The sequence below is a fragment of the Aestuarium sp. genome (assembly GCF_023253315.1).
In the GTDB taxonomy this organism is placed as follows: Bacteria; Pseudomonadota; Alphaproteobacteria; order Rhodobacterales; family Rhodobacteraceae; genus Marivivens; species Marivivens donghaensis.
In genome coordinates this window covers 1-55,381 of record NZ_JALRGW010000019.1, presented here as the reverse complement: position 1 = coordinate 55,381, position 55,381 = coordinate 1, and the positions used below count along the sequence as shown (strand labels likewise).

50 protein-coding genes are annotated in these 55,381 nt (G+C 55.8%); 18 read left to right on the top strand and 32 right to left on the bottom strand.

Features of this window, described 5'->3' with window-relative positions; translation table 11 throughout:
- From AC1QQ2_RS10445 to iscR, 3 genes are all read right to left on the bottom strand, one after another.
- Window positions 1-897, bottom strand: an 897-nt coding sequence (locus AC1QQ2_RS10445; protein ID WP_479713085.1) for a SufD family Fe-S cluster assembly protein, incomplete at its 3' end; no start/stop codon positions are given.
- 13 nt (window positions 898-910) lie between these two features.
- The gene (locus AC1QQ2_RS10440) at window positions 911-1,954 is read right to left on the bottom strand and encodes a cysteine desulfurase family protein (RefSeq protein ID WP_479713084.1); all 1,044 of its coding nucleotides are present in this window, start codon (window positions 1,952-1,954) and stop codon (window positions 911-913) included.
- Window positions 1,951-2,409: a Fe-S cluster assembly transcriptional regulator IscR gene (iscR, locus tag AC1QQ2_RS10435; protein ID WP_067547762.1), complete on the bottom strand. Its 459-nt coding sequence runs from the start codon at window positions 2,407-2,409 to the stop codon at window positions 1,951-1,953. The genes AC1QQ2_RS10440 and iscR overlap by 4 nt, the downstream gene beginning before the upstream one ends.
- 177 nt (window positions 2,410-2,586) lie before the next feature.
- Here iscR and AC1QQ2_RS10430 point away from each other — a divergent pair, with 177 nt between their 5' ends.
- From AC1QQ2_RS10430 to typA, 8 genes are all read left to right on the top strand, one after another.
- Window positions 2,587-3,240 carry an alpha/beta hydrolase gene (locus AC1QQ2_RS10430; protein ID WP_479713083.1) on the top strand — a complete coding sequence of 218 codons (654 nt, stop codon included), beginning with the start codon at window positions 2,587-2,589 and terminating at the stop codon, window positions 3,238-3,240.
- Between the two features lie 3 nt (window positions 3,241-3,243).
- The gene (locus AC1QQ2_RS10425) at window positions 3,244-3,471 is read left to right on the top strand and encodes a hypothetical protein (RefSeq protein WP_067547758.1); all 228 of its coding nucleotides are present in this window, start codon (window positions 3,244-3,246) and stop codon (window positions 3,469-3,471) included.
- Window positions 3,468-4,634, top strand: a complete 1,167-nt coding sequence (locus tag AC1QQ2_RS10420; RefSeq protein WP_479713082.1) for an HD domain-containing protein — start codon at window positions 3,468-3,470, stop codon at window positions 4,632-4,634. Before AC1QQ2_RS10425 ends, AC1QQ2_RS10420 begins: the two co-directional genes overlap by 4 nt.
- Window positions 4,635-4,718: 84 nt before the next feature.
- Entirely contained in the window at window positions 4,719-5,933 is a 1,215-nt protein-coding gene (locus AC1QQ2_RS10415) for an NADP-dependent isocitrate dehydrogenase (RefSeq protein ID WP_479713081.1), read from the top strand.
- 72 nt (window positions 5,934-6,005) lie between these two features.
- The gene (locus tag AC1QQ2_RS10410) at window positions 6,006-6,629 is read left to right on the top strand and encodes a YitT family protein (RefSeq protein WP_479713080.1); all 624 of its coding nucleotides are present in this window, start codon (window positions 6,006-6,008) and stop codon (window positions 6,627-6,629) included.
- A 3-nt stretch (window positions 6,630-6,632) separates the two neighbouring features.
- Window positions 6,633-7,235, top strand: a complete 603-nt coding sequence (locus AC1QQ2_RS10405; protein ID WP_479713079.1) for a YitT family protein — start codon at window positions 6,633-6,635, stop codon at window positions 7,233-7,235.
- 10 nt (window positions 7,236-7,245) lie between these two features.
- Entirely contained in the window at window positions 7,246-7,584 is a 339-nt protein-coding gene (locus tag AC1QQ2_RS10400) for a DMT family transporter (protein ID WP_105235161.1), read from the top strand.
- Between the two features lie 70 nt (window positions 7,585-7,654).
- Window positions 7,655-9,472 (top strand): translational GTPase TypA, encoded by a 1,818-nt coding sequence (gene typA, locus AC1QQ2_RS10395; RefSeq protein ID WP_479713078.1) that lies wholly within the window; start codon window positions 7,655-7,657, stop codon window positions 9,470-9,472.
- Between the two features lie 153 nt (window positions 9,473-9,625).
- Here typA and AC1QQ2_RS10390 read toward each other — a convergent pair whose 3' ends face one another.
- From AC1QQ2_RS10390 to recA, 3 genes are all read right to left on the bottom strand, one after another.
- Entirely contained in the window at window positions 9,626-9,916 is a 291-nt protein-coding gene (locus AC1QQ2_RS10390; protein ID WP_479713077.1) for a DUF1330 domain-containing protein, read from the bottom strand.
- Window positions 9,917-9,918: 2 nt separating this feature from the next.
- Window positions 9,919-12,576 carry an alanine--tRNA ligase gene (gene alaS, locus AC1QQ2_RS10385; protein WP_479713076.1) on the bottom strand — a complete coding sequence of 886 codons (2,658 nt, stop codon included), beginning with the start codon at window positions 12,574-12,576 and terminating at the stop codon, window positions 9,919-9,921.
- 112 nt (window positions 12,577-12,688) lie between these two features.
- A complete protein-coding gene (recA, locus tag AC1QQ2_RS10380; protein WP_479713075.1) occupies window positions 12,689-13,762 on the bottom strand; it encodes a recombinase RecA in 1,074 nt (357 codons plus the stop codon).
- 183 nt (window positions 13,763-13,945) lie between these two features.
- Between recA and AC1QQ2_RS10375 the strand changes: the two genes are divergently transcribed.
- Window positions 13,946-14,542 (top strand): gamma-glutamyl kinase, encoded by a 597-nt coding sequence (locus AC1QQ2_RS10375; RefSeq protein WP_479713074.1) that lies wholly within the window; start codon window positions 13,946-13,948, stop codon window positions 14,540-14,542.
- 89 nt (window positions 14,543-14,631) lie between these two features.
- Window positions 14,632-18,327: a methionine synthase gene (gene metH / locus AC1QQ2_RS10370; RefSeq protein ID WP_479713073.1), complete on the top strand. Its 3,696-nt coding sequence runs from the start codon at window positions 14,632-14,634 to the stop codon at window positions 18,325-18,327.
- Window positions 18,328-18,329: 2 nt separating this feature from the next.
- On the opposite strand, the gene AC1QQ2_RS10365 is transcribed toward metH, so the two are convergent.
- The 5 genes from AC1QQ2_RS10365 to AC1QQ2_RS10345 all read right to left on the bottom strand — a co-directional run bounded on the left by AC1QQ2_RS10365 (window position 18,330) and on the right by AC1QQ2_RS10345 (window position 24,736).
- A complete protein-coding gene (locus AC1QQ2_RS10365; protein WP_479713072.1) occupies window positions 18,330-19,016 on the bottom strand; it encodes a sugar transferase in 687 nt (228 codons plus the stop codon).
- Window positions 19,017-19,108: 92 nt separating this feature from the next.
- Complete coding sequence (locus AC1QQ2_RS10360) at window positions 19,109-20,767, bottom strand: U32 family peptidase (protein ID WP_479713071.1); 1,659 nt, start codon at window positions 20,765-20,767, stop codon at window positions 19,109-19,111.
- Between the two features lie 82 nt (window positions 20,768-20,849).
- A complete protein-coding gene (locus AC1QQ2_RS10355) occupies window positions 20,850-22,244 on the bottom strand; it encodes a glutamine synthetase family protein (RefSeq protein ID WP_479713070.1) in 1,395 nt (464 codons plus the stop codon).
- Entirely contained in the window at window positions 22,244-23,629 is a 1,386-nt protein-coding gene (locus tag AC1QQ2_RS10350; protein ID WP_479713069.1) for an aspartate aminotransferase family protein, read from the bottom strand. Before AC1QQ2_RS10350 ends, AC1QQ2_RS10355 begins: the two co-directional genes overlap by 1 nt.
- Before the next feature lie 96 nt (window positions 23,630-23,725).
- On the bottom strand, window positions 23,726-24,736 hold the full coding sequence (locus AC1QQ2_RS10345) for an AraC family transcriptional regulator (protein WP_479713068.1): 1,011 nt from the start codon (window positions 24,734-24,736) through the stop codon (window positions 23,726-23,728).
- Between the two features lie 116 nt (window positions 24,737-24,852).
- On the opposite strand from AC1QQ2_RS10345, the gene AC1QQ2_RS10340 reads away from it, so the two are divergent.
- Window positions 24,853-25,659 (top strand): crotonase/enoyl-CoA hydratase family protein, encoded by an 807-nt coding sequence (locus AC1QQ2_RS10340; RefSeq protein ID WP_479713067.1) that lies wholly within the window; start codon window positions 24,853-24,855, stop codon window positions 25,657-25,659.
- Here the strand turns inward: AC1QQ2_RS10340 and AC1QQ2_RS10335 are convergent.
- Window positions 25,656-26,015, bottom strand: coding sequence for a thiol-disulfide oxidoreductase DCC family protein (locus tag AC1QQ2_RS10335; protein ID WP_479713066.1), 360 nt, complete (start codon window positions 26,013-26,015; stop codon window positions 25,656-25,658). The two genes, AC1QQ2_RS10340 and AC1QQ2_RS10335, sit on opposite strands and share 4 nt — an antisense overlap.
- A gap of 60 nt (window positions 26,016-26,075) precedes the next feature.
- Window positions 26,076-27,275, bottom strand: a complete 1,200-nt coding sequence (locus AC1QQ2_RS10330) for an amidohydrolase (protein ID WP_479713065.1) — start codon at window positions 27,273-27,275, stop codon at window positions 26,076-26,078.
- Window positions 27,276-27,322: 47 nt separating this feature from the next.
- Here AC1QQ2_RS10330 and AC1QQ2_RS10325 point away from each other — a divergent pair, with 47 nt between their 5' ends.
- A complete protein-coding gene (locus AC1QQ2_RS10325; protein ID WP_479713064.1) occupies window positions 27,323-27,955 on the top strand; it encodes a glutathione S-transferase in 633 nt (210 codons plus the stop codon).
- 87 nt (window positions 27,956-28,042) lie between these two features.
- Here the strand turns inward: AC1QQ2_RS10325 and AC1QQ2_RS10320 are convergent, their stop codons facing one another.
- The 13 genes from AC1QQ2_RS10320 to AC1QQ2_RS10260 form a co-directional block, all read right to left on the bottom strand.
- A complete protein-coding gene (locus AC1QQ2_RS10320; protein ID WP_479713063.1) occupies window positions 28,043-30,829 on the bottom strand; it encodes a bifunctional aconitate hydratase 2/2-methylisocitrate dehydratase in 2,787 nt (928 codons plus the stop codon).
- 194 nt (window positions 30,830-31,023) lie between these two features.
- Complete coding sequence (locus AC1QQ2_RS10315; RefSeq protein ID WP_479713062.1) at window positions 31,024-31,572, bottom strand: YaeQ family protein; 549 nt, start codon at window positions 31,570-31,572, stop codon at window positions 31,024-31,026.
- A 68-nt stretch (window positions 31,573-31,640) separates the two neighbouring features.
- Window positions 31,641-31,928 carry an SH3 domain-containing protein gene (locus tag AC1QQ2_RS10310; RefSeq protein ID WP_479713061.1) on the bottom strand — a complete coding sequence of 96 codons (288 nt, stop codon included), beginning with the start codon at window positions 31,926-31,928 and terminating at the stop codon, window positions 31,641-31,643.
- 135 nt (window positions 31,929-32,063) lie between these two features.
- Entirely contained in the window at window positions 32,064-33,101 is a 1,038-nt protein-coding gene (locus AC1QQ2_RS10305; RefSeq protein ID WP_479713060.1) for an extracellular solute-binding protein, read from the bottom strand.
- 17 nt (window positions 33,102-33,118) lie between these two features.
- Window positions 33,119-33,928: an ABC transporter permease gene (locus AC1QQ2_RS10300; RefSeq protein ID WP_479713059.1), complete on the bottom strand. Its 810-nt coding sequence runs from the start codon at window positions 33,926-33,928 to the stop codon at window positions 33,119-33,121.
- Between the two features lies 1 nt (window position 33,929).
- The gene (locus AC1QQ2_RS10295) at window positions 33,930-34,850 is read right to left on the bottom strand and encodes an ABC transporter permease (RefSeq protein ID WP_479713058.1); all 921 of its coding nucleotides are present in this window, start codon (window positions 34,848-34,850) and stop codon (window positions 33,930-33,932) included.
- Window positions 34,850-35,941 (bottom strand): ABC transporter ATP-binding protein, encoded by a 1,092-nt coding sequence (locus AC1QQ2_RS10290; protein WP_479713087.1) that lies wholly within the window; start codon window positions 35,939-35,941, stop codon window positions 34,850-34,852. Before AC1QQ2_RS10290 ends, AC1QQ2_RS10295 begins: the two co-directional genes overlap by 1 nt.
- Window positions 35,942-36,145: 204 nt before the next feature.
- Entirely contained in the window at window positions 36,146-37,279 is a 1,134-nt protein-coding gene (gene argE, locus AC1QQ2_RS10285) for an acetylornithine deacetylase (RefSeq protein ID WP_479713057.1), read from the bottom strand.
- Window positions 37,276-39,345 (bottom strand): oxidoreductase, encoded by a 2,070-nt coding sequence (locus AC1QQ2_RS10280; RefSeq protein WP_479713056.1) that lies wholly within the window; start codon window positions 39,343-39,345, stop codon window positions 37,276-37,278. The genes argE and AC1QQ2_RS10280 overlap by 4 nt, the downstream gene beginning before the upstream one ends.
- 97 nt (window positions 39,346-39,442) lie before the next feature.
- A complete protein-coding gene (locus tag AC1QQ2_RS10275; protein ID WP_479713055.1) occupies window positions 39,443-40,378 on the bottom strand; it encodes a LysR family transcriptional regulator in 936 nt (311 codons plus the stop codon).
- A 114-nt stretch (window positions 40,379-40,492) separates the two neighbouring features.
- A complete protein-coding gene (locus AC1QQ2_RS10270; protein WP_479713054.1) occupies window positions 40,493-41,167 on the bottom strand; it encodes a DUF1028 domain-containing protein in 675 nt (224 codons plus the stop codon).
- Window positions 41,164-41,589 carry a RidA family protein gene (locus tag AC1QQ2_RS10265; protein ID WP_105235183.1) on the bottom strand — a complete coding sequence of 142 codons (426 nt, stop codon included), beginning with the start codon at window positions 41,587-41,589 and terminating at the stop codon, window positions 41,164-41,166. The genes AC1QQ2_RS10270 and AC1QQ2_RS10265 overlap by 4 nt, the downstream gene beginning before the upstream one ends.
- 1 nt (window position 41,590) lies before the next feature.
- Window positions 41,591-42,667 carry an aromatic ring-hydroxylating oxygenase subunit alpha gene (locus AC1QQ2_RS10260; protein ID WP_479713086.1) on the bottom strand — a complete coding sequence of 359 codons (1,077 nt, stop codon included), beginning with the start codon at window positions 42,665-42,667 and terminating at the stop codon, window positions 41,591-41,593.
- 273 nt (window positions 42,668-42,940) lie between these two features.
- On the opposite strand from AC1QQ2_RS10260, the gene AC1QQ2_RS10255 reads away from it, so the two are divergent.
- Both AC1QQ2_RS10255 and AC1QQ2_RS10250 read left to right on the top strand, forming a co-directional pair.
- The gene (locus AC1QQ2_RS10255; RefSeq protein ID WP_479713053.1) at window positions 42,941-44,197 is read left to right on the top strand and encodes a flavin-containing monooxygenase; all 1,257 of its coding nucleotides are present in this window, start codon (window positions 42,941-42,943) and stop codon (window positions 44,195-44,197) included.
- A 13-nt stretch (window positions 44,198-44,210) separates the two neighbouring features.
- Window positions 44,211-44,975 (top strand): carbon-nitrogen hydrolase family protein, encoded by a 765-nt coding sequence (locus AC1QQ2_RS10250; protein ID WP_479713052.1) that lies wholly within the window; start codon window positions 44,211-44,213, stop codon window positions 44,973-44,975.
- Here the strand turns inward: AC1QQ2_RS10250 and AC1QQ2_RS10245 are convergent.
- The 6 genes from AC1QQ2_RS10245 to AC1QQ2_RS10220 form a co-directional block, all read right to left on the bottom strand.
- Complete coding sequence (locus tag AC1QQ2_RS10245; RefSeq protein ID WP_479713051.1) at window positions 44,962-46,644, bottom strand: amidase; 1,683 nt, start codon at window positions 46,642-46,644, stop codon at window positions 44,962-44,964. The genes AC1QQ2_RS10250 and AC1QQ2_RS10245 overlap by 14 nt on opposite strands.
- Before the next feature lie 319 nt (window positions 46,645-46,963).
- Window positions 46,964-47,569 carry a hypothetical protein gene (locus tag AC1QQ2_RS10240; protein ID WP_479713050.1) on the bottom strand — a complete coding sequence of 202 codons (606 nt, stop codon included), beginning with the start codon at window positions 47,567-47,569 and terminating at the stop codon, window positions 46,964-46,966.
- A gap of 1 nt (window position 47,570) precedes the next feature.
- Entirely contained in the window at window positions 47,571-48,548 is a 978-nt protein-coding gene (locus tag AC1QQ2_RS10235; RefSeq protein WP_479713049.1) for an ABC transporter permease, read from the bottom strand.
- The gene (locus AC1QQ2_RS10230) at window positions 48,541-49,467 is read right to left on the bottom strand and encodes an ABC transporter permease (protein ID WP_479713048.1); all 927 of its coding nucleotides are present in this window, start codon (window positions 49,465-49,467) and stop codon (window positions 48,541-48,543) included. Before AC1QQ2_RS10230 ends, AC1QQ2_RS10235 begins: the two co-directional genes overlap by 8 nt.
- The gene (locus AC1QQ2_RS10225; RefSeq protein ID WP_479713047.1) at window positions 49,464-50,198 is read right to left on the bottom strand and encodes an ABC transporter ATP-binding protein; all 735 of its coding nucleotides are present in this window, start codon (window positions 50,196-50,198) and stop codon (window positions 49,464-49,466) included. Before AC1QQ2_RS10225 ends, AC1QQ2_RS10230 begins: the two co-directional genes overlap by 4 nt.
- Before the next feature lie 82 nt (window positions 50,199-50,280).
- A complete protein-coding gene (locus AC1QQ2_RS10220; protein ID WP_479713046.1) occupies window positions 50,281-51,621 on the bottom strand; it encodes a lysylphosphatidylglycerol synthase domain-containing protein in 1,341 nt (446 codons plus the stop codon).
- 201 nt (window positions 51,622-51,822) lie between these two features.
- Between AC1QQ2_RS10220 and AC1QQ2_RS10215 the strand changes: the two genes are divergently transcribed.
- From AC1QQ2_RS10215 to AC1QQ2_RS10200, 4 genes are all read left to right on the top strand, one after another.
- Window positions 51,823-52,200 (top strand): PepSY domain-containing protein, encoded by a 378-nt coding sequence (locus tag AC1QQ2_RS10215; protein ID WP_479713045.1) that lies wholly within the window; start codon window positions 51,823-51,825, stop codon window positions 52,198-52,200.
- Window positions 52,201-52,257: 57 nt separating this feature from the next.
- The gene (locus AC1QQ2_RS10210) at window positions 52,258-52,929 is read left to right on the top strand and encodes a response regulator transcription factor (protein WP_479713044.1); all 672 of its coding nucleotides are present in this window, start codon (window positions 52,258-52,260) and stop codon (window positions 52,927-52,929) included.
- The gene (locus AC1QQ2_RS10205) at window positions 52,929-54,254 is read left to right on the top strand and encodes a sensor histidine kinase (protein WP_479713043.1); all 1,326 of its coding nucleotides are present in this window, start codon (window positions 52,929-52,931) and stop codon (window positions 54,252-54,254) included. The genes AC1QQ2_RS10210 and AC1QQ2_RS10205 overlap by 1 nt, the downstream gene beginning before the upstream one ends.
- Before the next feature lie 895 nt (window positions 54,255-55,149).
- Window positions 55,150-55,381: recombinase family protein (locus tag AC1QQ2_RS10200; protein ID WP_479713042.1), on the top strand; the 232-nt coding region annotated here is incomplete at its 3' end.

Sequence of the window (55,381 nt, the reverse complement as noted above, 5' to 3'; positions counted from 1 at the left end):
GTTCTGAACGGTGGAGTATTTCACTTCTGCGTCTTCTTCGACGATGATCTCAACGACCGCAGCATGGAGCTGTGCGGTATCGCGTTGCGGCGCAGTGCAGCCTTCGAGGTAGGACACATAAGAGCCCTTGTCCGCGATGATCAGCGTGCGTTCGAACTGGCCTGTGTTTTCCGCGTTGATGCGGAAATAGGTCGACAATTCCATCGGGCAGCGCGTGTTCGGCGGGATGTAGACAAACGACCCGTCAGAGAACACGGCAGAGTTCAGCGTGGCATAGTAGTTATCAGACACAGGAACCACAGAACCGAGGTATTTTTTGACCAGCTCAGGGTGATCTTTGATCGCTTCAGAGATCGAGCAGAAAATGACGCCAGCCTTTTCCAACTCTTTCTTGAAGGTCGTGCCGACCGAGACAGAGTCAAAGACCGCATCGACAGCGACCTTACGTTCGCCTTCTTTGTAGTCCTCAGCGCCCTCAACACCCGCAAGGATCATCTGCTCTTTGAGCGGGATGCCGAGCTTTTTGTAGGTCTCAAGGAGTTTCGGATCGATGTCGTCGAGCGACTTGGGCTTCTCAGCCATCGATTTCGGGCGGGCGTAGTAATACTGGTCCTGAAAATCGATCTCGGGATAGTTGACCATTGCCCATTTGGGCTCAGTCATGGTTTCCCAACGCTCAAACGCAGCCAGACGCCATTCGGTCATCCACTCTGGCTCTTCGTTCTTCTCAGAGATCAGGCGCACGATATCGGGGTTTACGCCTTTGGGGGCGTATTCCATCTCGATCTCGGTTTCCCAACCGTATTTGTATTTGCCCGACAGCTTTGCAACGGCATCTACGGTGTCCTGATCGACACCTTCTTTTACGTCCAACTCGGGGCGGTCTAGTGCAGCCATGACCCTTCCTCTCTTAAGCGGCGCGTGCGCGCATCTTTTTGTATCGATCAGCCCAAGCATCGGCATATGCCAGCACTTCGGCCTTCGTTGTTTCAAGACCAAGCGAAATCCGCGTCGCGCTGGCGGCTTCGACTTCGTCCAATCCCATCGCCTGCAAAACTCTGCTGGCTTTTACCTTGCCTGATGAACAGGCTGATCCTGCTGAAATCGCAAATCCTGCAAGGTCCATTGCCATTACTTGGGTTTCGCCTTTCCAGCCCCGTGTCACATAGCACGAGGTGTTGGGCAACCGCGTAACAGCATTCCCGACAAAAATAGTTTCTTTTGAGGCATCGGCAATACGTGCCTCCAACAAATTCCGCAATTCTGCGACTTCATCCCAGCGCCCATCAGCGAGGTCTTTCTGCCCCGCCACCGCAGCAGCCGCAAAGCCCGCGATGCCGATCAAATTCTCAGTCCCGGCACGGCGTCCCATTTCCTGACCACCGCCCAACAACTGCGCCTTGAGGTCGTGCCCTTGCGGGATCACGAGAACACCGACGCCTTTGGGCCCGCCAATTTTGTGCGCAGAGGCAAAAACCATTTCAACGCCCGCCCAGCTATAGGCAAAGGGGATGCGGCCGAACCCTTGGGTCACGTCAGATACCGCCAAACCATTAGGCAGGGTCTGAATGACACCCGTTTCGGAGTTTGCCAGTTGCAGACAGCTATTCGCGGGATCGTCGACAGTTACAATCCCGTTCAAATTAACAGGCAACGACATATCGAGCCACGAGCCAACCGCGTCATGTTCAATCTGCGCACCTTTGAGCGTGCGACCTGCACAGGCCAGCGCCGCCGCTTCAGTCGCGCCAGAGACAAACACGAGATCGGCATTGCCTGCCCCCAAAGCCTCAGCAATCTGCTGACGAGATTTTTCAAGCAGAGCCTTCGCCGCACGACCTTCTGAATGCACAGACGACGGATTGCCGACGATCTCCATCGCAGCAATCATGGCCTCTTTGGCCTCAGCACGTAAGGGCGCCGTCGCGTTATGATCCAGATACGTGCGGGTCACTCGTCCACCACCTCAAATAGGGCTGGAACGGCAGGGCACGGTGCGAGACCGTTGTTGATCACGTCCGACAAACGCGCTTGATGAAGGAAGACGTAGACATGTGCCGAGAGGCCTTCCCACAGGCGGTTGGTCAGGGATTGCGCACGGCTGCCAGAGTTCGCACCCGATGCCCCTGCCCCTTTGTGCATGGCGCTGACGGTTTCATCGACAGCGGTCAGAATGTCTGACACGCGGATTTCTGAGGCTGGACGGGACAGCTTGTAGCCGCCACCTGGACCACGGACGGAGTCGACCAAACCATCGCGGCGCAGCTTAACGAAAAGCTGCTCGAGATAGGGCAGCGACACGTCCTGACGCTTGGAAATCTCGGCCAAAGTGACGAGCGATCCTTCGGGCTGAAGGGCCAGATCCGCCAGTGCAACCACCGCATAACGGCCTTTGGTGCTCAGTTTCATACATATACCCCTGTCAGAACGCCCATTTCATGCGCAAGATCATTGACGTAAGCGGTCTGCCTCATTAACTCCGACACAGCCCACAGGACGTCCGTCCTGATAATTTAGAATCCTTCTAAGGTGTCCGAGAATTATAGTCAAGAATTCCGACACCCTACATAACGCGCAGGGAGCACCATGCCCGAAGTGATTTTCCCCGGCCCCGAAGGCCGGCTCGAAGGCCGTTACCATCCGCAAAAAGATCGTGACGCACCGATTGCAATCGTTTTGCATCCGCACCCGCAGTTTGGCGGCACGATGAACAACCGTGTGGTTTATAACCTGCACTATGCGTTCTATAACCTCGGCTTTACCGTTCTGCGGTTCAACTTCCGTGGCGTAGGTCGCAGCCAAGGTGAATACGATCAGGGCATTGGTGAACTGTCCGATGCGGCGTCGGCTCTCGACTACCTGCAGTCGATGAACACTGGTTCTAAACATTGCTGGGTCGCTGGTTTCTCGTTCGGTGCGTGGATCGGTATGCAGCTTTTGATGCGCCGCCCAGAGATCACTGGCTTTGTGTCGGTGGCCCCGCCTGCTAACATGTACGACTTCTCGTTCCTTGCGCCCTGCCCGTCGTCGGGTCTGGTCATCAACGGTTCGGCTGACCGCGTGGCTCCGCCCGCAGACACCGAAACCTTTGTGAACAAACTGCACGACCAAAAAGGCATCACCATCACGCATGAGGTGGTGGACGGCGCTGGTCACTTCTTTGAAGACCCGCACATGGACACGATGATCAACTCTGTTCAGGGCTACGTGCGCCGTCGCCTGACGGAAAACACGCGCTGATCCATGGCTCTACTGGATGATATGGCCGACGAGCTGGCGCAACTGGCGCTAGAAGACGAGGCCCGCAGCGGGGACGATCAGATCGTTCGCAAAGTGGCAGAAATTCTTGGAGCGTCGTCACAGACGCTTCAAGAGGCGTTCAACACGGCCATCCGTGTGCGCCGCGCCGAAGCCCGAGCGCGCGACCTTCTCGCGCAACGCAAGGCCCAATTCGAGGCATCATCCCAATGACATCGACCCTGTCCGCCCAGTTTACTTTCCTGAACGAGGCGGACAGGCTCAAATCCGTAGACCGCGCCAATCTGCTAATTGATTGCAGCCGTCCGGAAAACAGTGCCGAACATAGCTGGCACCTTGCGCTCTATGCGTTGGTCTTTGGCGATACTGCTGTGCCCGATGTGGACGTGGACCGCGCTATCGCGATGCTGCTGCTTCATGACATCGTTGAGATCGACGCTGGCGATCACCCCATCCATGAGGCACACGATTGGGACGCGGTGGTCGTGGCCGAACGCAAAGCTGCCGACCATATCTTTGGCCTGCTGCCCCTACCCCAAGCCAAAGAGTTTCGTGGCATCTGGGACGAATTCGAAGCCGCCCAAACCCCAACGGCTAAGTTTGCCAAACGGTTGGATACAGCGCAGCCGATGTATCAAACGCTCTGTGCGCCCAACCCTGTGCCTGATCATGTTGAGGTCGTGCGCGGCAATCTGACAACCGGACGGGCGCGCCCCTTGGCCGAGAGTTGGCCTGAAGCTTATTCCCATGCGAAATCGATGCTCGATGGGACAGCCTCGACCGCGTCCACAGACTACCTCCTGCGATTGGCGTTCCTGTTAGAGGCCTGCAAGTTAAAGTCCGTCTACCGCGCGACAAAACTTTGCGACGGATCGCGGCACGAGAACTCTGGCGAACACAGCTGGCATATCGCGCTATATGCGATGACGCTGGCCTCTCATGCGATCAAGCCCGTGAACATCGGGCGCGTGATCCGCATGTTGCTGATCCATGATCTGGTAGAGATCGACGCAGGTGATACGCCGATCCACGGTGACTTTGACCCCGCCGCACAAGAACAGATCGAACGACTGGCGGCGGATCGTCTTTTTGGCCTTTTGCCGCCCGCCCAAGGTGCGAAACTACGTGCGCTCTGGGAAGAGTTTGAGGCGGCGGAAAGCGATGACGCGATCTTTGCCAAGTCTATCGACCGCGTCCAGCCCTTGGCCTCGAACCTTGAGAACGGCGGCGGATCGTGGCCTGACTATAACGTTAGCTATGCGCAGTTAGTAGGACGCGTGGGCGACAAGATCGCAAAGGGCGCGCCCGCTGTTTGGGCTGAGGTCGATACCCGCATTCGTGCCCATCCATGGTTTGCGAAAGAATTTCAAAAATAACTGTATACAATTGCATACAGTTCTGGAATTCCGTCCAACTTTCGTCTAATGTGCGCGCAAACACTTTAGTTTGCGGAGCATCCCATGACCAAGATCAAGGTAGCTAACCCCGTTGTCGAACTCGACGGCGATGAGATGACACGGATCATCTGGGACTTTATTAAACAGAAATTGATCCTGCCCTATCTCGATATCGACCTGAAATACTACGATCTCGGCATCGAAGAGCGTGATCGGACCGACGACCAGATCACCGTCGACGCGGCCTACGCGATCAAAGAACATGGCGTTGGCGTCAAATGTGCGACCATTACCCCAGATGAAGCCCGTGTTGAGGAATTCGGCCTGAAACAGATGTGGAAGTCGCCGAACGGCACGATCCGCAACATCCTTGGCGGCGTTGTGTTCCGCCAGCCGATCATCTGCAAAAACGTTCCGCGCCTTGTCCCCGGTTGGACGCGCCCGATCGTTGTTGGCCGCCATGCCTTTGGCGACCAGTATAAAGCGACAGATTTCCATTTCCCGACCGCTGGCAAACTGACGATGAAATTCGTTGGCGAGGACGGCACCGTGATCGAGCGCGACGTCTATGATGCGCCGTCTGCCGGCGTTTACATGGGGATGTATAACCTCGACAGCTCGATCCGCGATTTTGCACGTGCGTCGTTCAACTACGGTCTTTCGCTGAAATGGCCTGTGTATCTCTCGACCAAAAACACCATCCTCAAGGCCTATGACGGTCGGTTCAAGGATCTCTTCCAAGAGATTTATGAGGCTGAATTCGCTGAGAAGTTCAAAGAGGCTGGTATCTGGTACGAACACCGCCTGATTGACGACATGGTGGCCTGTGCGTTGAAATGGAATGGCGGCTTTGTCTGGGCGTGTAAGAACTACGACGGCGATGTGCAGTCCGATACTGTGGCGCAGGGCTACGGATCGCTCGGCATGATGGCGTCGCAGCTGATGACACCCGATGGCAAGATCGTCGAGGCCGAGGCCGCGCACGGCACCGTCACCCGCCACTACCGCAACCATCAGGCGGGCAAAGCCACGTCGACCAACTCTATCGCGACGATCTATGCGTGGACTGGCGCGTTGAAACACCGTGCAAAGCTGGACGAAAACGCGCAGCTGATGCGCTTTGCCGAAACGCTGGAACGCGTGACTGTTCAATGCGTTGAGGACGGTCATATGACCAAAGACCTCGCCTTGCTCGTTGGCCCAGACCAAGGCTGGCTGACAACGATTGGCTTCCTCGAAAAGCTCGACGAATACCTGAACAAAGCCCTCGTCGGGTAACCAAAGGTCAGGCGCGTGGTGCAGATCACGCGCCTGATGGACAGGTAAGTATTACTGACCTATATGTCGGTCATGCCAGCACCGATTCCTGTCCCGCAAAATAGCGTCCCACATACCCCGCTCGAAGACCTTCAAGGGCTGTCGATTGGTTTACTTACCACCTCTATTGCACTGACAATGCTCAAATCTTTGGGGTTCGTGACTGGGCAAACGGCAGGCGTCGCACTGATCGTCAGCTACATTTCAGGTATCAGTTTCAGCTGGGCGTTTTTCCTGATCAACCTCCCATTCTACGTGTTTGCGTGGTTCAGAATGGGCGCTGCATTTACCATCAAATCCTTGATTTGCGTGACCGCCTTATCGGTGATGGTGGCCTATATCCCGCACCTAATGACCTTTGATCACCTAGACCCGCTGTTCGGCACGATTGCCTTTGGTGTGCTCTGCGGGTTCGGCCTCTTGGGTGTGTTTCGCCACAACGCATCGCTGGGCGGTTTGGGCGTGATTGCGCTGATGGTCCAAGACCGAACGGGGTTTCGCGCAGGCTACGTGCAGATCGCTGCTGACATCCTCATTTTCGCAACGGCTGCGGCACTCCTCCCGCTACGGGTCGTTGGGTTTTCGCTTCTCGGCGCACTGGTTTTGAACGGTGTGATCGCCTTTAACCACCGCCGTGACCGCTACATTGGAACGTAATTTATGACTGCCACCGAAAAACACTCTCTCATCGAAGACGCCCAAGGTATCGCGTTCGGTGTCTCTATGGCGTCGTTCGGCGTTTTGATCCTGACGCACCTCGGCTTTGTCACGGGGCAAACGGCGGGCCTCGCCATTCTGATTTCTTATGCAACGGGCTGGGGCTTTGGTCCCGTGTTCTTTGCCGTGAACCTGCCGTTCTATTGGCTCGGGTATAAACGAATGGGCCTGCGGTTCATGATCAAGACCTTTGTTGCGGTGGCCTCGCTCTCTGTTCTGACAACCATCCTGCCGACGCACATCGTATTCGCCACGCTTACGCCGGCGGTTGGCGCTATCCTCTTTGGGTTTGTCACAGGCGCGGCGCTTATGGCGCTCTTCCGTCATGGATCGAGCCTTGGCGGGATCGGTATTCTCGCGCTCTATATCCAAGAGAAGACAGGCTTCCGTGCGGGATGGACACAACTACTGTTTGACGCCGCACTCTTTATCGTGGCCCTAGGCTTGCGCGATCTGCCGACAGTCGCCTACAGTTTCTTAGGCGCACTGGTTGTGAACCTCGTGATCGCCATTAACCACCGTAAAGATCGCTATATAGCCACCTAAAGGCCCGTTCATGCCAACCCATATTATCGCGCTGGTTTTTGCTGTTATGGCGGAAACAGTTGCTACCTCTGCATTGAAAGCATCCGACCAATTCACAAAGCTCGGCCCGACGGCAGTCGTCGTGATTGGCTACGCGATCTCGTTCTATCTGCTGGCCTACACAGTGCGTTTTATGCCCGTGGGCATCGTGTACGCGCTGTGGTCGGGCATGGGTATTATCTTTGTGTCGATCATCGGTTGGGTTTGGTTCAAACAGTACCTCGACCTGCCCGCAATCCTTGGGCTGGCGATGATCTTAGGCGGAATTGTGGTGATTAACGTCTTTTCCAACACAACTGGCACGCATTAAGCCCTTTAGGGGTGGCTTTTGCTGCGATTGCACGGTAAGGCGCAGCCAACTCTCCTTTTAAGGCTGCACTATGGATATCCGTAATATCGCGATTATCGCGCACGTTGACCACGGCAAAACGACGCTGGTAGACGAACTTCTCAAGCAATCCGGCGCGTTTCGTGAAAATCAGGCTGTTGCTGAACGGGCAATGGACTCGAACGACATTGAACGTGAGCGCGGGATCACCATCCTTGCGAAAGCAACCAGCGTCGAATGGAACGGCACACGGATCAACATCGTTGACACCCCCGGCCACGCAGACTTTGGCGGTGAAGTTGAACGCATCCTGTCCATGGTAGACGGCGTTGTTCTGCTAGTTGACGCGGCTGAAGGCCCGATGCCGCAGACCAAATTCGTAACTTCCAAGGCGCTGGCTCTTGGCCTGAAGCCGATTGTTGTTCTGAACAAAGTCGACAAAGCAGACGCAGAGCCGGATCGCGCGCTTGACGAATGTTTCGACCTCTTTGCGAACCTCGGCGCGAACGAAGAACAGTTGGACTTCCCGCACCTCTACGCATCTGGCCGTTCGGGCTGGTGTGACACCGAACTCGACGGTCCGCGCAAAGACCTGACCGCTCTGTTCGAACTGGTTGTGAAACACGTTGAGCCGCCAAAGCAGCTGGCCGCAAAAGACGAACCGTTCCGCATGCTGGCGACCACTCTGTCCGCTGACCCGTTCATCGGTCGTATTCTGACGGGCCGCGTCGAAGCTGGCACCCTGAAAACAGGTGACTCTCTGCACGCACTGTCGCGCGACGGCAAGAAGATCGAAAACTTCCGCTGCACCAAGATCCTCGCGTTCCGTGGCCTGTCCCAGCAGCCAATCGATGAAGCAGTTGCAGGCGACATCGTGACTCTCGCAGGTATGACCAAAGCGACCGTTGCGGACACGCTAGCTGACACCTCGGTGAACGAAGCGATCCCTGCGCAGCCGATCGATCCGCCGACCATCTCGGTCATGTTCGGCATCAACGACTCCCCGCTCGCAGGTCGTGACGGTAAGAAAGTTCAGTCGCGCGTCATCCGTGACCGCCTGTCGAAAGAAGCTGAAACCAACGTCGCAATCAAAATCGAAGACACCCCAGGCGGTGAAGCGTTCATCGTTTCGGGCCGTGGCGAACTTCAGATGGGCGTTCTGATCGAGAACATGCGTCGCGAAGGCTTTGAGCTTTCGATCTCGCGTCCGCAGGTTATCTTTAAAGACGAAGACGGCGTTCGTATGGAACCCGTTGAAGAAGTCACCATCGACGTTGATGACGAATACACTGGCGTTGTCGTTGAAAAATTGACGGGCCCGCGCAAAGGCGATCTGGTCGAGATGAACCCAGGTGGCAACGGCAAGACCCGCATCGTGGCTCACGTCCCGTCGCGCGGCCTAATCGGCTACCACGGCGAATTCCTGACGGACACCCGTGGTTCGGGCGTCATGAACCGCCTCTTCCACGGTTGGGTTGCACACAAAGGCCCAATCGCTGGCCGTCGTCAGGGCGTTCTGATCTCTATGGAGAACGGCACCGCTGTGGCCTATGCGCTCTGGAACCTCGAAGATCGCGGTAAGATGTTCATCAACCCGCAAGATCCTGTCTACACCGGCATGATCATCGGCGAACACAGCCGTGACAACGATCTCGAAGTGAACCCGCTCAAAGGTAAAAAGCTGACCAACGTTCGTGCCTCGGGCACCGACGAAGCGGTTAAGCTGACCCCGCCGACCGTTATGTCGCTCGAGCAAGCAATTGCTTACATCGACGATGACGAACTGGTGGAAGTAACCCCCAACGCGGTTCGCCTTCGCAAACGTTACCTCGATCCGCATGAGCGGAAGCGCCAATCGCGCTCCGCATAATACGGATAAAAAAGCGGACCCTTCGGGGTCCGTTTTTCGTTTTGGGGCTTTGCCCCCGCGCGTTTCGCGCTCCCCCAGGATATTTGAGGCACAAAGGCAAAGGGCGCGACGTTTGGAAACGCCGCGCCCTTTGTTTAGGAGTATTTTAGGTGCTTATTCGGCTGCTTCAACGATCAGAAGATCGCGTTCGCTGGCGCCTTTGGCATAGCTGAGCGCCTCTTGGTACGCGTCCGAATAGTAGCAATCATGAGCAATCTGGAGGCTTGTAAAGAACGCGACGACGTGGCGTGCGCGCTCTTTGCCTTCGAGGATTTCATATTTGCCACCACGTGCGAGGAATTTCCCACCGTGGTCCGCAATCGCGACGGTCGCGCGTTTAGCATACTCGCTATACGCCGCCTCGTCCGTTACGTTGACGTGTGCGATCCAATAGGCTCCAGCCATGATTATGCTCCTGCAACTACTGCTTCAGCTGCTTTGATTGCAGCCTCCGCATTTTCAACCGATGCACCGCCACCCTGCGCCATGACAGGACGACCGCCGCCACCTTTGCCGCCAAGCTCTGGTGTGACCGCACGAATGATATCTGCGGCCGAAACCTTGCCTGTCAGATCAGCGGTGACACCGCAGGCAACGGCAGCTTTACCGTCCGCATCTGCGATGAGGAGGATGATGCCCGACCCCATCTGGCCTTTCATCTCATCGATGATGCCAGGGAGGTCTTTGCCTGTTACGCCAGAAAGCACTTGAGCCTTAAACGCCATGCCGTTGATTTCTTTGGCAGGCTCTTCGGCTTTTGCACCACCAGTCATCGCAAGTTCACGACGCAGTTGCGCCACTTCGTTTGCGAGCGCCTTGCGTTCATCCATGAGCGCTTTGACGCGATCAGCGGCTTCGCTTGCAGGTGTTTTGAGCACCGCGGCAACAGCGTTCAGACGCGCCTCTTGGTCTTTGAGGTACGCGATCGCCGCCTGACCAGTCAGGGCTTCAACGCGGCGAACGCCTGCAGAGGACGCGCTGTCGGAGAGCACAACGAACGCACCGATATCACCCGTTTGACGAACGTGCGTACCGCCGCAGAGTTCAAGCGAATAGACGTTGCCGTCAGCGCCCTTGCCCGAACCGAGCAAGCGGCCCATCGACACAACGCGGACTTCGTCGCCGTATTTTTCACCGAACAGAGCCTGCGCACCGAGGGCACGTGCATCGTCTGGTGTCATGATACGGGTTTCGACGGTCGTGTTCTGACGGATCATCGCGTTTACATCGGCTTCGACCTGCGCCAGTTCTTCGGCGGATAGCGCCTTGCCGTGGCTGAAGTCGAAACGCAGACGGTCTGGCGCGTTCAACGATCCACGCTGGGCCACATGATCACCGAGCGCGTCACGAAGGGCTTCGTGCAGAAGGTGGGTTGCAGAGTGGTTGGCGCGAATGTCGCCGCGACGCTCGTGCTCCACCTCAAGCTTTGCAGCCTGACCGCGGCTGATCGACCCTTCGGTGACTTCCGCAAAGTGGATGAAGATGCCAGCCGACTTTTTCGTGTCAGTGACCTTAGCCGTGCCTGTTTCCGTGCGGATAAAGCCCGTATCGCCTACCTGACCGCCCGATTCACCATAGAACGGCGTTTGGTTAACCACGATCTGAACGGTTTCGCCCGTCGCGGCGGTTTCCACAACGTCAGAGACTTTGACGACCGACAGGATTTGGCCTTCGGCGGTTTCGGTATCATAGCCGAGGAATTCGGTTACGCCGAATTTATCAGCCATTTCGAACCAAACAGTCGCATCGGCTGCTTCGCCAGAGCCGGACCAAGCGGCACGTGCTTTGGCCTTTTGCTCTTCCATTGCAGTGTCGAAGCCGTCGGTGTCCACGGCGCGGCCTTTTTCACGCAGCGCATCCTGAGTGAGGTCGAGCGGGAAGCCGTAGGTGTCATAGAGTTTGAACGCGGTCTCACCCGGTAGGTTGGCACCTTCTGGCAGATCAGACAATTCGTCATCCAGAAGTTTCAGGCCGCGATCCAAGGTTTGCTTGAAACGGGTTTCTTCCGCGCGGAGCGTTTCTTCGATCAAGGCCTGAGCCTGACCGAGTTCTGGATAAGCAGCGCCCATTTCGCGAACGAGCGCAGGAACCAAACGGTGCATCAGCGGGTCAGTCGCACCGAGAAGGTGCGCGTGGCGCATAGCGCGGCGCATGATGCGGCGCAGAACATAGCCACGACCGTCGTTGGACGGCATCACACCATCCGCGATCAGGAACGAGGTCGAACGCAGGTGGTCTGCAATCACACGGTGATGCGTTTTACCTGGGCCATCCGGGTCAACGCTGGTGGCGTTGGCCGATGCTTCAATCAGAGCGCGCATCAAGTCGGTGTCGTAGTTGTCGTGCTTGCCCTGAAGCAACGCGCCAATACGTTCCAGACCCATGCCCGTGTCGATGGACTGCATGTCCAGCGCTTTCATCGAGCCGTCTTCGAACTGTTCGTTCTGCATGAAAACGACGTTCCAAATTTCGATGAAACGATCGCCATCTTCCTCAGGCGAACCCGGAGGGCCACCCCAGATGTGGTCGCCGTGATCGTAGAAAATCTCGGTGCACGGACCGCACGGACCAGTCGGCCCCATCTGCCAGAAGTTATCAGAGGTCGAAATGCGGATGATGCGATCCTCGGGAACGCCGACTTTTTTCCAAATCTCGAACGCTTCGTCGTCGGTATGGTAGACGGTCGTCAAAAGACGTTTGGGATCGATGTCAAAATCTTTGGTGATCAGTTCCCAAGCGAACGGAATAGCTTCGTTCTTGAAATAGTTACCAAAGGAGAAGTTACCGAGCATTTCAAAGAACGTGTGGTGTCGCGCCGTGTAACCAACGTTATCAAGGTCGTTGTGTTTGCCCCCTGCCCGCACGCATTTCTGCGAGGTTGTCGCGCGCACGTAATCACGCTTTTCAACGCCGGTAAAACAGTTCTTGAACTGCACCATGCCCGAGTTCGTGAACATCAGGGTCGGGTCGTTGCGCGGAACCAGCGGAGACGACGGAACGATGGTGTGACCATTCCGTTCGAAATAGCTGAGGAAGGTAGAGCGGATATCAGAAAGGCTCGTCATGGCGGTCCTTGAATTCAAAGTGTCCGTGGTGGAATACCCCTCCATCTACTCCGCGTAAAGCCCAATGAAAAAGGCCGCCCAAAAGAGCGGCCTTTCGTAAGAATTTGATCAATTACATCTCGACGAGATCATCGTCGTTGTCATTGTCATCCATGTGGAAATCAAGACCATGCGCTGCTCGGATTTTATCTTCGATTTCGAGAGCGATCTGCGGGTTTTCCTTGAGGAAGGTTTTAGAGTTTTCACGGCCCTGACCGATCCGTTCATCCCCGTAAGAGAACCAAGCGCCAGACTTTTCAACAACGCCAGCTTTTACGCCGAGGTCCAGAAGTTCGCCCGTTTTAGAAATCCCCTCGCCATACATGATGTCGAATTCGACCTGCTTGAACGGCGGAGCTACTTTGTTTTTTACGACTTTAACGCGGGTCGAATTGCCAACGACCTCATCACGGTCTTTGATCGCGCCAATACGACGGATGTCGAGGCGAACGGAGGCGTAGAATTTCAGAGCGTTACCGCCCGTTGTGGTTTCGGGCGAACCGAACATGACGCCGATCTTCATCCGGATTTGGTTGATGAAGATCACCATACAATTCGATTTTGAGATCGAACCTGTGAGTTTGCGCATCGCCTGCGACATCAAACGCGCATGAACGCCCACGTTGCTGTCGCCCATGTCACCTTCGAGTTCGGACTTCGGCGTCAAAGCCGCAACCGAATCGACGACGACCATCGACACAGCGCCAGAACGTACGAGGGTGTCGACGATCTCTAGTGCTTGTTCACCCGTGTCAGGCTGCGAAATCAGAAGTTCGTCCAGATCAACGCCGAGTTTTTTCGCGTAGATCGGGTCCAGAGCATGCTCGGCATCGACGAATGCACAAACACCGCCCTTTTTCTGTTCTTCCGCAATCGCATGAAGGGTCAGCGTGGTTTTACCAGACGATTCAGGACCATAGATTTCGATGATCCGGCCCTTTGGCAGACCGCCAATCCCGAGCGCGATATCGAGGCCAAGCGAACCTGTCGATGTCGCCTCAATCTCTTGGACAGGGCTATCCTTGCCGAGCTTCATGATCGACCCTTTGCCGAACTGACGTTCGATCTGGGCCAGTGCGGATTCCAACGCCTTTTGCTTGTCGGCGGTTTTCTTGTCAGTCATGCTCAAAATATCTGCCATTGCCATCTTTGCGATCCTTATTTCACACCGTAAGGGGTGCGGCAATCATTGCCTTTGTTCGCCTCTTGTTCTCATTCGTTATGAGATCAAAAAGAGAACATTTCAAGAATTATTTTCTTGGGCTACTTTCATTCGCGAGAGATTAAAGAGTAGTTTACATCCAAACCGAGAGTGGGATTTTGCGTCGATATGCTTGTTTTCTGGAACGAAAAGCTTGTTTTTCTGGCCGTGCCAAAGACGGGCACTACGGCGATTGAGGGGGCACTCGCGCCGCGTGCCCAAGCCGTTTTCCGCGATCCACCGATTCTCAAACATACGCCCTACTACCGCTACAAACGGTTCGTTCTGCCGATGCTGGAAAAGGCTGGTGCCGAAGGTCTGCAAACCGTTGCCGTCGTCCGTCATCCGATTGATTGGCTTTCGAGCTGGTATCGATACCGCAATCGCGACGATCTGGTCGGGAGCAAGAACAGCACGCGCGGCATTACATTTGATGAGTTCGTCGTCGAATATTGCGAAGAAAAGCCCGCGCCGTTTGCCAATGTCGGCTCACAGGCCAAATTCCTCGCGGCGAACAATGGCCCGACCAAATGCGATTACGTGTTCCGATATGAAGCCCAACCAAAGCTCATCGAATTCCTTGAAACACGGTTGAATGTGAAGCTCGAATTGAAAGAGTTGAACGTGTCGCCGCGAATGGAAGTATCGCTGCTGCCAGAGGTCGAAGCCCTCTTGCGGCATACAAATGCAGCGGACTTTGCCCTCTGGGATGCGGCGCAGCATTAACCACGCGAAATTCATAATCTTCTTGATGATCTTGAATTTCACTAATCGAACGGTGGCAGGTATCACCCGCGCAAGCAAAGGATACCTTAATGACCAAACCAGTTCGTTCGCCTATTTTTGACAGCCTTACCACCGCAGCCCGTGACCGCATCCTTATTCTGGACGGCGCGATGGGGACACAGATCCAAAAGCTCGGCCTCGTCGAAGGGGATTTCACGGGGCACGGCGGTTGCGGGTGCCACATCCATGCGGACAAGCCGCAACAGGGCAACAACGACTTGTTGAACCTCACGCAACCGGACGCGATTGAGGAAATTCACTTTCAATATGCGATGGCTGGGGCCGATATTGCAGAGACCAATACGTTCTCTTCGACCACCATCGCGCAGGCGGACTACGGGCTAGAGGATAAGGTCTATGATCTGAACGTGGCAGGTGCACGTTTGGCGCGCAAGGCAATGGACCGCGCGACGGCGATTGATGGGAAGCCTCGGTTCGTTGCAGGCGCTGTTGGTCCGACGAATAGAACAGCGAGCATTAGCCCTGATGTGAACAACCCCGGCTACCGCGCTGTTTCGTTTGATGATTTACGGATTGCTTACGCTCAGCAAATCCATGGGCTGATCGACGGCTGCGCAGACATCATCCTGATCGAAACGATCTTTGATACGCTAAACGCCAAAGCTGCGGTTTTTGCCGCTGAGGAAGTGTTTGAGGCGAAAGGCATCATCCTGCCCATCATGATTTCGGGCACGATCACTGACTTGTCAGGGCGTACGCTTTCGGGTCAGACGCCAACCGCGTTCTGGCATTCGCTGCGTCATGCGCGGCCTTTTACCATCGGGCTGAACTGTGCGCTCGGCGCAAATGCGATGCGTGAACATTTGGCCGAATTGTCGAGCGTTGCCGACACCCGCATTTGCGCTTACCCGAACGCGGGCCTCCCCAATGAGTTTGGTGAATATGATGAAACGCCCGAACAGATGGCGGCCCAAATCGAAGGCTTTGCAAAAGAAGGGCTGTTGAACATCGTCGGCGGGTGCTGTGGGTCGACCTTTGACCACATCCGCGCCATTGCTGAGGCAGTCAAAGGCTACGCGCCCCGCACGATCCCGACCGTTGAACCGCTCATGCGTCTCTCTGGGCTAGAGCCGTTTACCCTGACCAATGACATTCCGTTCGTGAATGTGGGTGAACGGACAAACGTCACGGGGTCGGCGAAGTTTCGAAAATTGATCACGGCAGCGGATTACACCGCGGCCTTGGATGTCGCCCGCCAGCAGGTCGAAAACGGTGCGCAGATCATCGACATCAACATGGATGAGGGCCTCATCGACAGCAAACAAGCGATGGTCGATTACCTGAACTTGATCGCGGCAGAGCCTGACATCGCCCGCGTTCCGATCATGGTCGATAGCTCAAAATGGGAGGTGATCGAGGCGGGCCTGAAGTGCATTCAAGGCAAGGCCATCGTCAATTCGATTTCCATGAAAGAAGGCGAGGAGCAGTTCCGCCAGCAAGCGACCCTCTGTCGTCGATATGGTGCCGCCGTCGTCGTCATGGCCTTTGACGAACGCGGCCAAGCCGACACCGAAGACCGCAAGGTCGAAATCTGCACCCGCGCCTATAAAATCCTGACCCAAGACATAGGGTTCCCACCCGAAGACATCATCTTTGATCCGAACGTCTTTGCGGTCGCGACGGGCATTGAAGAGCATGACAATTATGGCGTCGATTTCATCAACGCGACCAAACGGATCACCGAAGCCTGCCCGCATGTTCATGTCTCGGGCGGGGTATCGAACCTGTCGTTTTCCTTCCGCGGGAACGAGGCCGTCCGAGAAGCGATGCATGCCGTGTTCCTCTATCACGCCATTCAAAACGGCATGGACATGGGGATCGTGAACGCAGGGCAGCTCGCCGTTTATTCCGAGATCGACCCCGAATTGCGTGACCATTGCGAAGATGTGGTTCTCAACCGCCGTTCCGACGCCACAGAGCGGATGCTGGAACTTGCCGAAACCTATCGCGGTCAAGGCGGTGCGCAAGCCAAGGAAAAAGACATGTCTTGGCGCGAGGCCTCAGTTGAAAAGCGTCTCGAACATGCTTTGGTCAATGGCATCACCGAATTCATTGAGGCCGATACCGAAGAGGCCCGCCAACGGGCGACCCGCCCACTCGACGTGATTGAGGGACCACTGATGGACGGCATGAACGTGGTCGGTGATCTCTTTGGGGCGGGTAAAATGTTCCTCCCCCAAGTGGTGAAATCCGCCCGCGTGATGAAACAGGCCGTCGCTGTTCTGACGCCTTACATCGAGGCCGAAAAAGACGGCAAACAAGAGGCCGCAGGTAAGATCCTGATGGCAACGGTGAAGGGCGATGTGCATGATATCGGCAAAAACATCGTTGGCGTCGTGTTGGCCTGTAACAACTACGAAATCATTGACCTTGGCGTCATGGTACCAACGTCGAAAATTCTTGAGACGGCAAAGCGCGAAAATGTCGATGTGATCGGGCTGTCTGGTCTGATCACACCTTCGCTGGACGAAATGGTCCATGTTGCCGCCGAGATGGAGCGTGAGGGATTTGACATCCCCCTGCTGATCGGCGGCGCGACCACATCCAAGGTTCATACTGCCGTGAAAATCGCTCCGAAATATACCGGCGGTCAGGCGATGTATGTGACCGATGCCAGCCGCGCGGTCGGCGTTGTGTCGTCGCTATTGTCGGACAAAGCAGCCGAGGTGAAACAGGCGACTCGCACCGATTACGCTGACATTGCAGAGCGACATGCGCGTGGTGAACGCGGTAAAAAGCGGATCACGCTGCAAGAGGCCCGCGACAACGCGTTAAAGATCGACTTCAGCGGGTATGAGGCTAAAACACCAAGTTTCCTCGGCACGCGCGTCTTTGATCAATGGTCGTTGGCTGAATTGGCCGATTACATCGACTGGACACCGTTCTTCCAAACCTGGGAGTTGAAGGGCCAATACCCCGCTATTCTGGATGACCCTAAACAAGGTGACGCGGCACGATCCCTCTTCGCGGACGCTCAAGCTATGTTGGGAAAAATCATCGATGAAAACTGGTTTGCGCCAAAGGCTGTCGTCGGGTTCTGGCCCGCGCAGTCTGTCGGTGACGACATTCAGCTATTCACCGATGATACCCGCGCGGAACCGCTCCAAACGCTTCACACCCTTCGTCAGCAAACGGCGAAACGCGATGGTCGCCCCAATGTCGCGCTCTCTGATTTTGTTGCGCCGTCTGGCGATTATGTTGGTGCATTTGTTGTCACGGCTGGCCCCGAAGAGGACGATATCGCGGCTCAGTTTGACGCCAAGCACGACAATTATTCGTCGATCATGGTGAAGGCACTGGCCGACCGCTTTGCAGAAGCCTTTGCCGAGCGGATGCATGAATATGTCCGCACCGAACTTTGGGGATATGCGTCCGAGGACTATGCCCCGACCGATCTGATTGCTGAACCTTACGCAGGTATCCGCCCTGCTCCCGGTTATCCAGCACAACCTGATCACACAGAAAAAGCGACGCTTTGGACGCTGTTGGATGCGGAGACGTCGACAGGTGTTTCACTCACGGAAAGCTACGCGATGTGGCCTGCGGCCTCTGTGTCAGGACTCTATATCGGCCATCCAGAGAGCTATTATTTCGGGGTTGGTAAGGTCGAGCGTGATCAAGTTGAGGACTACGCGAACCGCAAAGGCATGAGCGTGGCTGAGGCTGAACGCTGGCTGTCGCCGATCCTCAATTACCAAACTTAATCTTAGCGTCCCGTGCTTTTGATGACGACGCCGACCGTTTTAAGGAGGATCATCAGGTCCTCCTTAAAGCTAAGACAGGAATGGTAGTCGTCATCAAATCCTACACGATCGACAAACCGAGTGTCACCGCGCCCCGCCACCTGCCAAGACCCCGTAATGCCAGGACGCATCGCATAATAGGCGCGACCGCCTGCCCGACGATAGAGTTCTTCTTGGGATGGGAGGAATGGACGCGGGCCAATTATGCTCATCTCACCGCGCAAGACGTTTAAGAGCTGTGGCAATTCATCAAGGCTGGACCGCCGCAAGAAGCACCCGACCTTCGTGATACGCGGATCATTGCGGAGCTTTTGATCGCGATGCCATTCCGCGGCAATGATCGGATCGGTGGCGCACATTTCAGCCAACCGAGCCTCCGCATCGACGTGCATCGTGCGCAGTTTGAAACAGTGAAATACCTCTCCATTCAGACCAACGCGCGGTTGCACAAAGAACGCTGGGCCGCCGTCGCGACGAATAATCAGCGCAAGAACCGCAATGACAGGCACCACAATCGGCAAGGACACCACGACGAGCAACGTGTCAATCAACCGCTTAAAGACGCGTTGATAGAGCCGCGCGCCAGATCGGGAAGTCTGCCTCACAGGAAAGGACGGAACCGAAACACTGTCGATTGGCGCATATTTCATAACACTTCCCCAAGCCAAGTTTGCGCATCTGCAGGCTCTGACCTTATGGGGAAGTGCTTAATGAAGTTTGAATGCTAAAGTGAAAATCCAGCTTAGATTTTTTCCCGCATATCGCGGTCCAACATCTCGCCCATTTTCTTTTGTTTGAGCAACTCACGGGCCTTTGCGTATTCGGGATCGTTCCAGAACATCAGACACCCGTTGCAGCCACGACCACAGCAGCCAGCCGCACCAGAGCGCGAGGTTTTGGACCGTTTTTCCATCTGCTCAGAGCCGATGGCGTCCTGCAGTTTTTTGACCTGATTGCGATACGCGCCCTTATAGGCGTCCTGCCCCAGTTCAATTTTCTGCGCAGTTTTGTCGAGCTTGAACCGACGCCAGTCGTCGTCGGTCAGCATGGCCTCGGAGCGGACAATGGTGAACGGAGGGAAATTACGGCGGATCGCTTCGGGGTCTTCGCGGTCAAAGGCTGTGAACGGGATAAAGACTTGATCGCCACGGCTGCCTACGACGTAATCCGCAATTTCACCCGGTTTATTGGCGAGCTCGTATTCGTAGAGACGCAGCAGCACGGGTTCCGCTTTCGGGTCGGGCGGCAGGAATTCCAGAACATCGCCGCCGTCGAGACGGTTTTTAACGTTCATCACCAGACCGTCCTCGCGAACCTCAGTAATCATGCCCGCAAATTCCCACGGTGCCATTGCTTTGGTGTGGTCATAGTTGTGGGCATAATTCTGGAGGCGGCCCTCGTGGAACGCGATGGTAAACCCACGGTTCGTCGCACCGACGAGTTCGTCCATATACTGATCCGGCGACCAGTTTTCGGGGTCGGCGTAGTAGTCATCAATTGCACGGCGATACGCACGGGCAACGGTGGCGACATAATACGGGCTTTTGTTCCGCCCTTCGACCTTGAGGCTATCAACGCCGATGCGCAGCAAGTCGTTGAGTTTGGGCATAAGGCACATATCCTTGGAGTTCAGGATATACGAACCGCGCCAATCCTCTTCGATGGGCATGAATTCACCGGGGCGAGCACCCTCTTCCAACACGAACTCGAACAGTTCGAGGTTCTCTTCGGTCAGCGGCAGTTCTTTGATCGTGCCGTCCTTGAGCTTCATGTGAACCTTATAATGCCAGCGACAGGAGTTCGCACAGTTGCCTTGGTTCGCGCCGCGTTCGGCCATGAAGTTCGACAAGAGGCAGCGGCCCGAATAGGTCATGCACATCGCGCCGTGAACAAAGCTCTCTAGGCGGATGTCAGGGCATTTCTCGCGGATTTCTTCCATCTCGGCAAAGGTGACTTCGCGAGCCAAAACGACCAGTTCGGCGCCCATGTCTTTCCAATAATCCACCGTGAGCCATGAACACACGTTCGCTTGGGTCGAGATATGGAGGTTCAGTTCGGGTGCATGTTTGCGCACGTAGTTAAAGACGCCAGGATCCGCGATGATCACACCATCGGGACGGATGTCTTTCAGCGTCTCGATAAAGCTCTCTAGCTTTTCGACGTCTTTGTTATGCGTGAAGAGGTTGAGCGTCAGATAAACCCGCACGCCATGCGCATGGGCAAAGGCGACGCCCTCTTTGACATCCTCAAGCGAGAACTTGGATTTCGTCCGCAGCGACATATCGGGCGTGCCGAGGTAAACCGCGTCGGCCCCATAGAGAACAGCAACCTTCAACCGCTCAAGCGAGCCCGCAGGCATCAAAAGCTCTGAACGACGGGTCTGGGTCTGATCTTTGGGCATGGCATGTCCTCTCTGGCTATCGGTCCACATAGCGGCGTGGGTCCGATAAACCTTGATCGAGGACAAAGAAACCTAAAAACGATCAGATCGTGTAAAGATAGAGGTCGTAATCCACGTTACTGATAGTCCGTGCCACACGGTCGTATTCAGCCTGACGCACCGCCGTAAAGGTACGATGCATGTCCTCGCCCAAGGCCGACTTCAGGAAGTCCGAGTTTACCGCCACGTCAATCGCACTGCGCCAATCGCGCGGGATCGGCGGGCCTGCGGGGTCCTCGTCATAAGCGTTGCCCGTGGTTTCAGGACCCGGATCAATGCGGTTTTCGATCCCGTGCAGAATGCCCGCGAGAACCGTCGCCCCAATCAGATATGGGTTCGCATCCACGCCAGAGGGACGATGTTCAATGCGGCGCGCCTTAACATCGCCTTCCGGAATGCGGAGCGCGACAGAGCGGTTGTTCACACCCCACGCCGTCGACACTGGCGCATAGCTTTGGTTTGCGAAACGACGCCACGAATTGAGGTGCGGCGCAAAGACCAGCATGGATTCACCCATCGTCGCCCGCAGTCCGCCAATCGCGTGGAGGATCGTATCGGTCCAGCCTTCGCCTTCTGCCTCGGCAAAGACGTTGTTGCCCGCATCATCCTGCAAAGACACGTGGAAATGCATGCCGGAGCCTGCGTAATCCTCAATCGGTTTCGCCATGAAACAGGCCGTCACCCCGTGCGTGCGCGCCTGTTGCCGCACAATGCGTTTGAGCCGCACAAGGTCATCCGCCGCCTGCATCACATCCTCGCGGTAATGCAATGTGAGTTCATACTGACCGGGCGCATATTCGGAAATCATGGTCTCTGCCTTGATCCCAGCCTTCTCAGCGCCCGCGTAGATGTCCGAAAAAAGCGGCAGCATGCCATGTAGATGATCGACGGAATAGACCTCAGTCTTGCCGCTAGATTTCCGACCATCCAAAACGTCACGTGCAGGGCGTACTTTGCCATCGGCATCGCGTTCGTTGTCGAGAAGGAAGAACTCCAACTCAAACGCGCCCGCAGGTTTCAAACCTTTGGCCGCAAAGGCATCGACCTGCCGCTGCAAGGCATGGCGCGGGTCAGAGGTCATCGGACGACCGTCGAGTTCATAAAGCGACAGGAACACTTCAGCCCTGGGCGGCGTGGTGTTGTGGAGCGGTTTCAATGTGCCTGGAATAGGCCACGCCCGCAGATCGCCATCGCCCTGATCCCAGATCAGACCCGTTTCATGAACATCTTCACCGCATATATCGAGACCGAGGATCGAAATCGGGATGTGACGACCAGATTTATATATCGAAAGCAGTTCGTGGCGGCGAATGATCTTGCCCCGCCCGATCCCGTTAGAGTCGTGCAGGACAATATCAATCGCTTCGATTTCGGGATGCGCTTCGAGAAACGCTTCAGCTTCGGCAACACTCGCGCCAGAGGGACAGGTTTGGGTCATCAGGATTTTCCTTTGGCGAAGAGGTCGGACATCACATCATCGAACGCAGCGATAAGGCGGTCAATCTGGTCATGTGTGGTCACAGGGCTGACCAACATCATATTATGGAACGGCGCGATCAGGCAGCCACGATTTAAGAGCGCCGTATGTACGATGGCCTCGACCTCATGGATATGAGCCGCGGCGGCCTCGGTCCCGTTATTGAGCGGCCCCTTAGCGCAGATAAATTCGACACGCGCGCCAACACGGACAACGTGCCACGGCGCATTATGGCCCTGGATCACGTCCGCCAAACCGTCAGCCAGTCGCGCAGCGCCGCGCTCCATGTGGGCGTAGTTCTCGGCAGTCATCACGTCGGACAGCGTGGCCGTGAGACAAGCAAATTGCATCGGGTTGGCAGAGAGCGTGGTGCCCATCCCCGAATGACCGCTCGGCTTTTCCGCGCAATACCGCAGGTAAGATTTAGCAACCTTGGGTGCGAGGCCCCAAACGGCGGTCGGCATCCCGCCCGCCACACATTTCCCAACGACAAAAATGTCAGGTTCGAGTCCATGCACGCGGGTATAGCCACCCAAGCCCGATGAAATCGTATGCGTTTCATCAATGATCAGAAGCGCGCCATATCGGTTCGCCAGTTTCCGCAGCCCTGCATGAAACCCGTCGTGCGGCAAAACCATGCACGAGTTGGTCATGACTGGCTCTGTCAAAATAGCCGCAACCTCACCCGTTTTCAGCGCGGCCTCGACGCTCGCCAGATCGTTGAATTCTGCACAAACAGCCGTCTGGGTGAGATCAGCCACCTGCCCTACAAGACCTTCGCGCGTCGCCGTTTGGCCACCACGCAGTTCAACCATCGCGTCGTCAACGGTTCCGTGATAACAGCCATTGAACACCAAAACCTTGGTCCGCCCCGTAACCGCGCGGGCCACGCGCAAGGCAAAGCGGTTCGCATCCGTCGCCGTGGTCGCAATCTGCCACGCAAAGTCGCCAAACCGTTCCGTCAACAACGCACCAGCCGTCAACGCGGCATCAGTCGGGAGCATATAGGTCAGCCCGCGTTTCGCCTGTTTGCGGATCGCTTTAGCAACGGGTTTCGGGGAATGGCCGAACATTGAACCCGTATCGCCAAGGCAAAAGTCATCGATCCTATGCCCATCAAGGTCGATGATCTGCGCTCCTTTGGCCTTTTGCACCACCATCGGGAACGGCATCGGCCAGTCCTTCATCCAATGCATCGGGACACCGTCTAAATAGGACGCGGACCCTGATTTAAGAGCCTTTTGGGCCTTTGGACGGCTATTCACATAGCGCTGCGCCTCGCGTTTCGCGATTTCATGCAATCGTTCCAAAGGGACGCCGGCCAATTCTTCGATGACCTGTGACATGGGCTCCGCTCCGCCTGATTTGAGCAAACAGTTTGACACTGGATATACGTTTAAAATGAACCAATAAAGTCCTTCGTTATAAATTTATGATCAAATTTAATTCCTTTTCTGACGCGCCTGATGGGCTCGAGGCGTTTGGCCCGTCCACCGTCGAAACGCGCGGTGAAAATTCGCAGCCGAGGCAAACCCGACGTCCTGCGCGATAGCCTCAATCGACTTTGTTCCAGACGAAAGCTCACGCATCGCCACGTCACGCCGAACGCCGTCCTTGATCAGCTGGAATGTCGTTCCATCGGCATGCAAGCGACGCATCAAGGTGCGCGAGGTGACGTTCATCATTTGCGCCGCCTCAACCAACGACAGATTAAACCCTTCAGACGCCAAAACCATTTCGCGCAAGCGAAGTGACAATGCATGTTCGCGAAACGCCGTGAAAATCCAGTCTCGTGGTGCTCTCACAAGGAATTCCCTCATCTCTGCATCACTTTTCGCAAGGATCGTATCGGGCAGATCTTTACTGAATACGATCGTCGATTTCTGATGAGAAAACGCAACGGGGCATGGGAATAGAACCGGATAATCGGATGCAAAATCAGGGGGTTCAAATCCGAACTGCACCTCGTTCAGACGCACTTCAAATCCAGCGAGCCACGACGCGATGCCATGCGCGAGCTTTAGAACGAGCAGCACGCCGAACCGATTGGCAGGCTGTTCTGCAGTCTCTGTGATCGAAAGAGCAATGTGCCCGTTCGCATTTGATAGCTCCAACCTCGCATCGTCCAGAACGATGTTCCAGTATTGAACGAACCGATAAAGTGCGGCTGACATAGCGGACGCATCCCGCACAGATCCGCAGAGCAGTTTCAACGCACCCGCCCGCACGGGGCGCCCCCAAAGGCCAACCATCTCATCGCCCGTCTCAATCGCGATCCTCTGATAGAGCATCACGATTTGGTCGTGCGTCACCCTGACCACACCGTCGGTTAGGCCAATATCAGTGAGGACACTTTCGAACCTGTCCCGCGGCCATGATCGCTCCAATGCGTCAACCCAGTCTTGGATGAACGCACGGGACACGGTGGGGTATATTGGGTCACTCTTTTTCATTTAACCATCACCCTGCCCTATAATGTCACTTTCAGCAAATTATACGTCAGTTTTTGCGATAGATTGACCACATTCACGTTGTTAATTGTCACTAAATGATCAAGCAGGACCACCCCATGACCATATCAATCGACAGCAGCCGCTATGCAAACCTCGACATCGCGGAACAGGACAACGGCGTTCTGCTCGTAACGCTCAACCGCGCAGCAAAGCGAAATGCTCTCGACAGTGCGACGATTGAAGAGCTGGTCGATTTCTTTGCGGCCGCCCCTCGCGCTGGCGTGCGTGCTGTGGTTTTAGCGGGATCTGGCAATCACTTCTGTGCGGGCCTCGACCTCGTGGAACATCACCGCGAAAACCGTAGCCCCGCCGATTTCATGCATCTCTGCCTGCGCTGGCACGAGGCCTTTAATAAGATGGAATATGGTGGCGTTCCGATCATCGCAGCCCTGAAAGGTGCCGTTGTAGGGGGTGGCCTCGAATTGGCGAGCGCCGCACATATTCGCGTTATGGACAACACGACCTATTTTGCCCTTCCCGAAGGACAGCGCGGATTGTTCACGGGTGGTGGCGCGACCATTCGCGTGACCGACCTCGTGGGCAAAGCGCGGATGATCGACATGATGCTAACAGGCCGCGTGTATCAAGGGACAGAGGCCGTCGATATTGGCCTCGCGCAATACCACACTGACGGGTCGAGTTTGGATATGGCACTGGAGCTCGCGCAAAAGGCCGCTGAAAACCTTCCACTGTCGAACTTTGCGATTTGCTCGGCGGTGAGCCATATGCGGAATATGTCCGCGATGGATGCCGCCTATGCGGAGTCCGTCGTAGCAGGCGTTGTGAACACTCAACCCGATGCTCGTGCGCGGCTCGCGGCGTTTGCGGATAAATCAGCCGCGCGGGTACGGCCGAACAGTTAACCGCCCAAGGCCCGTTGCAATCGCGGTCTAATCCTAAGAAAGCCTTTGTAGAGCGCTTCAAAAAGCGGCGTCATTGGCGGCCAACCCGCGAGGACGCCCAAAGGTCGCAAAACGGGGATCGCACGCCACATGGCGGCAAAGGCAGCAGCACCCGAAAACAACTGATCGCCAACCTGCGCATGAAACCGTTCGAGAATTGCGGTCCGATCCAATGGGCATGACGTGTTCGGATCGCAGGCGTCGACAAAATCGATCGCCCCTCTACGGTCTAGCCGCCGCATCAAAGCGATCTCACGTGCACAAAGTGGGCACTGGCTGTCATACCAAACAGTTACAGACTTCGCTGGCTGGATCACTGGTCTACTCACCTCATTTACGGGGTGAAAGGTAGAACAAGGACTCTAGCAGACAAGACGCTAATAGACCAACTGCTGCAGAGCGCGAATAAAGACATTGGCACCTGTTTTGATTAGCTCGTCAGGGAAATCGTAATCGGGGTTGTGAAGTGCGGGCATGTCGGCCCCTGCGCCGAGCAAGAAAATCGCCGTGTTCGACACGTGTCCAAACCGCCCAAAATCCTCAGACGCACGCATCGGTAAATACCCTCTGACAGGTGTAAGCCCTTCGCTCATAATCGCAGTTTCTAATATCGCTGACGCCTCAGGCGCATTCATACAGTGATGGAAAACATCGTGATATGTGATCTCAACACCCAGCCCGAATTTAGACGCAGCTGCGGTCACCAGTCCCTCTGCCCGCGCTACCAGAGCATCCATGGTCGCGTCTTGTTGCGTACGAAGTGTGACCCAAAGTTCAGCGTGCGCTGGTGCGATGCCAAAGGCCGCTTCGCCGATGCGGACATGTGTCACCGTTGCTAGCGTAAAGCTTGGGTCCTGCGGGCGTCCATGTGTCGCCAAACTGGTCAACGCTGGGATCAATTCAGAAATGGCGAACGCGGGCGACACCCCTGTTTCAGGTTGGGACGCATGGGCGGTGCGCCCCGTTAAAACAACCTTCATACCGCGTGACGCACAAGCCATTGGCCCCACCTCAATCGCCGCATGGTCCTTCGGAATGCCCGGCATGTTGTGAAGCGATAGCGCAACATCGGGAGTGATCGCGGCGAATTTCGGGTCGGCGATAACCTTGGCCGCGCCCGATCCGTCTTCCTCGGCGGGTTGGAACAACAGAACCACTCGCCCTTTTAGCGGTCGATTTTCATCGACCCAACGGGCAACCCCAGCCAAAATGGCCATATGCCCATCGTGCCCGCACAAATGCGCAACGCCATCACGAGACGACCTGTGCGGCGCGGTCGATAGCTCTTGGATCGGCAGTGCATCCAATTCGCAGCGCAATAGGACCGTCGGACCAGCCTCACGGCCATTGTAGCAGCCCGCAACACCGTGCCCGCCAAGACCCACGATAATCTCATCTGGCGTCGTCGCTCGCAGCATCTCAACCACTCGAGCCGCCGTTTCCGCCTCCTGCCCCGACAGTTCGGGGTTCCGATGCAGATACCGTCGCCATGCTGTCAATTCGGTGAAAACGTCGTCGTTGAGCATGTCCATATCTTTCCTTGGGCCGTCCTTGCGCCACACTAACATCAAACCCATGATGCACCACCTAGACCGCTCAACTGATTTCTGGGAATACACACAGCATGACTGATAAACCCATCTTCTGGAATTTTCGCCGTTGCCCCTATGCGATGCGGGCGCGGCTCGCGATTTTGACGGCGGGCGTGACAGTTGAAATCCGCGAAATCCTGCTGCGAGATAAACCTGCGGAGTTTTTGGCCACCTCGCCATCGGGCACTGTACCCTGCCTACGCACGGCTGACACAGTCTATGATGAAAGCCTCGACATTATGATCTGGGCGCTGCAACAGCTTGACCCGAACGGGCTAATGGACATGCCAGAAGATGGTTGGGCGTTGATCAAGGCGAACGACGGACCGTTTAAGGCGGCACTTGATCACACCAAATACATCACGCGCTATCCCGATCTGGACTTGGATACCGAACGGGAGAAGGCGTCAGCGCATCTCCGGAAATTGGATCGTCAGCTTGCAGGTCAACATTTCCTCTACGGGGATACGATGACCATTGCCGACCTCGCCATTCTGCCGTTTCTTCGACAGTTCGCACATATCGACCGCACTTGGTTCGACACCCAAAGCTGGACCAATCTCCGCGCTTACCTTGATGGTTTTTTGGCGAGCGATCTCTTTTTGCGGGTTATGGACAAACGGAAGCCGTGGGCTGTTGGGGATGAACCCGTCTTTTTTGGCTGAGCGCCCAAAGTCTCGCCTCTAGGCGCCCTAGACAAACTAAAACGGCCCGCCAAAAGCGGGCCGTTTCTATTTCAAACTCTACACCGATCAGAAGTGAACGGAGAGTGCGTCCAACGGTGTTTTCGTCGGAACGAATTTGGTCAGGTTGATACCCTTAACGGCTGCTTTGTATTCAGCCAGTGTCGGGGTGCGGCCAAGGATCGCCGAGAGCACAACAACCGGTGTCGATGCCAGCAGCGATTCACCTTTCTTGGTGTCGCTGTCAGCTACCACACGGCCTTGGAACAGGCGGGTCGAGGTGGCGAGAACAGTGTCACCTTTCGCTGCTTTTTCCTGGTTACCCATGCAAAGGTTACAACCCGGACGCTCGAGGTAGAGGATGTTCTCATACTCGGTACGCGCGTTAGCTTTGGGTGCGAGGTCATTGAATTCAAAACCAGAATACTTCTGGAGAATTTCCCAATCGCCCTCTTCCTTCAGTTCGTCGATGATGTTGTAGGTCGGAGCAGCAACAACAAGCGGAGCTTTGAACTCTACCTTGCCGTTTACTTCTTCGATGTTGCGCAGCATCTGAGCGACGATCTTGATGTCGCCCTTGTGGACCATGCACGAACCGACAAAGCCCAGATCGACCTTTTTCTCTGCACCGTAGTACGAGATCGGACGAATGGTGTCGTGGGTGTAGCGCTTGGACACATCAGCGTTGTTCACATCAGGGTCAGCGATCATCGGCTCGTCGATGATGTCGAGATCAACAACAACCTCAGCGAAGTATTTTGCGTTCGCATCAGGTTTCAGCGCCGGTTTCTCGCCCGAACGGATCTCCGCGATACGCTTGTCAGCGATTGCGATCAGGTTCGCGAGCATACCGCTCTCTTGATCCATACCCTTGTCGATCATGATCTGGATGCGGTGTTTCGCGATTTCCAGCGATTCAATCAAGGTCTCGTCATCAGAGATACAGATCGACGCTTTCGCTTTCATCTCTGCAGTCCAGTCGGTGAAGGTGAACGCTTGGTCTGCGAGCAAGGTACCGATGTGCACTTCGATGACACGACCTTGGAATACGTTGTCGCCGCACTGCTTCAGCATCTGCTGTTGCGTCGCGTGAACAACATCACGGAAATCCATGTATTCGACCATCGAACCTTTGAAGGTGACCTTGACCGACTCTGGGATGGGCATCGACGCCTCACCTGTTGCAAGAGCCAGAGCCACAGTGCCAGAGTCCGCACCGAATGCGACGCCTTTGGACATACGCGTGTGGCTGTCGCCGCCGATAATGATCGCACGATCATCAACTGTGATGTCGTTGAGAACCTTGTGAATAACGTCAGTCATCGGGTGGTAGACACCCTTCGGGTCACGACCGGTTACGAGACCGAATTTGTTCATGAAGCTCATCAGGCGCGGAATGTTGTCCTGCGCCTTCTTGTCCCAAACCGATGCAGTGTGGCAGCCCGACTGATACGCGCCGTCAACGTTCGGCGAGATCACGGTTGCAGCCATCGCTTCGAGTTCCTGAGCCGTCATCGGGCCAGTGGTGTCTTGCGAACCAACAATGTTGACCTTTACGCGAACGTCAGAACCAGCGTGCAAAACCTTGCCCGGAGTAACGCCAACAGCGTTCGCGTTAAAGATTTTCTCAACAGCGGTGAGGCCTTGACCTTCGTGGCTGATTTCTTTGGACGGAGCGAAGACAACAGGTGCTTCAACGCCTAGGATGTCAGCAGCAACAGTTTGGAGTTTCTTACCGAAAACGATGGCGTAAGAGCCGCCAGCTTTCATGAACTCGACTTTTTGCGGTGTGAAGGAGGAGGACAGATCAACCAACTCTTCGCCGTTTTCGTCGTAGAGTTTCTTTTTCTTGGTGTTGATCTTGAGGACCTTACCAGTTTCGACCGAATACTTCTGCTCGAGCAGCGGATTGCCGTCGTTACCGAGGATCGGTTTACCGTCTTCGTCCAGCTTTTTAACCCAGTTTTTAAGGTCGAGACCGATACCGCCGGTCACACCGACAGTGGTCAAGAAGATCGGCGAGATGCCGTTGGTGCCAGCGACAACAGGTGCGATGTTTACGAACGGCACGTAAGGCGATGCCTGCTTACCAGTCCACAGCGCGACGTTGTTCACGCCAGACATACGCGACGAACCTACGCCCATCGTGCCCTTTTCAGCGATCATCATGACGCGCTTGCCAGGGTGCTGGAGTTTCAGCTCTTCGATGTGTTTCTGTGCCGCTTCATCGCACATGCATTTGCCGTGCAGTTCGCGGTCAGCGCGCGAGTGTGCTTGGTTACCCGGCGACAGAAGGTCGGTCGAAATGTCGCCCTCAGCAGCAACAAAGGTCACGACTTCGATTTCTTCTTCGATCTCAGGCAGACGGGTGAAGAATTCAGCGTTTGCGTAGCTTTTCAAAATGTCGGTCGCAACAGCGTTGCCAGCCGCATGAGCCGCTTTCAGACGGTCAGTGTCAGCCTCGTAGAGGAACACTTGGGTTTTCAGAACTTCCGCTGCGGATTCAGCAATTGCCTGATCATCGCCGAGCGCGAGGTCGAGCAGAACCTTAACCGAAGGTCCGCCCTTCATGTGCGACAGCAGTTCGAACGCGAATGCGGTGTCGATTTCAGCAACGGCTGCTTGACCAAGGATGATCTCTTTGAGGAACTCAGCCTTCACGCCAGCGGCGCTCGTGGTGCCGGGGAGCGTGTTGTAGATGAAGTATTTCAAGGAATCGGCGCGGTGCGCGTTGTTGACGTCCTTGATCTGCTCGATGATTTCGGCAGTCAGAGCGCCATCATCGATCGGCTTGGGGCTAAGCCCCTGCGCTTTGCGGGCTTCGATCTCTTCGAGGTAGCTGGCATAGAGGCTCATTGGTATCTCCGGTGGAAGACTATCTATTTCATGTCTGCGCGACGGCGAAAAACCGATCCCGCGCTGTATTGTGCACAATTGTATACAAATCAAATCGCAGATGCAAGATAGGCGACTGCGACGAATGCACCAATTTGTCGGCAACCTGCCATAGAGGGTGCCCTAAGGGCAACTGTGGCATCTCGTACCGCAGGTCAGTTCAGCGCTGATTTCAGTGTCGTCGGTGTGACGTAAACGATCTGATCCCCAACGCTGACCATCACATCACCGTCTTGGATATTCACCTGCAGCTTCATCGAACGATCCGCGAGGCCCGCAAGTTCGCTCGTCGACTGTTCAGACAGCGCCATGACCTGAAGGTTATCAAACCGACTGGTGCTATTTTGGATCTTATCCCACCAGACATCCGCAGTTCTACCACCGTAGGTGTAGATCACGACCTTTTGTGCCTTAGCGCAGGATTGACGCACTACCTTATCGCTCGGCAAACCGAGGGCGATCCACAGCTCAAGTTCATCACTCAGGCTCTTTTGCCAGATATCGGGTTCATCGTCGGTCGAAATCCCCTTGGTCATCTCTAGCTGCTCATGCGCATTCAGAGCAAAAGCTAAGAGACGCACCATCATCCGCTCATCCGTTTCCGAGGGGTGTTTGGCAATGGTAAGCTTATGCGTCTCGTAATAGTGACGATCCATGTCAGAGACAGAGAGTTCGACTTTATAAATGGTAGCTTTCTGCGCCATGGCCGCCCCCGAAATTGAATCCTAGGGCTGCGTAAAGCCTCTGGCGCCAATGTGAAAGCGGATAACGATCAATAGGTGTTCAGGTAGTCGGCAGAGACATACCCCGAAACACCGATCCCAGACGCAAGGGACACGTGGCACCAACGCTGACCAACTTCGGTCACGCACTCATGCTGATTGAGAACTGTCCCGTCTGGCAGACCCATAATGATCTCATAGCCCAACCCCGGCCCTGCCCGCAGTTTGAGCATATCGTTGGCACCAACGCCGTTCACCACAGCGCGGTTCCCCACGACCGAGGAACAGCCCGCTAGGACTCCAAGCCCGACGACGATTTTTGCAATAGTGCTGCGCATCATATCCTCACATCTTTTTCGGTAATGATGCACGAAAGGAACCAAAGGTCCAACCTACGAACGGCACATATCAAAGTATTTCCGCGGTCTCAAAGTAAAAGGCCCCCTGATCGCTAAATCAGAGGGCCCAACGATTTAGTTCTTCAGGTCAGTCCAGATACGGTCGTAGATTTCCTGAACCTGCTGATCGCAAACCTCAATGAACACACCTGGGCCAGCATCTGCGGGCGGGTTGGATTCAGGTTGGCTGGCGAGCGTGGGATCAAGGTATGGCGCGACGCCATCCACACCCGCGACGTAGCGTGCGTAGTTCGACACGGCCGCGATGTTTTCAGGCTCTAGCAGGAAGTCCATAAACTTGATCGCGTTGGCGCGGTTCGGCGCGTCTTTCAGCAGAACCACGTTGTCCATCCAGACGACGTAACCTTCACGCGGGAACGCGTATTCAATCGGTGCACCCTCTTCGCGGGCTTTGGCGCCGAAACCGTCGTAGATCTGTCCAACAGCCGCATCACCAGACACGAGCACTTCTTTCGCAGTGTCAGAGTTGAACGAGGCCCAATGCCCCTTGGCCGATTGCAGCATGTCGTTGAGCGCCTTGAGCTGATCACGATCGCTCGAACATTGCGGAATACCGAGGTGAAGGGCCGCCATCGCCATCACTTCGCCCTGACTGTCGAGCATGTTGATTTTTCCCGACAACTCAGCGGGCGGATCAAAGAGGATCGACGTGGTGTTGATGTCACCCGCATATACATCGCGGTTCACCGCAAAAGAGGTCGACCCCCACTGATACGGGATCGAATGCATACGACCGGGATCAAAGCTCGGGTCCGACCACTGAGGCAGGATATTCCCTTTATTCGCCAATTCCCCATCGGCAATAGTATCGAGCAACCCCTCGCCGGCCATGATCTGCACCATGTAGTCACCCGGCACAGCAACGTCATAGGTGCCCATCGCACCAGCCTTGAGCGCCGCAAGGAGCGCCTCGTTGCTGTCGTAAGTGTCCATGATGATCTCGACGTCATTCTCAGCGGCGAATTTGTCGAGCAGCTCTTGTGGGATGTATTCAAACCAGTGGTAAATCACCAGCTGCCCCTCAGCCAGCGCAACCCCTGCAGTGACAGTCAGCGCTGCAGCCGCCACTGTCGATTTGATGATGGACTTCATAACAACCTCCATGTTGTTCATTTATTGTTGTCCCTTCGGCTGATGAGCCAAGAGAGCGTGACCATCACCACCGACACCCCAAGGAGCATTGTGGAAATAGCCATGATGTTGGGCTTTATGCCCTGTTTCACCGATCCGAAGATCGCTGTTGGCAGGGTTTCAACCCCTGCGCCTTTTACGAAATTGGTGATGATGAAATCGTCGAGCGATACGATAAACGCGAGCAACCAGCCCGAAATAATCCCCGGCATCATCAACGGGAGCAGCACACGGGTGAAGGCCTTGGCGCGGGTCGCATAAAGGTCCATCGCGGCTTGTTCGTAGGTCGCCTCGATCCCTTGCATTCGTGCCGAGATCGGCAAGTAGGCGAACGGAATGCAAAACGCGATGTGGGCCAAGAGGATGGTGATCAAACCACGGTCGACGCCGATTGCGTTGAAAAAAATCAGCGTTGCGACCGCCGTCACGATCTCTGGCACCATCAGCGGCAATGAGATCAGACCAAACGACGCGGTCCGTAGCTTGAACCGTCCGCCCCGAAGGATCGCAGTCGCCGCAAACGTTGCCATCACCGTCGATGTACTCGCCGCGATCAGCGCGATGACGAAACTGTTTCGCGCTGCAATTTTGAATTTCTCGCTCTCCGCACCGGTAAAGACCTCTGCGTACCAGCGTAGCGAAACGCCCTCCCAGTTGGTGATCGAGACGGAGTCGTTGAAGCTGTAGACCGTGACGACCAACAACGGCGCGTAAAGGATAAACAGGCAGAAAATCGTGATCGCCTTGAAGCTGGGATACTGGCGTAGATCATAGCTCTTCATTGCCATGTCATTTCTCCCCTTTCGCCTGCTGCCGCGCAGAGATCAGAAGAATGACCATCACCAAGGTCAAAAGGATCATCGACGCCGCAGCCCCGAACGGCCAGTTGCCCGCGTTCCCTTTGAACTGCTCTTCGATCAGGGACCCGATCATAAAATTCTTCGCACCGCCCAAGAGATCAGGCGCAAGGAACGACCCGAGCGACGGGACGAAGACGAGGATGCAGCCCGCAACGATGCCGGGTTTGACCGTGGGCAATAGGATACGACGCAACACGGTCCACCGTGTAGCGTAAAGGTCTGCCGCCGCCTCGGACAAGGCAAAGTTATAGCGTTCGACAGCGGCATAGATCGGCAGCACCATGAACGGCAGGTAGGAATAGAACAGCCCCAGTTGCACAGCAAAGTTTGTGTTCACGATCGCCAATGGTTCCGACAACAGACCTGACCCCACCAGCAAATCATTCAGTGGCCCCTGATCCCGCAGCAGGAACTTCATCGAAACTGTGCGGATCAAGAGGTTCACCCAATAGGGAATGGTGACCAAAAACACCCAGATCGCCCGCTCTTTCTCGGGCCGGGTGGCGATGAAATAGGCCGTGGGAAACCCGATGATGAGGCTCATCAGCGTTGCCACTCCTGCTTGCCAAATCGACCGCCAAAAGATCGAAATGTAGGTCCACTGGAGGACGGGTGGATCGTCCCCAAACAGCCCACGATCAAAGAAGAACTGGTCGTAGGCCGAGAGCGTGAATTCCCAGATCACACCGCCGCGGAATTCCTTGGTCAGGAAGGAATAGACCATCATCATCGACACAGGCGCGAGAACGAGGATGGTCAGCGTCACCCATGACGGCAAAAGCAGCCAATACCGCGCGGGTGCAAATGTTTCGCTCTGCGACGAACCGCCTGAACTTGCCCCACCCGCCATTAGTCGGTCAGGAGGCGGCCAGCCCCCTGCTCCATATTAACGACGACCTCTGCGCCAATGTCGAACACACGCGAATTTCCGCGCGAAGAGTTCGAAGCGCGAATGGTAAAGTCTGGTCCCTCGTTCAGCGCGACGATGGTGGTGATATCCGTCCCGATAAAAATATTCTCGCGCACGGTGCCCTTGAACCCTTCGGCAGCCATCGGTTCCTCAGAGAGGAACAGGCGTTCGGGTCGCATAGACATATGGACCTTATCGCCCGCTTTGACGCCTTCGACCGCGTCACAAATCAAGGCATGACCACCGCCCAAATGACATTTGGCCTGACCCTCCGCGACCGCATCAACAGTGACCTCAATCAGGTTCGTGTCCCCGATGAAATCCGCGACAAAACGGTTTTTGGGCCGCTCATAAATCTCTCGCGCATCGCCAAGTTGTTGCAGTTCACCTGCAGACATGACCGCGATACGATCCGACATGGTTAGGGCTTCTTCTTGGTCGTGGGTGACAAAGATGAATGTGATCCCCGTTTCGCGCTGGAGGTGCTTTAGCTCCAACTGCATCGCTTTACGCAGTTTGAGATCGAGCGCCGACAATGGCTCGTCCAGTAGCAACACCTTGGGCTGAGGCGCCAAGGCCCGCGCAAGGGCCACACGTTGTTGCTGCCCGCCAGACAATTGCGACGGCTTGCGCGACGAAAACTGGCTCAGCTGAACCATCTCAAGCACCTCACCCGCCCGTTTTCGTGCTTCGGATTTGGATCGCCCGAGCATCTCAAGCCCAAAGCCCACATTGTCCAAGACCGTCATATGCGGAAACAGAGCGTAGTTCTGGAACACCGTATTCACGGGTCGTTTGTGCGGCGGCAACGCGGCAATCGGTTCACCGAACAGCGCAATGGACCCTTCGGTCACATCCTCAAAGCCAGCGATCATGCGCAAAAGCGTGGTTTTACCGCAGCCCGACGGACCCAGCAGCGTGAAAAATTCATTATCATGGATAGAAAGCGAAACACGCTTTAGCGCAGTAAAATCACCATACACTTTCACGGCGTCGCGAACATCGACGGCAATTGGTCGATCAGAATGCAATTGCACGGCCCCCGATTTGGTCCTGCTCAATACAGTTAGACTATGGAGGGAATCCCAGTTTCCCTAATAACGGTGTGCCATAGCAGTCATTAGGTTTAGACTAAGATACATAGTTTCTGTGGATTTGATCAAAACCAAAGCGGCCACTGATTGGCATAGACAGTTAATTGGGCTCGTCGCTCATAATTTGCGCAGGTCAAAAACCTAAACGAGGTCCTCGAGCAATCGCAGCAACATAGCGTCACAGGCCTCTAGCTCGGATGTCAGGATATACTCATCCGCTTTATGCCCTTGCCCTTCCATAGATCCTGGGCCGCACACAACGGTCGGAATACCGATGGCATCGAAGAACCCAGCCTCTGTTCCGTAGGCCACCTTTGTGACGCCGTTTTTACCGCTGATCCGCTGCATGAATTTCACGCAGTCCGCATCGGGCTTCAAATCTAGACCCGGATAAGAGGTCAAACCATCAATTTCAATGACCGCGCAATTATGATCCTGCTCGACCTGAGCACCCAGCGCCGCCAAGTCGGCCTCAAAATCATCAATACGATCTGCCGCCAAATGCCTGATTTCGAATACGAGTTCAGCCACATCTGGCACGATATTCAACGTTGTTCCGCCCGTCAGCTTACCCACATGGACGGTCGAATAGGGAACGGTATAGTCATCATCGACGACGCCAGCCCCCGCGAATTTCGCCTGCAAGGATCGAAGCCCCGAGATCAGGTCAGTCGCCACATAAATCGCATTCACGAACTTCGGCGCGAGTGCGGAATGGCCCGCCTCACCGCGACAAACGGCGCGGTAGCTCTTTTTCCCTTTGTGCCCAATCGACACATCGAGCGAGGTCGGCTCGCCCACGATACAAACGCGCGGCGTCCCGATCAAAGGACGCAACGCTTCGATCATTCGCCCCATCCCAACGCAACCGATTTCCTCGTCATAGGAAATCACCAGCTTGATCGGGGCCTTTAGATCGGCCCCAGCAGCCACTTCGGCAAATGCCAAAACAGAAGCGAGGAACCCCTTCATATCAGTGGTCCCGCGCCCGTAGAGCCGCCCGTCCTCTTCGGTCAGTTCAAACGGAGGCCGCGTCCAGTTTTGCCCTTCAACAGGCACCACATCTGTGTGCGCAGACAAAACCACACCGTCTCCTTCGGGGCCGATCTCGGCATAGAGCCCCGCCTTCGGTTCATAAGTATCCGTGATCCGTGTCACACGAAACCCGAGAGCGGTGAGGTGCGCTTCGATCCAGTCAATGATCGCCAAATTGGACTTTGCGCTGACCGTGTCGAACGCAACCAAATCGCGCAGGATTTCAATGGTGCGGCTCACAAATCACCCAATGCAGTTACTTCACGACGGAACGGCAGCGCATCGCCAATATCCTCGCCATCCAGCTCGCGTGCATAGCGGTGCCCCGCATAGGTCGACCACGCGATCGGCCCCGGCGCCTCGGCGTCCCCGATAATCTTGACCGTCTTGATCCCAGCGTCCGCCCACTCCGATTTACGCGCCATGAGGTCATGGAACAGTTGATCGTACGAGGTCCGCGAGGCGACGATCACGACCGCTTCGGCTTCGATTTCCGTGATTTGATCGGTGTAGGTGCAGTTCGTCTGAACGGTGTCCGACGTGATCCCGACGACCCCACGATTCAGAATAACTTGAACACCCATATTGGCGAGACGGCGATGGATGGTGTGTTGTTCCAGCGTGTTCACCGTCCAATCGGACAAATAGGCCGATGGGGTCACAATGGTGACATCGCAGCCTTTGGACTGCAAAAGCTCTGCAATGACGCCGCCCATATAGTAGTGATCATCATCGTAGATCACGACCTTACCGCTAGGGAGTGTGCCCGCCATAATGTCGTCAGGCGTAAAAATCGGCATCGCGGCGTCCATCGCGAACGAAACGACATGCTGGCGACTGACCCCATCGCGGCGCCATGTGCTCCCCGTGGCGATGCAAACGTTTTCAAACCCGAACTCTAGGATGCTCTCGGCATCGAGTGCGCTGTCAAAATAGGTTTCGACGTTGGGCTTTTGGCTGATCTGATATTCCCGATAGTCAGCCACGCGTCCCCATGCGGACAATCCCGGCAGCAGACGTTCCTTGGCCACGCGCCCGCCCAAAACCGTGCCAGCCTCAGCAAGCGCCACATCATAACCGCGTTCCGCCAAAGCGCGCGTCGCCTCTAACCCCGCAGGTCCCGCTCCGACGACGAGAACGGATTTACTGTCACCTTTCGCGTTCATCCGCTCTGGGTGCCAGCCTTTGCGCCATTCCTCCATAAACGTGGGGTTCTGCGTGCAGCGGCTGATCGACATGGTCATGTCGCCCGTAATGCAGATATTGCAGCCAATACATTCGCGAATGTCTTCGATCCGCCCTTCCATAATCTTGTTCGGCAGGAACGGGTCAGCGATTGACGGACGCGCGCAACCAATCGCATCAAGCGTGCCCGATTTGATCATCCGCGCCATCACATCGGGCGATGTAAACCGCCCGACCCCTACAACAGGTTTGGACGACAACTCTCTGATACCTTTGACCAAAACTTCTTGCGCGGCTTCTTCTTTGAACCGCGATGGACCAGAGCAATCCTCCCATGTGCCATGCGCCAAATCCCAAAGGTCCGGCAGGTCTTTGTTCATCTCAACAAAGTCACGCACCTCGGCGTTTGAAAATCCAAGGTCACCAATCGTTTCATCCAGCGAGACGCGCAGCGTGATCCCCATCGTATCACCCACCGCATCCCGCATGTCAGCGATGACCTCCCGCGCAAAACGGGAACGATTTTCGAGGCTACCGCCGTATTCGTCGTCTCGCATATTGGTCGCGCGGCTGAGGAAGTGTTGGAAAATCCCGAACCCATGCGCTCCATAAAGACAGATCAGATCGAAACCCGCGATCTTGGCCCGTTTAGCGGCATTCACAAACCAACGGCGAAGATCCTTGATCTCGTCCTGATACAGTGCGCGGGCCTGCACAGGATCGTTCGTGAACGTGCGGATCGGACCAGCGGAAACGGCCAGAGGGACCTCCTTGGTATAGAGGTTCGGCCCGTTGATCCCAGAATAGGCCAGCTGAATACCAGCGAGCGCACCGTGCTCTTTCATCTTGTCGGCCATGCGGGTCAACATTGGGATGTCTTTATCCTCCCACAGGCGTAATTCGATGAAGGGCGTGATTTCCGAGGTATGATGCATCTCGGTCTGTTCGGTGAAAATCACACCCCAGCCGCCCTCGGATTTAATCCCCCGCATTGCCGCCGCCGCAGAAGGGTCGCGATATCCCCCGCCGTTACAGTGCGGCACCTGGTAGAACCTGTTTTTGGCCGTAACAGGTCCGATTTTCAGAGGTTCAAAGAGAATATCGTAACGGGGATCGCGCAATTTCAGCTCCATTTCGGACTATGGACGGATCGTAGCAAACAGCCCGCACCGACCAAGTCCGCGCTGCGAAATCATTGGTTAGGCAGCCGCTAAGACTTCACACCAGAGGCAAGCCACCGATTTGCGACAACCGACCATCGCGCACCATCCCAATGGCGTAATCAATGAATGCACGCACCGCGTTGGAACGGTGAACGTCCTGCGCGGTCAAAAGCCCCATCCGCATCGGACGCACAGGCCCCGTGATCGGCACGCATTTCACGTAGTTTCCATCTGGTGACGTATGACTAAGCGGGCGAACGTTTGCGATAGAATACCCAAAGCCGTTCCCAACCATGGATCGCATCACTGCCATGTCGCGCGTGCGTTCAGCGATCACGGGCTTTTCGCCGATCTCATCAAAGAACGACAGGAAGTAGTCGGAACTCAGTGGCAGATCGAGCAGTACCATGGGGTGCTTGAGCAATTCTTCGATAGTGACGCTGTCTTGCCCGACCAAGGGATGGTTTTCCCCCATCAGAGCGATGGGTGGCAGTTTGAGAAGCGGCGTGAACTGGAGGTCAGCAGGCAGGCCGAGATCATAGGTCAAAGCCACATCAATCTCAGATCGACGTAGCGCACTGAACAGTTCGACTTGGTTCATCTCGTGCTGACGCATTTTTACGTCGTCGTAGGTCGTTTCAAACCCGCGACGAAGGGATGGGAGAACCAACTGCGCAAAGGTCACCAGACATCCAACCGTCAACGGACCACGGACGGACCCTGCGATGTCGCCAGCGATGTCCATCAATGCGCCCGCCTCACGCAGGACGATACGGGCTTGATCCATCATCTGGCGTCCCGCTTGGGTCAGAGAGAGGCCCTGTGCGTGCTGTCGCACAAACAACGGTAAACCAAATTCGGCCTCAAGCTGTGTGATCGCAGCGGAAATCGACGGCGATGAAACGTTGATACGTTCAGAGGCCCGCGCGATGCTTCCTGCTTCTCCGACAGCAACGAAATACTCGATCTGCCGAAGGGTATACCTCAACATTTTAATTCCTTGCCTGACCCAGACGCACAAGCATTGACCGTGATCCCTTTGGTTTTCAAGGAAGAACACCGCCCCGCCTTCGCAATCTGTCCAACTGCCCGTTATTTAGGCCGCTTATTCGTCGCCCGGCACGCCGTACGACGGCGCCTCGCGTGGGTCGAGGGCGCGTTGGATATAGGCGTCGAGTTGCGGCTTGTAGATGTCCCACGCCGTCGCGATAGCCTCGATCGGGCAATCTTCAGTCCAGTCACACCTGAGGTCCGCCACGGGCCACGACACCATATCCACGATTTTCATGCCTGCGGAATGAACGGGACCTGCTTCGCCACCCGCCGCAAGGCCAGCCCGCATCGCAGCGATCAGCCGATCCCCCAGATGCCCCTCTGCCGCGAAAAACCCATCGACAATTGCCTGAGGAACACCGCTATCGGCGAGGAGATTTCCGCCAGAAGCAACGTTTTCCGCCTGCGCTTCGGACCAAATGCCCAGCGCATTGGGGCCAGAATGAATCGCGGTGCGTCCCATCGCATCGACCATGAGAACTTGGCGGTATTCGATGAAGGCACCGTTCTGGCGAATAAGCTCGAGCGCGTCTGGCGCGGACAGCCCCTGTCCCATCAGTTCTAGCCCCAGAGGCCCCAATGTCGGGTCGGTCACGTTCTGCGACGCGACAGCCCCTACGCCCGCCTGTGCATAGGAACAGCGAGCCGCGACGGCGGGCGAAGAGGATGAAATGGCGACGCCGAACATTCCCGTCTCAGCGCAGCGAGCAACAAGTGAGAACGTCATGCCTCGTCATCCGGAATAACGGCGGTTGCATCAATTTCAACCAGCCAATCAGGCCGCGCTAAGGCCGTCACAACAAGCCCCGTCGAGACAGGAAACACGCCACGAATATATTCGCCCATGGTACGATAGACGGCCTCGCGGTGGCGCACGTCGGTGATATAGACGACCACCTTCACGAGATGCTCCATCGTGCCACCCGCTTCTTCGATCAGCTGTTTGATGTTTTGCATGACCTTATGGGTTTGCTCCGCTGGATCGTGGCTTTCGATGTTCTTCGCATCATCAAGGTTCTGCGGACATTGGCCGCGCATCCAAACGGTCCGACCACCACGCGTTACCACGGCTTGGCACAGGTCATTGTCGAGGTTCTGCTCGGGATAGGTTTCTTTGGTGTTAAATTTGCGAATACGCGTATGGGCCATTTCAGTCTCCGCTCGATGCCCGACCCGTTTCGATACGGGACATAAGATAAGTAGCAAAATCGTAATTTGGTCGCTCGAGGTGGCTTAGGTGCCCCGGACGGGCGAGGTCTGAACACAGACCACGATAGACCTTTTCTGTGCAACCGCGATCCTCGATATTCACGTCGTCCAACAATGCCTTCAGAGCGGCAAAGTGGTCTTGAACAGATGGATCATCCTTAAAGTCATCCGACATGCCCCCGCCAAAGCGGATATGCACTTGCCCCGGCCCTTTGGGGTGCAGGGAGAGATACCAGAAATACCCGGGCGTCAGGGTGATCAGCAGACTGGGGTAAATCGCCAAGAGATAGGTCGTCCGACGCTCCTCACCTTTGAGACGGTCATTTGACGGATGCGCCATTGCGATGGTCAGGGATTCATCCTTGAGGATCGTATGGTAGTTGAACGCGGGCAATCCCGGTGGGCAGATCATATCCTCTAGCTTAGACAGTCCCCCAATCGTTCCTGCATGACAGACAGGCAGGTGGTAGCTTTCCATGAAGTTCTCAGCGAGGACTTTCCAGTTGGTGTCCCAAACGTGCTCTTCGTAGAAGGCCTCTGTGTAGGCTTCCATGTTATAGCCAGCGATCATCGCGTCGAGATCGGATAGAGCCTCTGCCACTGGGGCCACATCAGGATCGAGGTTCACGAAGACCCACCCGTTCCATTCCTCACAGCGAATATTCGGCAAGGCATATGCGTCTTTGCAGAACCCTTCGTTCAGGGTCATCGCAGGCGCGCCGCGCAGTTTGCCGTCCAGATTGTAGGTCCACGCATGATAGGGGCAGACGATCAGCTTTGCATTTCCCCGACCCTCAAGGAGCGTCGACATACGGTGAAGACACACATTCGACAGTGCCTTCAGGTCGCCATCACGGTCCCGAATGACAACGATCTGCTGTCCCGCCAATTCACAGGTCGCATAGTCACCTGCATTGCCCAGCGCCGATGAACGGCCCAAGCAGTACCAGTCCTTGCGAAAGATGTGCGTCAACTCCTCGGCTAGGAAGGCGTCAGAGGTGTAGACAGACGTGGGCATAGCGCGTGCGTTTTCAAACGGCACGGATACAGACTGCCGAAGTTCCTCAACTGGATCTAATGGACTGTCTTTTGCCACGGCTGGCACCTCATTCGTCGCTACCAGACAAACATGCGCCTCTGCACCTGCAAGTAAAAGAAATGGACTACCTTACCAGCGCTTAGCCTCGCTCTAAGCGGCGTTAGTCCGATCAAAAGCAAAGCTTCATCAAAACATGTTTTTAGTTCGCCAAATCCTACACCTAGGGTCGGGGCAACGAATGGGAGAACACAGATGGAAGTAATCAATACGGTTGTGGTTGGCGGCGGACAGGCTGGCATCGCGGCAAGCGAACACCTGACGAACAACGGTATTGAACATGTCGTCCTCGAAAGACACCGCATTGCAGAGCGGTGGCGGTCGGAACGCTGGGACTCTCTCGTGATGAATGGCCCCGCATGGCATGACCGTTTTCCGAACCTCGAATTCAACTGCCACCCTGACGCCTTCCCCGGTAAAGAAGACGTTGCCGATTACATGGTGGCCTATGCGAAGAAAATAGGCGCCCCGATCCGCACGGGCGTCGAAGTGAAACGAGTGAGCAAAGTCAAAGGCGGCTCGAGCTTTATCGTTGAAACCTCTGAGGGCCAGATTGAGGCCCGCCACATTGTTGCAGCGACGGGTCCGTTCCAGAAACCGATCATTCCGCCCGTGGTCCCCACGGATGCGCCGATCTTTCAGATGCATTCCAACAGCTACCACAATCCCGAACAGTTGCCCGAGGGGGCCGTTCTGGTTGTTGGCGCTGGGTCGTCGGGCACTCAAATCGCTGAGGAACTGCGTAAAGCTGGCCGTAAGGTCTATCTGTCCGTCGGTGCGCACGACCGCCCTCCGCGTCGGTATCGGAACCGCGATTTCGTTTGGTGGCTCGGCGTTCTGAACAAATGGAACGCTGACACCCCGAACCCTGGCACTGAACACGTCACCATCGCGGTCAGTGGGGCCGATGGCGGCAAGACCGTGGATTTCCGTAGGCTCGCCCATGAGGGCCTAACCCTCGTTGGCATGACCAAAGGGTATTCAGACGGCACCGTGCGGTTTGAAAATGACCTCATCCACAATGTGAACCGTGGCGATGCGAACTACCTGTCGGTTCTGGAAGAAGCAGACGCCTTTGTCGCGGCGAACGGCTTGGACCTTCCCGAAGAGCCAGAGGCAAAGATCATCCCACCTGATCCAGAGTGCATGGTGAACCCGATCCTTGACCTGAACCTCGCTGAACACGGGATCACGACAATTCTTTGGGCCACGGGGTATGCGCTGGATTATTCGTGGCTTGAGGCTGACACCTTTGATGAACGTGGCCGCCCGATCCATCAGCGCGGTGTGAGCAAAGAAAGAGGGGTTTATTTCCTCGGGCTTCCATGGCTCACTCGGCGAGGGTCTGCCTTTATCTGGGGCGCGTGGCATGATGCAAAGTTTGTCGCCGACCAAATCCAGATCCAGCACAACTATTCGGGCTATCATGGTGAGGCCGAAGTCATATCGTAGAGGGACATGATCGGTGAAAATCGGCGTTTATCAGGGACATGCAGTTGGCAAAGACATTGGAGATGCCTTTGCCGTGATTGAGGACACCCTCAAAGCGGCGTCAGCGGTTGGAACAGATATCGTCGTTTTCCCAGAGCTATTCATCCCCGGCTACAATCAACCCGACCTTCACCGCACCCTCGCGCAGCACTCTGGCGGTGAATGGGAACAGCGGTTTGCATCTCTTGCCGCGACGCACTCTTGTGGCCTCGTCATCGGTTGGGCAGAGAAGGACGGAGAGCGGATTTTCAACACCGCGTCAGCCTATGACGCGAGCGGCGCAAAGATCGGGCATTACCGTAAAATCCAGCTGTTCGGTCCCGTTGAAAAGTCGGTGTTTGAATTCGGCGACACCTACTGCACCTTTGACCTTGCAGGCACAAAAGTTGGCCTGCTGATTTGCTATGACATCGAATTTGCGCAGCATACTTGGGCGCTCCGCGAACTTGGTGTGGACCTATTGCTAATCCCCACCGCGAACCCGATCACCTTTGATAACGTTCCTGACCTGCTGGTACCTGCACGGGCTGCTGAGAATGGGATGGTGATTGCCTACGCAAACTACTGCGGGTCCGAAGGAAACGTCACCTACGGCGGCAAATCCGTGATCGTCGATGGCAATGGGGCTGTCATTGCCCAAGCAGGCCGTAGTCCTGCACTTCTCATCGCCGATCTCACGGAGGTCGCGCAACCCCTCTCAACCCAACATCAGGACTACCGCGACATCAGTCGAGCGTAGGAGGCACGCGATATCGCCCCGTCCGTTCGAACGCGGCAGCCAACTGTAATAGTTTCACATCATCCCAGCCACGCCCCGCGAATGTCAGGCCAGCGGGCATACCGATATCTGTAAGCATCCCCATCGGCACTGTCACCGTCGGTATACCCAAGTGACGGATCGCGAGGTTCCCATTGGCGACCCAGACCCCATTGCGCCATGCCCGATCAGCAGAGGCTGGGTTTATGTCGGCATCCGCAGGGCCAATATCGGCGACCGCGGGGAAAATGACCGCATCTAGGTTTTGACGATCCATCCAGTCCTCTAGGTCGATCTTCCGTGTCGCCTCAAGCCCCCTGAACCCGTCTTCAAGCTCGGGTATATCAAAGAAACTCTCGATGGGATGTGCCCGCGCGTGTTCGGGATACGTGGCTATATCATCGTCAAACCCGACATAGCGATCAGGGAGCGCACCTTTTGGTTGGGGGAAAATCTGGGCGCCGTCGACTTGGGTCAAACGGTTTAACTTTGGGTCATTGTTCGATCGCAAAAAATCATCCCACGCCCAAACCGAGAGGTCCATGATTTCGCGTTTCAGATACTCTGGCGTGACCAAGTTCCGCGTTTTGATCGATGGCGCCCCTACTCTGTCGCTCTCGTAGTTTGTGACAACAGGAAAGTCCGTCACAACAACGGTTCCGCCTTCGGCTTCAATCGCACTGCGCGCCGCGTTGAACAGGTCGATCATTGACGCCCGCGTTTGGATCTTTTGCCCTGTTGGGCCACCTATCCCCCCCTCGGGGTTCGATCCCGCCTCTGCGTCCTCGTTGATATACATCGCGGGTACGGCAAAGCGTTTCCCCTGAAGCAATGCGCCCTTTGTCAGGTCAGCATAAGAGACTGGCCGATGGTCCGACGCCTTGGGAATGTGAACCCACGGCTGGGATCGCCACAGGTCGCCCCGTCTGTTCGGATCATCCGCCACAATGACATCCAACACATCGAGCATATCCACCATGCTCCGCGTATGCGGCACCACGACATCCATCGTCGGGACGAGAGGCCAGTTTCCCCGAACACTGATCACGCCACGGCTAGGGGTATAGGCGCATAAGCCGTTGTTCGCTGCAGGTGCGCGTCCGCTGCTCCACGTTTCTTCACCCAGACCAAAGGTCGCAAAGCTGGATGTCGTCGCCGTGCCCGATCCATTCGACGATCCAGAGGCAAAGGCGGCAGTCAGATAATCGCGGTTATACGGGCTTTCCGCCCGGCCATAGAGTCCACGCTGCATACCGCCATTCGCCATCGGTGGCATATTGGTCAACCCGATCAAGATCGCCCCCGCCGCACGTAATCGTTCAATTGCAAAGGCATCGTCTGACGCGACCAAATCTGCAAAAGCAGGCGATCCACTGGCGACTGTGAGGCCCTTGGCCCGATAGCTGTTCTTTGCCGTATAGGGGATACCATCGAGACGCCCCAAGGTCTGCCCCTTTGCCCGCCTCGCGTCTGACGCTTTCGCCTCTTCCATCGCCGCAGGATTCAGAACAGGCACTGCATTCAAACAGGGCCCAGACCGATCATAGCGTTGAATACGGTCCAAGCACTCTAACACCAGTGAAACAGCCGTCACCTCGCCCGTATCCAGCATTTTGGCGAGATCTCTAATTGATGTCTCAACGATGGTCATGGATGTTTCCTTTCAGTCCGCGACCACAGTCCTACTGGAAGAAAACTTGGGCAAGTTAAAAGAACACCTATTGGGTTCAGGCGCCCAGAAGGCCTTTGACTTTAGCTGTCCGTCGAAAATTCTCGGTAAATCCTGGCTGTAGAATTCGATCAGCCGATTCTCTCGGGTTAGCAGAAACCTCAGGGGGTAAGGTAAACCAGCAGATGGCAGGCTTTGCTGGTTTTTGACACGCAAAGTTCAGTGCGTATTTTGATGACATAAAGGGCGGGAAGCGGTCATTGACTCAAGGGGCAGCCGATGACCGCTTTCAGCATTTATATCAGTCCGCTTGTTCTGCACCTCCAGCGTCTTTTTCGATCGTAGCGGTGACCGGGGCAGAGCCATCAAGTTGGAGGGATACGGAGACCTGTTTGCCAGCTTGGCTCGTGACATAGATCGAGTTCGGGTTGGCGCGTAGGTGGCCTGCTGAGTCCGAGGCATCAACATGGATACGGGCATCGCCGTTTGCTGGGACCGTCAGGTCTGGGTGAGCGATATAGGCTTCGGTCGCGCCGCTCTCATTGTCGGTCAGCATGTAGTAGAGCGTGAAGCCCGACAGGGGTGCTGCGCTGTCATTGATGACTTGGATTTCCAAGTGGTCATCAGCGTCTTTGTGCGCGACGGGATCAACGTTATTTTCGACCAAAAGCTCGCCGATGCGGAACGGGGCAGCGGTTGTGGAGGCGGTCATTGGGTCAGCCGCAAACACAGCATTGTCGTCTGCGAGGTCGTTCATGCCGTCGCCGTCGGTGTCAGCAACCATCGGGTCAGAATGGAGCAGCGCTTCGGCGTCGTTTGGCACACCGTCGCCGTCGATATCATTGCTTGCGGCATGCGCCATGGTGGAACCGAGGATCAGTGCGACTGCGGAAAGGGTAAGTTTCATTTTAGGTCTCCTTGATGAGTTTGTCGGGGTCGACGGGTCGGACGACGGCAATTGCGCCGAGTCCTAGGGTGAAAAGGATGAGGAAGATGAGATCGCCGCGTTTTTCATTGAGGACGTCAGCGAAGGGTTTTCCGGTGTAGGTGTCTTTGATGCCAAGCACCGCAAAGCTCAGGCGTTCGAAGTGTTTGGTGACAGAGGACACTTCGATGCCGTTGCGAATGGTTTCGTAAGTTGCGAAGCCACCTTTGATGCGGTCCTGTTCTGCTTTGGGGACAGAGAGGGCCGCGAAAACGCCACCTGCGACTTGGTTATCAGGATCCATGGTGTCGCCGATTTGGGGGGCGACGAGGACGATCGACATCCAGATTGCAAAGGCTGCGATGAGGCCGCTGATCACGGACTTCATCCAGAGCGACAGTGCAAAGCCGATTACAAAGATGGATGAGACGTAGAGCGTTGATGTGCCCCAGGTGAAGATGATCCGTGTTACATAGTCAAAGGTCAGTCCCACGCCAGAGAGGGCCGCAAGGACGAGTGTTGCGATACCAAAGACCGCTGCGAGGGACAGAGCCGAGAGGACGACGCCACCCAGTACCTTTGCAACCAGGATCTGCCACCGACGGATCGGGCGGGTGAACACCAGAGCCAGCGTTTGGTTGCCGCGTTCGCTCGCTGCGGCGCGGTAGCCCGCGACGAGTGCGATAACAGCGCCCATGATCTCGATCTGTTCAATCGTGCCGCGCAGGAGTTTCAGAGGGTAGAATTCTGGCGCTGCAATCGCGTCAACGGATTTCCCCAAAGCCAGCAGCTGTGCGCGGGCTGCGTCATAGGTCGCAACATAACCATGAAGCGCGATCGCACCTGTCACGAGGGAGACGACAGCCGCCACGGTTAGAGCGAGTGTTGCGATGAGAAGGAAGCGGTCTCTGAAAGCGGCTTGGAGATCGCGTTGGACAATAGCGGAGATAGGGTTAGTCATCTGCGCCTCCCGCAAAAGATAGGTGAGACAGGCCGTTTACTGCGACAAAGGCGCTGGCAAAGAAGGCGATGAGAAAATCGGCCAATGGCATAACCGCACCGCGAGGGAGGGCTCCGTCAGGCAGGAAGCCCAGCAAATCCGCAGAGATGTATTTGTAGCTTTCCGCGAACGAGAGAGGGCCGAACACGACGCCCAACCAGTGGAACACAGTCATGTCAGGGGCTGGAGCGAGCGCCGACACAGGGTTGATCGCGGCTGTGGGGTGGATGTTGCCCGTAAGCGCGGGAAGAACAAAAGTCACCGACAGCCACAAGATGCTCGCGACCAAGAGGCCCGTTGCGGCACCGTGAAACCGAGCGGCTGCACCCAATGCAACGAGGCCGAAGAGCGCCATATACGCCCAGCTGATCACGAAGAACTCGACCAAGTGCAGCGCATCCGTGCCAGAAATATGAACGTTGGGAAGGATGATGAAGGTCGCAACAGAAATGATCGCGCCAGCCAGTGTCATTGCGCCAGTCGCCAGAGCGAGCGCCGCGATTTTTCCGCCGACGTAATCAGTGGCAGGCAGAGCCCGTGAACCGATGAGAGGGAGAACACCTGCCCTCCGATCGGTTTCAATCAGGCTCTGCCCGACCACGATTGCCGCGAAACACCCGATCAAACTAATGTAGATCGAAAGGTTGCGCAGCAGACCGAGTGGAGAGGTCTCGGTCACGGGGTTCGGTGGAACGGGTTGTCCGGCAGCTTGCAGATAGGCCGCAGCGTCGGCGTAGATCGCATTCACGGTCGAGGTCGCAGACCAGCCGAGATAGGCAGAGATCATGACCAACACGGTAAAGATACCGCCGATCAGCCAGACCGTCTGCTGACGGGCCAATGCCGTCAAGGATTGATTGGTGACGGTCAGGGCGCTCATGCCGCGACCTCTGGGGCGACAGACATGTAGAGCTCTTCGAGTGCGTCCTCAGTGTGATAGCGTGCGGTGACGGCCTCCATGCTGTCTTGGAACACCAGTTTGCCGTGCGACAAAACGCCGATGGAGGTGCAGCTGCGCGATACTTCGGACAAGAGGTGCGTGTTCATGAAAATCGTCATGCCTGTTGCGTTCAGAGCGTCGATCACTTCGCGCAACATGCGAACGCCCATCGGGTCGAGGCCAGATGTCGGCTCATCAAGGAACAGGATCGACGGACGGTGCAGGATCGCCTGCGCAATCCCAACGCGCTGACGCATCCCCTTGGAGAACTGACCGACCTTGCGATCCGTCAGTTCTGTGATGTTGAGGAAATCGAGGACTTCGCGAACGCGGTCTTCAGGAGTTTTTACGCCCGACAGTTTCGCAAAGAACATCAGGTTCTCGGCAGTGGTGAAATTGTCATAGAGACGGACGTTTTCAGGCAAATAACCGATTGCGCCACGCACGCCCATCGGATCGGAATTTAGGTCAAAGCCACCGATGCTGGCTGATCCGCCCGAAGGTTCAATGAGTGTGGTCAGCAACCGAATGGTTGTGGTTTTGCCCGCGCCGTTATGGCCGAGAAAACCAAACACTTCGCCCGTTGGGATGTTCAGGGTCAGGGGATGCAATGCGACCGACGCGCCATATCGGACCGTCAGTCCTTGGGTGGTGATGGCCAGTTGGGTCATGCGATTTCCTTTCGTTTGACCCTATTTGGGCTAGGAAATCTGCAATCGATTGGCCGGATTTTTACAGTTCTGTAAGAACCACCTATTGTTTGAAAAATTTGCCGAAGGGCAAAAAGATCAGGACGAAAATGGCGAGGGTCATTGCGCCTTCACGGTCTGCGGAATCGAGTCCAAGTTCGATCATTCCAGCGATCAGAACCACGATGGAAAGCCAGTAGGCCCATTTGCTCTGCCGCAGAAGAAACAACGACATGAATACCATAAGGCCACCCGCGAGTGCCGCAAATCCATTGCCAAACTCGGACAACATCACGCCGACCATGTCCCCTTCGGCCACCATTGAAGTGTTCAGCCAAGGCACCAGCGCAGATGCGATCAATACCATGCCGCTGCCGAATACGACGGTCGCGATGAGGCTTGGGGCGAGTTGGTCGACCGAGTTGAAGGCAGGCAATAGTTGTTTCGAGGTAGGCCCTGTGATGCGCGACAAAAGCCCACCCGCATTGCGCAGTTCATTCAGTGCGATCACCGCAAACCCGATGCCAAACGGTAGCAGATAGTAGATAAAGCGGAAAAGCAGCAACGCGGCGGCCACCTCTGTCGGCGAAACGGTGGAGGGCATAGCTGCAAGCACAGCCGTTTCAAACACGCCAACACCGCCGGGCACGTGGCTCAGCACACCGACCATCGTTGCCGCGGCATAGATCGCAACGAGCGTCGCGAAATCAGGCTTTCCTGCTGGCAACAGGAGCCAGAGGGTAAACGCAGCCGCAAAGACGTCGAGAAGGTTAACCAAAAACTGTCCCGTCAGAACGGGCGCCGACGGAATATCGATGCGGAACTTCCCAACGCTCAGTGTCCGACCGCTAAACGCGAAGGCATAAAGAACGACGAGCATCGCCACCATCGCGCCCAGTGATCCCCAGCGGATCACGGTTTCGGACAATGGCAAGGCCGACCCAAGCGCACCAGGGTGGATTGCCAGTGCTCCTGTGCCGATGATGGTCAAGCCGATGCCAATCGCTGCGGCGATATAGGTCGACAGTGCCGCGACTTCGATCCCTGACAGTCCGTAGACCGAATAGATCCGATACCGTACCGCGCCGCCAGATAAGAAGCTGACCCCGACAGTGTTACCAAAGGCGCAGCCCAGAAACCCGCCCAGCCCAACAACGCTCGCGGGGAGTTTGTGTCCAATCTGGCGAAGGCCCCACCAGTCATACCCTGTCAAAGCAAGGTATGCGACGGCAGTTGATGCAACTGCGCCTAAGAGCGTGATGGTTGGCGTCGCACGCATTTGCGCTTTGACAGCGGCCATATCGACCGAATGAAGAAGGTGGGTGAATGCGAAAATCCCCATACCAAAGAGCACAATGGCGATGATTGCGGTCCATGTATGGTTGGTCTTGGTCGTGGTGGTCATAGTTCTATCCCGTAGCTTTGGGCTGCTTATGACCTTACACGATATGAATGCACTCTCCGCGATCTTACAAAAATGTAAGAAACCCACAATCCAAAGCCAGAACCTTTACGCGATTGTATCCCGACCGAAAGGTGATCCCCGAAACCACCTCTTAGGTTTGTTCTGCAAGCGATGACTTGCACTGAACCTAAGGAGACTGAAATGAAACGTACTTTGATCCTCGTAACTGCCCTGACTGGCTTTTCGGCTGTTCCTGTCATCGCAATGGCGGAACAGTCCACCGATGACGCTGCACTTCTTGCCGCGTCGAGCATGACAGTTGAAACCGCAGGTCAGAACGCGCTCAAAGCTATTCCTGGCAAATTGATGGCGGTTGGCCTGAATGACGAAGATGGGCGCGGCGTGTTCGAAGCGACAATCGTTGCGGCCGATGGTCAGGTCTGGATGGTCAAACTTGATGCTGCAAACGGTGACATGCTCGGCATGGGGCTTGCCAACCTGATGGACGACGAAGGTGACGGCGGCGATCAAGAAGGTGATAGTGAAACAGGGGATGAAGGCGGCGCCGAACAGGGCTAACCTCATCTTTAGCGCCCCGATCCAGTCGGGGCGCATAACTCAAAGAGCTTGAACGTAATGAAAATTCTACTGGCCGAAGACGACAAAGAAACCGGATCCTACCTCCAAAAGGGGCTGTCGGGCGAAGGTCACACCGTCGATCTCTTGTCTGACGGCCGCGAAGCGCTGACCCAAGCCATGTCCCAACCCTATGACCTCATGATCCTTGATCGGATGATGCCTGGGCTGGATGGTCTTTCGCTTTTGAAATCCGTTCGGGCGGCGCGCATTGAAACGCCGACCATCCTTCTGACCGCCATGGGCAGTACCGACGACAAGGTCGAAGGGCTCCGTGCAGGGGCAGATGATTACATGGTCAAACCCTTCGCCTTTGTTGAACTGCTCGCCCGTATCGATGTGATCGCCCGTCGTCCCGCTCTCAAAGAAGAAATCACCGAACTGGTTGTGGGTGATCTGCGGCTCGATCTTCTGCGCCGTGAACTAGTCCGCGAAGGTCAGGTGATTGAACTGCAACCCCGTGAATTTCTACTTCTGAAATACTTCATGGAGCGCCCAGGCCGCGTTCAGACCCGCACAATCCTCCTCGAAACTGTGTGGGGGCTGCATTTCGACCCCAAAACCAGCGTCGTTGAAACCCATATCAGTCGCTTGCGGACAAAGATCGATAAGCCGTTTGAAAAACAACACCTCGTCACACTGCACGGCGTTGGATACGTTTTGCAGCCATGATGCGGTCACTCTCATGGTCGATGCGGTTCGCAATTGCCGTATCCATTGTTTTTGCAACGGGTGCTGTCCTTACGGGCAGCATCGCCTACGTTTTGCAGGCCGGCGAGTTAAAGAACCGTTTGAATACGGATGTTCAGGCCATGGCTCTCGGTCTGGCGCAGGAAACATCGCCTGACGACCTAAAGGAACAGATCGCAGTTCAGCTGTCCGTCGCAACCAAAGGCGAGCTTGTCTTGGCCTATCTGGACAACCAGACCCAGCAGGTAACGGGCAACCTCCAAGGCTTCACCCCATTCTCGGGGTTTCAGCAGATCAAAGCGACTGATGTAGTCCTAAGAGGCGTGTCTGCCGACCAAGCCCCCGAGGGCTACTACGCTTTTGGCATGCCGCTCCCAAATGGGTGGTTGGTCGTCGGTAAAGATGATGCTTGGGTCGTTGAAGCGGGCGAGATTATGTTCCGCACGACCGCGTGGAGCCTCTTTGCGGCTCTCTTTTTTACCGTCGGCTTTGCGTTCTTTATCGCTCGACGGAACGAAATTCGGATTTTGCAGATCGAAGAAGTTCTGTCCGATGTTGGGTCGGGCAATCACGAACGCCGCATTGCGGTTACAGGGTCAGATGACCTGACGCGGCTGTCTGAAGGGATCAACAAAACCTTTGACCAAATCGAGGCTGGGATCGATGCGATCCAGCAGGTTTCAACAGACGTTGCCCACGACCTACGCGCCCCGCTGTCGCGCCTCCGCATTCGGTTGGAGCAACAAGTATTCGATCCAGATATGCCCGACGCGACAAAACAAGAGCTCGGAAGTGCCCTGATCGAAATCGACGGAATTTCAGAGACCTTCGATGCGATCCTGCGGCTCTCTCGGTTGCAATCGGGTGCCGTTTCTCCAGCGTTTGAAGAGGTCGATCTTGGCGAGCTTTGTGACGAGGTTCAGGAAATCCTAACTCCCATTGCTGAGGACGCAGGGCATACCCTGCTGCTCACCAAAGGCACCACGGTAAGCGTGCGCGCCGATCGTGATCTTCTCATGCAAGCCCTGATCAATATGGTCGACAACGCGATCAGACATTGCCCTGCGCCCGCTGCCATCACCATTTACAGTGATGAGACAAAATTTGGCGTTCGCGACACTGGCCCAGGCATCCCCGAAAATATGCGGGATCGCGTGCTGCAACGGTTTGTTCGATTGGACCAGAGCCGCAATACCGCGGGCTCTGGCATCGGTCTAAGCCTTGTCGCAGCCATCGCCCGAATTCATGACGCAGAGTTGCACATCGACGATGCGAAACCAGGGGTCGATATCGGTATTGCGCTGTAAATAGCGGCACAAATGCGCGACAGGTCTAGGTATGTTTGTAGTAGGCATAGCGTTCCCTTCAGACACTACGCCCACCACATCCTCGGCAACTTACCAATAGACCCCATACCATACTCTGCCCCGCCATTTACCTGTTACTTCGGGGTCAACCTCTCGCTGCGGCACATGACCTGTTCGACTTAGAAACAGCCATCTGCTGTTTGAGGATAGAACGTCCGCTTTGGGCCGTAAGCCCCGTTGCCTCTCCGCTTCACCCCGTTTACGTCTCCCTATGGTAGCAGACAGCGAGGCTTCTTTATTGGACGCGGCTACGAGCGCACCCTTAGAGGTCGGGATATCACGGTAAGGCGCGCTCGCATGAAGATTGGCTCCCTTCGGGGGGCCATTTTTCGTTGTGTGCATCCTTTTGTGCGCGGCACCTACAGTATCTCACCTCGCCAAATTCCATAAAACTCGAGGTTTAGGGCGCTTCGCGAAGCGCCCATTTTGCGCGCCAATGAAAGTCGCTCCAATGGCGACCATCTGTCGAAGTAAACAGATCTGTTTAGATTCCCGCCGTTCGCAAAGAGTCTTCCGGATTTTAGGGGGAGCAATCCACAATTTCCCGCAAAGAGAGAGTTTGAGAGGGGTTCCCAGGCGGTGCCGCCTCCCTATCCTGGAGGTATCAGACCACAGGAGAGACGCTTTGGAACACAACGACAAGAGATCAAAATTGGAAGGGAAAGGCAAAATTTCCTCATCCGCCCCTCTTGTCATTTCGCGGCCGGATGATCATCCTTTGATTGAAGCGACAGTGAGGCTCTTAGCCAAACACGCTGCATGGGTAGATTGTACCGCCTCACTTAAAGGCGGTGACGATCAATGACGCTATTCCCTTCTCGAAGGATGTAACGCTATGCCCGCATACCGTGCCGCTATCTACGCCCGCTTTTCCAGTGACCACCAACGCGATGCCTCAATCGAGGACCAGTTTCGCGTGTGCCGCCAATTGGCGGAGAGCAAAGGTTGGACCGTTGTTCGAACCTTTGCCGACCGCGCCATCTCTGGCGCAACCCAACATCGCCCGCAGTTTCAGGAGCTTCAGGCAGAGGCCAAAGCAGGCCAGTTCGATATCGTCATTTCAGAGA

Coding starts and splice junctions, on each gene's coding strand:
- AC1QQ2_RS10360 (WP_479713071.1), bottom strand. CDS start 20,767: ATGCCCAAAGATCAGACCCAGACCCGTCGTTCAGAGCTTTTGATGCCT.
- AC1QQ2_RS10295 (WP_479713058.1), bottom strand. CDS start 34,850: ATGGCGGGTGGGGCAAGTTCAGGCGGTTCGTCGCAGAGCGAAACATTT.
- AC1QQ2_RS10260 (WP_479713086.1), bottom strand. CDS start 42,667: ATGCCCACGTCTGTCTACACCTCTGACGCCTTCCTAGCCGAGGAGTTG.
- AC1QQ2_RS10245 (WP_479713051.1), bottom strand. CDS start 46,644: ATGACCATCGTTGAGACATCAATTAGAGATCTCGCCAAAATGCTGGAT.
- typA (WP_479713078.1), top strand. CDS start 7,655: ATGGATATCCGTAATATCGCGATTATCGCGCACGTTGACCACGGCAAA.
- AC1QQ2_RS10350 (WP_479713069.1), bottom strand. CDS start 23,629: ATGTCACAGGTCATCGAAGAATTGGCCGGCGTCCCTTTGGAACGATTG.
- AC1QQ2_RS10330 (WP_479713065.1), bottom strand. CDS start 27,275: ATGGGTTTGATGTTAGTGTGGCGCAAGGACGGCCCAAGGAAAGATATG.
- AC1QQ2_RS10230 (WP_479713048.1), bottom strand. CDS start 49,467: ATGAGCGCCCTGACCGTCACCAATCAATCCTTGACGGCATTGGCCCGT.
- AC1QQ2_RS10210 (WP_479713044.1), top strand. CDS start 52,258: ATGAAAATTCTACTGGCCGAAGACGACAAAGAAACCGGATCCTACCTC.
- AC1QQ2_RS10325 (WP_479713064.1), top strand. CDS start 27,323: ATGACTGATAAACCCATCTTCTGGAATTTTCGCCGTTGCCCCTATGCG.
- AC1QQ2_RS10415 (WP_479713081.1), top strand. CDS start 4,719: ATGACCAAGATCAAGGTAGCTAACCCCGTTGTCGAACTCGACGGCGAT.
- AC1QQ2_RS10270 (WP_479713054.1), bottom strand. CDS start 41,167: ATGACGTTCTCACTTGTTGCTCGCTGCGCTGAGACGGGAATGTTCGGC.
- alaS (WP_479713076.1), bottom strand. CDS start 12,576: ATGACGAGCCTTTCTGATATCCGCTCTACCTTCCTCAGCTATTTCGAA.
- AC1QQ2_RS10215 (WP_479713045.1), top strand. CDS start 51,823: ATGAAACGTACTTTGATCCTCGTAACTGCCCTGACTGGCTTTTCGGCT.
- AC1QQ2_RS10240 (WP_479713050.1), bottom strand. CDS start 47,569: ATGAAACTTACCCTTTCCGCAGTCGCACTGATCCTCGGTTCCACCATG.
- AC1QQ2_RS10275 (WP_479713055.1), bottom strand. CDS start 40,378: ATGTTGAGGTATACCCTTCGGCAGATCGAGTATTTCGTTGCTGTCGGA.
- AC1QQ2_RS10205 (WP_479713043.1), top strand. CDS start 52,929: ATGCGGTCACTCTCATGGTCGATGCGGTTCGCAATTGCCGTATCCATT.
- AC1QQ2_RS10365 (WP_479713072.1), bottom strand. CDS start 19,016: ATGAAATATGCGCCAATCGACAGTGTTTCGGTTCCGTCCTTTCCTGTG.
- AC1QQ2_RS10310 (WP_479713061.1), bottom strand. CDS start 31,928: ATGCGCAGCACTATTGCAAAAATCGTCGTCGGGCTTGGAGTCCTAGCG.
- AC1QQ2_RS10345 (WP_479713068.1), bottom strand. CDS start 24,736: ATGAAAAAGAGTGACCCAATATACCCCACCGTGTCCCGTGCGTTCATC.
- AC1QQ2_RS10400 (WP_105235161.1), top strand. CDS start 7,246: ATGCCAACCCATATTATCGCGCTGGTTTTTGCTGTTATGGCGGAAACA.
- AC1QQ2_RS10410 (WP_479713080.1), top strand. CDS start 6,006: ATGCCAGCACCGATTCCTGTCCCGCAAAATAGCGTCCCACATACCCCG.
- AC1QQ2_RS10220 (WP_479713046.1), bottom strand. CDS start 51,621: ATGACCACCACGACCAAGACCAACCATACATGGACCGCAATCATCGCC.
- AC1QQ2_RS10305 (WP_479713060.1), bottom strand. CDS start 33,101: ATGAAGTCCATCATCAAATCGACAGTGGCGGCTGCAGCGCTGACTGTC.
- recA (WP_479713075.1), bottom strand. CDS start 13,762: ATGGCAATGGCAGATATTTTGAGCATGACTGACAAGAAAACCGCCGAC.
- AC1QQ2_RS10430 (WP_479713083.1), top strand. CDS start 2,587: ATGCCCGAAGTGATTTTCCCCGGCCCCGAAGGCCGGCTCGAAGGCCGT.
- AC1QQ2_RS10375 (WP_479713074.1), top strand. CDS start 13,946: ATGCTTGTTTTCTGGAACGAAAAGCTTGTTTTTCTGGCCGTGCCAAAG.
- AC1QQ2_RS10235 (WP_479713049.1), bottom strand. CDS start 48,548: ATGACTAACCCTATCTCCGCTATTGTCCAACGCGATCTCCAAGCCGCT.
- iscR (WP_067547762.1), bottom strand. CDS start 2,409: ATGAAACTGAGCACCAAAGGCCGTTATGCGGTGGTTGCACTGGCGGAT.
- AC1QQ2_RS10425 (WP_067547758.1), top strand. CDS start 3,244: ATGGCTCTACTGGATGATATGGCCGACGAGCTGGCGCAACTGGCGCTA.
- metH (WP_479713073.1), top strand. CDS start 14,632: ATGACCAAACCAGTTCGTTCGCCTATTTTTGACAGCCTTACCACCGCA.
- AC1QQ2_RS10405 (WP_479713079.1), top strand. CDS start 6,633: ATGACTGCCACCGAAAAACACTCTCTCATCGAAGACGCCCAAGGTATC.
- AC1QQ2_RS10340 (WP_479713067.1), top strand. CDS start 24,853: ATGACCATATCAATCGACAGCAGCCGCTATGCAAACCTCGACATCGCG.
- AC1QQ2_RS10300 (WP_479713059.1), bottom strand. CDS start 33,928: ATGGCAATGAAGAGCTATGATCTACGCCAGTATCCCAGCTTCAAGGCG.
- AC1QQ2_RS10355 (WP_479713070.1), bottom strand. CDS start 22,244: ATGACCCAAACCTGTCCCTCTGGCGCGAGTGTTGCCGAAGCTGAAGCG.
- AC1QQ2_RS10225 (WP_479713047.1), bottom strand. CDS start 50,198: ATGACCCAACTGGCCATCACCACCCAAGGACTGACGGTCCGATATGGC.
- AC1QQ2_RS10255 (WP_479713053.1), top strand. CDS start 42,941: ATGGAAGTAATCAATACGGTTGTGGTTGGCGGCGGACAGGCTGGCATC.
- AC1QQ2_RS10390 (WP_479713077.1), bottom strand. CDS start 9,916: ATGGCTGGAGCCTATTGGATCGCACACGTCAACGTAACGGACGAGGCG.
- AC1QQ2_RS10265 (WP_105235183.1), bottom strand. CDS start 41,589: ATGGCCCATACGCGTATTCGCAAATTTAACACCAAAGAAACCTATCCC.
- AC1QQ2_RS10320 (WP_479713063.1), bottom strand. CDS start 30,829: ATGAGCCTCTATGCCAGCTACCTCGAAGAGATCGAAGCCCGCAAAGCG.
- AC1QQ2_RS10315 (WP_479713062.1), bottom strand. CDS start 31,572: ATGGCGCAGAAAGCTACCATTTATAAAGTCGAACTCTCTGTCTCTGAC.
- AC1QQ2_RS10420 (WP_479713082.1), top strand. CDS start 3,468: ATGACATCGACCCTGTCCGCCCAGTTTACTTTCCTGAACGAGGCGGAC.